Raw genomic sequence first — 57,443 nt, 5'->3', positions numbered from 1 at the left:
GGCGTCATGCGCGCGATCATGATGACCATTGCCGACTTCTCCGCCTTCAGGCGGGCGATTCCATATCCGGCCGGAACGCCGATCAGGAGCGCCAGAAGCGTGGCCGCACCCGTCACCAGCACCGAATTCCAGAGATAGAGGAAGAAGTTGTTCTCCTCGAAAACCTTCACATAGTTCGACCAGGCAAAACGCTCCGGAATGAAGATCGGCGGGTAGGCGCCGTTGTCGATCTCGTATTTCAGCGACAGCGAAATCATCCAGAGGAAGAACAGGACGACCGGCGAGATCATCACCACGGCAACGAACAGCAGCCCGATGCGATCGAGCGTCTTGCGCTTCATCAGCGTGCCTCCCCGTCGGACCAGTTCACGCGCTGCCGGATCATCATCAGGACGAAGGAGAGCAGCACGATGAGGATGAAGAAGACCACCGCCATGGCCGAGCCGTAGCCGATATCGTAATAGGCGAAGGCGGTGTTGTAGAGATAGATGTTGATCGTTTCCGATGCCGTGCCCGGGCCGCCCTGGGTCATGGCATAGATGATGTCGAAGCTCTTCACCGCATCGATGCTGCGGATGATCACCGCGATCATCAGGAACGGCGCGATCATCGGCAGCGTGAGATAGCGGAATTTCTGCCAGACATTGGCGCCGTCGATCTCGGCACTTTCATAAGGTTCGCGCGGAACCGCCGCCAGCCCCCCGAGCACGATCAGCATGACGAGCGGCGTCCACTGCCAGCTTTCGACCAGAACCAGCGAGGGAATGACGCTGCGCTGATTGTAGATCCATTCCTGCGGGCCGATGCCGACGAAGGAAAGGAGATAGTTAAGCACGCCGAGCTGCGGATGGTACATCATCGTCCAGACGAGGGCGATGGCGACCGGGGTCGCCATCATCGGCATCACGAATATGCCGCGGATAAGACCGCGCAGCGGGAATTGCGCATCGAAGATCAGCGCGGCGAGCGTCCCCAGAAAAAGCGGAACCACGACGGACAGCGTCGTATAGAGCACTGTATGCCAGAGCGACTCCCAGAAGCGCACGTCGGTGGCGAGTCTGATATAATTATCAAGCCCGGCAAACACCTGGGATTGGCCTAGCGTCCAGCTGTTGACGCTCATCCATACCGTAAACACCCATGGAAAGACGATGACGGCGGATATGACGATGAGCGCCGGGATGACGAAGGGCCAGTAGTTGGGAGCAAACCGATCCGGTTTGCTCCCTCCTTTCGACGCCTTGGCCGCTGCGGCCGTTTCGATGCTTGCCGAGGTCATTATCCCTCGCTTTTCGCCAGGACGGGTTCGAACTGTGCCGTCGCGGCCTTCAGCTCGGCTTCAGGATCGGCACCGCCGATCATGTTGGTCAGACCGACGCCATAGATGTCGCGGAACTCGGTGACCGGAATGATGACCGGCAGGGCAAGCTGCGAGATCTTGCCGGAGCCGACGACGGCATCCAGCCATGCGGCCGGCATCTTGACGCCTTCGCGGACCTTTGCATCCTCCAGCACGGACTGACGGAAGGGAACGCCGGCGCCGGCCTGCAGCAGGCGCGCGCCCATTTCATGCGAAATCGCCCATTGGCAGAAGAGGTAAGCGGCTTCCTTCTTCTGGCTTGCCGCGACGACGCCAAGCCCGTCGCCGAAGGTGCCTGCGGCCTGTGCCTTCGGGCCTTTCGGCATGATGCCGTAGCCGACCTGGCCGACGACACGCGATTTTTCCGGATTTTCGATCGGCGGCGCAAAGCCGACGCCATCGAGCCACATGCCGATCTTGCCCTGCAGGAAGGCCGACTGCGCCTCGGCCCAGTTGAAGCCGGAGACGCCGGGAGGGGCGGTCTTGGTCATCAGCTTCTGATAGAGCTTGGCCGCATCGACCGCTTCGGGCGATGTCGTGCGCAGCTTGCCATCAGGGCCGAGCGGGCTCGAGCCGTAACCGAGCAGCAGTGACGTCCAGACCGGCGTATTGGCGTTCTTGAGGCCGCGGGCGACGAAGCCGTAGGTGTTGGTCGAAGGGTCGGTCAGCGCTTCGGCGGCACTTGCCAGTTCGTCGAAGCTCGTGGGATAGGCAAGCCCCTTCTTCTCGAACAGCGCCTTGTTCCAGTAGATGATCCAGTAATCGACAGAAAAGGGAAGAGAGCGCAGAACGCCGCCGGCGTCCTTGGCGAAGGCAAGACCGGCTTCGGCGAAATCGCCCTCGGTGAGCGACGGGTCGGTCAGCGAAGGATCCTTGAGGAAGCCGCTGATATCGGCAAGCCAGCCGCCCTTTTCGAACTGCCGTTTCTGGACATGGTAGCTCATGTGCACGACGTCGAAGCTCGGTTTGCCGGAGCTGAGCTCGATCGTCGTCTTCTGGCGCTGCTGCTGTTCGGGCGTCGCCTCGGCATTGACCTTGATGCCGGTCAGCGTCTCGAATTCAGGCAGGTACTTCAGAAGGATTTCGCTGCGCGGGCTCTTGACCAGGTTGACTTCGAGCGTCGTGCCGGTGAAGCGCTTCCAGTCGACGGCGGCAAATGCCGAGCGCATGCCGAGCATGCTGCCGGCCCCAAGCGCGGCCGTCCCTGCCAGAAAGCCTCTTCGCGTCGGGTTCAAAAATGATGGCATGTGATCCTCCTCTTTTTGCCGGCGATCTCCTCACCTCCGGCTGATTATTCCCGATTATATCCTCAGCGCACGATCCCTTGCACCGTTGATGTGTGCGACAAGGCTGTTGACGGCGTCCTCCGCCGATCGTCGCTCGATCGCCTCGAGCACCTTCAGATGCTCGCCCATGACAGGCCCGACGTGACCGTCGATGCGAAACCGATCCTGGCTGATCAGGCGCATCTTGATCGAGTTTACGCGGTAGGCGTTCGAGATGATGGTATTTCCAAGCGCATCGATAAAGGCATCATGCATGCCCCAATCGACGGCTTGCGCGCGCAGTTCCAGCTCATGCGAGCCGTCGCCGCTGCGGATGGCGTCGGCGATATCGCGATGCTGCTTCAAAAGCTTTGCGATCGTCTCGTCCGACGCTGACCGGGTGAAAAGCGCCACGGCCTCCTTCTCCAGGAAGACGCGCAGCTGGAATGCCTCACGAATAAGGTTGAGATCGATGTGAGCGATCTGCAAACCCCGTTGCGGCACGGTCTTGATTAGCCCTTCGGCTTCGAGCCTGGGGATGAGTTCACGAATGGCGCCGAGCGTCAGTCCCGTCAGCTCTACGAGACGGCGCTGGGAGACGAACTGGCCGGGACGCACGTCACGCGCAAGAAGATGGCGCGTGAAGCTCGCATACGCCTTTTCCCGCAGCGTCGGCTGCTCGTCCATTTCGTCCATCGCCTCTTCCCGAAACATGCCTGACCTATGCCGCTTTCGACTGGAAAAGACGATCGAAAGCAAGAGCGAGCTGCGCCTGCCCCTCGGCTGATATTGAAGCGAGCGGCGGACGGACGGCAAGCCAGATTTCCTCCGCCGTCACGTGCGCCACCATGGCCTTCACGGCCGGGACAACAGGCTGTTTCAGCAGTTCGGCCACGAAACCCTCGATGCGGGGGTCGTCCTTGCCCTCTTCGGCCATCAGCCTGACGTCGCGCGGTACAATATTCGCCATGCCGGAGATCGCCCCTTGGCCGCCAAGCCGCACGCCCCTGGCGAGATGCCGTTCATCGCCCACCAGGATGATGAGATCGCCATGCGCCTTGAGCAGGCTTTCGGTATACGGCCAGTCGCCGGAAGAATCCTTGACGCCCGTCACGATATTGGGAAAGGCGGTCCGCAGCCGTCCGATCAGCGACACGGTCAGCGGAACCATGGTGAGCGACGGAAGATTGTAGACGATCATATCACGCGCCTTGTCTCCCAGCATGGCGAAGACGGCCGCAAACCACCGAAAGACACCGTCGTCGCTGACGTTCTTGAAATAGGACGGCGGAGCAAGAAGGATATTACGAACGCCGTGGGAAAGAGCATGATCGGCCTGCATCGCCGCATCCTCGGCGGCATCGACCAGCACGCCGACGATGATGTTTCCTGCCGCGATCCCGGCATCGAGAAAGGCCGCGAAGACGCGCTCACGTTCCCGGTTTCCGATGGAGGAGCCTTCTCCTGTCGTTCCGAACAGGGTTACGCTCGAGCATCCGGCAGCGAGGCATCGCCTTGCCTGCGCGATCATAACATCGATCGCAATATCGCCATTGCTGTCGAACGGCGTGGCGAGAGCGACTGACAGCCCGAATTTCTGGGTCAAATATGCTTCCTCCCGATTGTTGGGATTAGATGTAGCAGGCTGACATGTTAGTTGTAAAGAGGTGATTGCGTGCCATCCCGCTTTGCGATCGCCGCTGCCGTTTCCTTTCAATCAGCCCACACGTTTTGCCGTACCACCGTTTGCCCGCACCAGCGCCATCAGCATCGGGCCGATCGCAAATTCCCCTCGCTCGGTCCTTCGCGTGAGATCGCGGAGATAGCCGCCGGGCGAATTGATGTGTCCGCCCCTTTCCAGAATGCAGGCGATCACGGTCGCGGCATTTTCCGGCCCCATGCCGGTGCAGGCTTCCTCATAGGCCGAGGGGCTGACGCCGAGCATCGAGCGGACGACGACCGCAGCCGACATCAGGTCGCGCCAGTTGCCGATCGTTCCGCCCGGCCCATAATCGAGAATTTGCGGGCAGGCCTGAAGAACCAGACCAAGCGGGAAGGATTTCAGCGTATGTCCTGCCACAGGTTCGGCCACGCCGGATCTCCTGCGGCTGATTGCGGCGGTCGATGCCGGATGTTTCAATCCCTGTTCGTCCTGCGGCCCGGCGATCGGGTCGTTATCACCCGCCGGCTTCGCGCCCTGCTTCGGTTCGAAGCTTGGTTCAAGTTCAGATGTGGAGTCGGGGTTTGAATTCTGTTTGTGACGCTCAATCTGAGACTCATTGGCGTCTATTTTTTGTAATTTTATATGTCTTTCCAGCAGGTTGACGGTTTCGTCGCGCAGCAGGACCATCTCGTCGAGCAGTGCCGTCAATTCCTCGGCTCCCGCCACGCGCGGAATCCTGCGCACGAGATCGCGAAACATCAACGACATCTGCTCCCAGTCGCCGGGTACCGCTTCATCGAGCGCTGCTGAGATCAGCTTGGAGATGTCCCGCCGGCAGACAGTGAGACGTTCCCTGGTCGCCCGGATGAGCTCCCGGTCGGCAATCACCTCGGCGGCCAGACCTTCAATCTCAACCGCGCGTGCGAGCAGTGGGGCGACGCTGAAGCCGAAAGCCTCACCGATCTCCCCTGCCCTGTCGCGGCGCGCATAGCGCTTTCCGTTCGGGCTGTCCTTGCGCAGGATCAGGCCGGCCTCGACCAGCACGGCAAGATGCCGCCGCAATGTCGCCGGCGTCATTCCCCGGGCGCGGAGCGAAAGCTGCGCATTCGAGGGAAAGACGATCAGGCCCTTCTCTTCGGAAATCTCGTCATCGGGATAGAAGGTCAAAAGCGCATCGAGCACCGTCAGCGCCCGATCGCTCACGCCGAGCGCCGGACGTGCCTCGCAGATCGCCCTGAACAGCTTCCATTTGCTGCGTCTCATCCCCGGCTCGATGGTCTCGGCCAGTTGCTGGCTTGCCAGCATGCCAAGCGACATCGGCCGCCGCCCAAAGGGCGTCGTCACATATCCACTCTCCATTTGCCTTCACCTTCGTTCAGGCAAAAGAAAACCGTCCACCAATTTGGTGCCTAAGACGCTTGACTGTGATTCGTGGAAATGCGATTCTCGATGTGCTTAAGATCTGAGAAGGGCTTCCACGACGGCGTCGTTGGGGGCCTTTTTCTTTTGCGCGTTACGCTCCTCTGTCCTTTTTGAACTCCTGAAACAGGCCCTGCAGCCTTTCCTGGACGAATTGATCGAAACCGGGGGCGGTCTTGCCGTCGAAGACGAAGGTCGCACCGGACGCCGTTTTCTTGACCATCACAGGCACGCCGCTGACCGCGGTTTTGGCAATTGCCGGCTTCGGCGCCGCCGTCCGCTTCGTTGCCAGCACAAGGGTGCGGTGAAAGCGCTCGTCGCTCGAGATTTTGTGCGCGTCGTCCGCGGACAACTCGGCGATGATCTTCTCGATGTCTGCGTCTTCAAGACGCTCACCCAGTTCCAGCCAGCGCCGCCGGCCGATATCGGGCGCCGCACCGATGGCATTGATGAGATCGAGGGGCACCTGCCGGATGACGATCAGCATTCTCGACAGGGCCGCCTTGTCGACGCCGAGGGCCGCCATGATGACATCGCGGCCGAAGCTGCGCTCCTCGAGCCGCGACGCAAACAACGCCCGTTCGATATAGGAGAGATTGGTTCGAGCGCTGTTTTCCTGCCCCTGGCTGACGACCAGCTGGCCGTCTGTGAGATCGCGGACAACCGCTCGTACCCTGATGCCGATCTGTTTCGTGGCCGCCAGGCGACGATGGCCGTAGGCAACCTGATAGCGTCCCCTGGTTTCGGGGTGCGGGCGAACCAGGATCGGAACCTGCTGCCCGTGCTCGCGGATCTGCTCGACGAGCTGGGCGAGTTCGGTCGGATCGATCGCCAATCGATCGCTGACGAAAGAGGCGTCGATCAGGCCGGTATCGAGCTCGACGATGGTCTGGCCGGCCGCGAGCTGCCGTTCCAGTTCACTCGCCCGCTCCATTTTCTCGGTAATGTTTCCGAGCGTTTTGGTGATGCCGCCGACCGGCGCAGCGCTGCGCTCCTGCGGCACGAAACCGGCGATCGGTCGATTGTCGCGCGGTGCGACTGCCTCGGTTCTTGCCGGGCTCGGAGCGGAAATCTCGATGAGGTTCTTACGCGCCATCTATCTATTTCCTCCCCCAGGTCGAACGAATATGCGCCTCGATCTCGCCGTTCACCAGGTTGAGGGAGTCCAGCGCCCGGTCATAGGTTCCGCGGGTAAACTGCGATCGCTCGACCTCGTAGAGGGTCTGCTTGGTAACGCCGGCATCGGCGACCGCCGTCGACTTTACCATCGCATTGTGGAGCATGCGATTGCCGAAGATCGCCCGCATGAAGCCGGTCATCTGGCTCTGCGGCCCGTCGTTCGGCTCGAACCGCGTCACGAGATAACGCATCCAGTCATAGCTGGTGCGTCCGCCCGCCTTCTCCACGACCGACATCAGCTCGCTCGTCATCGTCAGGAACTGCGACATCGACATAACGTCGAGCATTTGCGGATGAACCGTGATCAGGACTGAGGTTGCCGCGCAGAGCGCCGACATCGTCAGGAAACCCAGCTGCGGCGGGCAGTCGATGACGACGACGTCGTAAAGGCTTTCGATCTCCGTCAGCACTTCGCCGATGCGGGCGAAGAACATCGTCTCCGCCGTACCCGACGACATCGCCTTCGGCGTCTCGTGCTCGAACTCCATCAGCTCGAGATTTCCCGGAATGAGATGCAAATTGGGCGTGTAGGTGGCGCGCACGATATCGGCGATGGGGCGCGGATCCTCATAGCGGATCGCGCCATAGATCGTTTCGCCCTCGCCGACGTCGAATTCCGGCTGATGGCCGAACAGGGCCGACAAGGAGGCTTGCGGGTCGAGGTCGACGGCGAGCACGCGGTAGCCCCTCAGCGCCATGAACTGCGCCAGATGGGCCGCGGTGGTGGTCTTGCCCGAGCCACCCTTGAAATTCATGACGGAGACGATCTGGAGCTTTTCCCCCGGCCTGCGGGCCGGCACATATTTCGGCGTGCCGTTTCGCTCGTCGAGGACCCGGCGAATCCGGTCCATATCCGTTGCGCTGTAAAGCCGCCGTCCGTTTGCCAGAGGATCGGGCCCATGGCCGTCGGCCGCCACCTGCCGGAGATAACCTTCGCCGATGCCGATAAAGGCTGCGGCCTCCGCCGGCGAAAATGTTCTGATGGTCTTTTGCGACAGCGGCGGGAAGATTTTTGCCTGATGCTGCTGAAGTTGATAGGACAACTCCTTGGCATCCGTTGCCAGAAGCGACGGGAGATGCTCTTGATCGTCCTGAAGAGCAAGACTCGGCTGCATGATCTTTTTCCCAAATAACTGCGCAATTTTGAACGAAAGCGCTTCAGTTGCGCAGTTACTATATGCCGCGATTCGTGACCGAATTACAAATGCTTAACCAAAAGGCAGATCGAGCCACGAAAAACGGGTTCGGCAATCCGGCAGTTTCCGGGTCCACTTACCGGTGATTCGCACCCGCCCGAAGCGCCGGCGAGCAAGGCCGATGCCCCCATTATGCACATGAAGTTCATTGAATTTTTTGCGACGCCGCCGGCAGCCCGGAAAGCCTATTGTCCGTCATTTTCAGATGGTTGTTACCGGCAGTGCGTAACGGTCGCCTGCGCTCGGCGGTTGCCTGACGAAAATAAGCCGCCGGTCAGTTCGAGACGACTGAGAAAAGGCGATGAGCGAACAAAACGGCCGACAAAATGCCGATCGGGATGATCTAATCCGCCATCGATCGGTAGAGCCATTCGGAGAGCGTCTCGGATGCCATCCGCGCGCCATCGCCCGGAAGCAGTGCATCCTCGGTCAATTCGACACCGAAATACGACGTGGACGGATCGGTGATCACCGGCCGCTCGTCTTCGTTTGCGGTGAGATAGATCCGTGCGATCTCATCAACACCGAACTGTTCCGGGCCGCCGATCTCGACGATGCCGCCCAAAGGCATCGAGACGGTCAATTCGGCCAGGAAGGCGGCGACGTCACCGGCTGCGACAGGTCTCATCAAGGCTGGCGGCAATCGAACGACATCGCCTTGCGCACCGATGTCGATCAATCCGCTGATGAACTCGTAGAATTGCGTGGACCGGAGGATCGTATAGGGCCGATTAGACGCCCGGATAAGATTTTCCTGCACCATTTTCGCACGAAAATAGTCGCTTTCCACGAGCAGCGGCGTACCGACGACGGAAAGCGCGAGATAATGCGCAACACTGGCTTCAGCGGCGGCCGCGAGCAAATTCTTCGTCGATTCCTTGAAGAAATCCAGTGCAGCGCTGTCGCCGAAGGAGGCGGCATTGGTCACATCGACGACGATGTCGGTTCCGGCTATGGCCGCTTCAAGGCCCGCGCCGGTAACCGTATCGACGCCAAGCGACAAGGATGCCGCCGTAACCTCATGGCCTGACCGGCGCAGGCCTTCGCTGAGCAGCGTTCCGATGAGCCCGCTTGCTCCCACCACGGTAATTTTCATGTCGGCATCCTCGCGATCGATTACATCGACAATGACCGGAAAGCCAAGAGCCTTCCATCATGCATGAGGGTGGCTACCTTAGCCCTAGGTATAGCCGAGCAGACCCAAGGTTTAGGATGGCGATCGGGAACCGCAAACAGCCTCCCCTCCACGGTGGCGCTGAAGATCCGGTCGGCGGGCGCAACGCTACCTCGCCGCGCAATCTATGGATTTCCATGAGTTGCGGCTGTGGTGCTGCGGGATTACGGTTCGAGTATGAGCTCGCCGGCCCCGACATCAAGAACGAGTGCTGCACCGGATGCTTGTGATACCCGGGCTTTGCCTGCCCGACAGGAGCGATTGATGATGAACGTCTGGTCGCACCGTCCCCAATCCGTGTATCTGGGGCTTTTCATTGCAGCCTATGTGCTCGCCTGCGGCTTCGCCCAGTCGCTGGCGATCGTGCCGGGAACGGGTATTTCCATCTGGCCTCCGGGCGGACTTTTCATCGCGACACTCATCCTCGCCTCCAGGCGCACCTGGCCATGGTGGATACTGGCCGGCTGCCTGGCTGAGTTGTTCAGCAATGCCCTGTGGTTCTACAGTCCGCTGCCTGCGGCCCTCCTGATCTATGTCGGCAATGCTCTCGAAGCGGTCGTCGCGGCATGGTTGGTCAATCGGAGCTTGAAGCGTCCCGCGCAGTTGGAAACCTTGCAGGAGGTTCTTGCATTCGTCGTCCTGGGCGCCGGAATTGCGCCAATCGTCAGCGCAACGATAGGAAGCGCGACGCTCGCCTGGTTCGGCATTCAATCGCAATCCTTCCTGACGGCCTGGCCGCTCTGGTGGATCGGTGACGCAACCGGTATCCTGATCGTCGCGCCGCTGGCGCTCACCGTCTTTCACAATTGGCGCGACAAGACCCGGCTCTCGGCCGCCCAATGGCTGGAAGCCTGCGTCCTGGGGCTGATTTTTCTCGGCGTCGCCGCCCTTTCGCTCAGCGGCTACCTTCCCTTCGCCTACATCGTCATGCCGCCGCTTCTTTGGGCCGCGGTCCGCTTCGAATTCAAGGGCGCGGCCATATCGCTCGCCCTCCTCGCCCTGATCGCGGCCATCTTCACGATCACAGGCGCCAGCCATTTTGTCGGCGATGCCGGCTCCCAGAAACACAAGCAGGTCATGCTGCAGCTTTTTCTGGCCATCTCGGCGTTTTCGGCGCTGATCGTCGCCGCCATATCCAGGCAACACCAGCTGGCCGTGCTGACGTTGCGACAAAGCGTGGAGACGTTGCGCGAGCGGGAACAGGAACTTTCGCAGCTCGTCGACATGGTTCCGAGTCACGTCTGGCGCCTGACGCCCCAGGGAGAACCGACCTTTTTCAATAGACGAATGGCCGATTTCCTCGGTCTCGATGTCGCGGATTCGGACAGGCCCGATATGAGCCGGCTGGAGGCGCTCATCGAGGCCGTCATTCATCCCGATGATGCAGTCGGCTTCAGGGATGCGCTTAACCACTGCCTCGCCACCGGCGAAAACTTCGCCATGCGATATCGGCTGCGCCGCGCCGACAACGTCTACCACTGGATGTCGAGCCGCGCCGAGCCGATGCGGGATCAGGCTGGGAATATCGTCCAGTGGTACGGCCTTTGCCACGACATCGACGATCAGGTCCGTGCCGAAGAGGCGGTGCGTCAGAGCGAGCGAGCGCTGCAGCAGATGATCGACGCGGTGCCGGTTCGCGTCTGGAGCGTCGAGCCGACGAGTGGCTCGGTCTATTTCAACAAACGTTATCAGGACCATTTCCGCGCCGTCATCGCCGGTTTCGACGCTCTCGGCGAGCCGCGCATCGAAGAGCTGCTGCAGCAACTGATCCACCCCGAAGACGCAGCCGGCGTTCAGCGCACGCTGCGGAATTGTTTCGAAAACGGCAACGGCTCGGCGATGCGGTTTCGCTGGCTCGAAAAGGACGACGTCTACCGCTGGGCGGAATGCAGGGTGGAACCCCGGCGCGATGACGACGGAACGGTCGTGCAATGGTACGGCGTTTCCCTCGACATCGACGAGGAGGTTCGCGCCCTGGAGGCACTGCGTGATCGCGAGCGCGAACTCTCGCAGCTCGTGGACATGGTCCCGGTTCACATCGCCCGCATGGCACCGAACGGCGAGCCGACCTTCTTCAGCAAGCGCACTCTGCAATCCATTGGAGTGGATGACGTCGCGACCTGGGACAAGCCTGATATCAGCCGCTCGGCGGCCATCATCGGCGCAACCGTGCATCCCGAGGACGGGCCTCGAATGAGAGAGGTGCTCGCTCACGCGCTTGCGACCGGCGAGCCCTATACCATACGGTACCGACGGCGCCGCGCCGATGGCGTATATCGGTGGATGGAAGGTCGCGCGGAACCTTTGCGGGATCACAATGGAGAGATCGTGCAATGGTATGCGGCTGCGATCGACATCGATGACGAAGTGCGTGCGCAACAGGCGCTGCGCGAGAGGGAACGGGAGCTATCACAGCTCGTCGACATCGTCCCGAGCCTTCTCTGGCGCCTGGACGCGGATGGCGAACCGACCTTCTTCAACAAGCGGCTGATCAATTTTCTCGGCCAGGACATTGCAAACACTGAGAAGTCCGGCATGGACCGGCTGTCGGCCATCATCGAAGCCGCCATCCATCCAGACGATGCCGACAGCCTTGCCGAAGCGCTGAGGCACTCCTTCGCCACCGGCGAGCGCTTCTCCAAGCAGTATCGCCTGCGGCGCGCCGACGGCGTCTACCGCTGGGTGAAAGGCAGCGCCGAGCCTCTGCGGGATGAGAGCGGGCAGATTATCCAGTGGTACGGTCTCACCAATGACATCGACGATCAATTGCGCATCGAGGAGGAGCTGCGCGAGCGAGAACGTTCGCTCTGGCAGATCGTCGAAACGCTGCCGGCAATGATCGATTGCGCAGCACCTGATGGAGAGCCGGTCTACCGCAACCCCCAGCTCCGCGACTTCCTCGGATATAAGCTTGAAGAGCTTGACGGAACCGGGAAAACCCGGCTGGACGGCACACTCGATGCCGGCGTTCATCCCGACGACGTGGCGGGTGTCAAAGAGAACTACGCCCATTCATTGGCCACTGGCGAGCCCTATGCGCGCCGGCATCGCCTGCGGCGGTTCGACGGCGAATATCGCTGGGTCGAGACACGCGCTGCGCCGATGCGCAATGCCGAGGGCGTCATCGTCCAGTGGAATGTCATCTGCCTTGATATCGACGGAGAGGTTCGGGCGGAAGAGGATCTGCGTCAGGCGCGGGAGGGGCTTGCGCGGGCGAGCCAGGTGGCGAGCCTCGCCGAGCTTTCGGCCTCCATCGCCCATGAGGTGAACCAGCCGCTGGCGGCCGTCGTCGCGAACTCACATGCCTGCCAGCGCTGGCTCCTGGCCGAACCGCCGAACATGGAGCGGGCGCAGAGGACGGTCGAGCGCATCATCCGCGACGCCAACTCCGCCGCGGATGTCGTCAGCCGCATCCGCGCCCTGTTCAAACAATCCGCTGACAGGAGGGCCCATACAGCACTTGCGGGCGTCGTCAGCGAAGCGCGCAACCTCATGGCCGAGGAAACAGCGCGCCGCCGCGCCCGGATCGAGATGGAGGTCGATGGCAACCTTCCGCTCATCGCCATCGACCGCGTCCAGATCCAGCAGGTTCTGATCAATCTCATCCGCAACGGCATCGAGGCGATGGACACTATTGCCGGCGACAGGGTGATCGAGATGCGCCTGCGCCACATAGGCAACGCCGTCCAGACCGAGATCAGCGATCGCGGCCAGGGGATCGAGTTTCCCGAGAAGATGTTCGAGCCGTTCTTCACCACGAAGGAAAACGGCATGGGCATGGGTCTGGCGATCTGCCGTTCGATCGTCGAACTGCACGGCGGACGATTGTGGGCAGAGAAGAACAATCCGCACGGAGCAACGTTGATCTTCACCTTGCCTATTGAAATGAAGGCGGCGTCATGACGAGAGACGATCATATAGTCTTCATCGTCGATGACGATGAACGCATCCGCGAAGCGCTCGGCGAGCTGCTGGACTCGCATGGCATGCGCGCCGTCGCCTTCGAATCGGCCGGCGATTATGTGAAGATGGATAAGCCGGATGTCCCTGCCTGCCTTATCCTCGATATCGAACTGCCCGATATCAACGGCCTCGACCTGCAAAGACAGATCGCCAACGGCGATCATCCGCCGATCGTCTTCATCACAGGACATGGCGACATCCCCTCCTCCGTGCGTGCGATCAAAAGCGGCGCCGTGGATTTCCTGACCAAACCCTTCAGCGATGCCGATCTCATGGCGGCAATCCATGCGGCGATCGCCCAGGATCGGGACAAGAGGTCCGAACGCGCCGAACTCGACATGCTGAAACGACACTACCTCGAGCTGACGCCGCGAGAACGCGAGGTACTGCCGCTTGTGGTCAGCGGTCTTTTGAACAAGCAGGCGGCCGCCGAACTCGGGATCAGCGAAGTCACGCTACAGATCCATAGACGAAATGTGATGCAGAAAATGGCGGCGGCCTCGCTCGCCGATCTCGTGCGGATCGCCGAGAAACTGGAAATACCGATTACCCACTCGCGCCGGGTGGGGGGGAATTGAACATGAACGAGACAAGACATGTCGTCGCAATTGTCGACGACGATCCAAGACTGCTGGAATCGATGGGCGACCTGCTGGAATCGGCGGGTTATGTGGCCCGCGGCTTCTCGTCGGCGGGCTCGCTGCTCGTCAACGGGCTGTCGGACCTCGACCTGCTCATCACCGATATCGGAATGCCCGGCATCGACGGCTTCGAACTGCGTGACCTGGTGAGCAAGTCGCGTCCCGAGTTGCCGGTATTCCTGATCACCGGGCGCCACGAGATAGCGGATCAGGGCCGCGCTCAAGGCGCGGGCGGATTTTTCCGCAAACCTTTCGATGCCCAGGCCCTGCTGGCGGCCATCGCCAACGCTTTGCATAAATCGACAGATGGAGGGTAACATGAGAGTTGACCAGCCGTTGCTGCGGAGATCGGCGCCGTTATCATTGCAGCGCAATTGTGAAGAGGCTGAGCCGCTCGTCCTCATCGTCGATGACGACGTATCGGTTCGCGAGGCGCTGTCGGAGCTGATCCTGTCGGCAGGTTTCCGATCGGCCAGTTATGCCTCGACCCGCGAGCTACTCGACGCCGATATCCTGGATAGTCCCGGCTGCCTGATCCTCGACGTGCGCATGCCGGGGGCAAGCGGCCTCCACCTGCAACGTCATCTGGCCGAAAACGGCATTCCCAAGCCGATCATCTTCCTGACGGGGCATGGCGACATCCCGATGACCGTCCAGGCGATGAAGGCCGGCGCCGTGGACTTTCTCACCAAGCCGGTGCGAGACCAGACGCTGCTCGACGCCATCACCGCGGCCATAACGATGGATGCCGAACGACGGGCGGAAGCCGCGGTCTCCAAGCGCAACATCGAGCGCCTGGAGACGCTGACGCAGCGTGAACGCGAAGTTCTGCACGAAGTGGCGCACGGCCGCCTCAACAAACAGATCGCCTTCGATCTCGGCATCAGTGAAGTGACGGTCAAGCTGCATCGCAGCAATGTCATGCACAAGATGGAGGCCGCCTCGATCGGCGAACTGATCCGGGCCTGGGAGACATTGCCGGCGCAGATGCGTCAGGCTGGGTCGCGTTAGCTTTTAGCCGCGTGCCTATAACGGGTGCCGGCTGTCCAATTTAATGCGTGTCGTATCCGATTCGCGCCAAAAAAGACGATCCGGCACCGACAATGGGTTTCGGCGCCGCACCCTTGCGTTATCTCTAAATTAAAGCTCGGGGATATGATCTGGTGCCCGGCTTTGATTCCCCAAAGGAGATCTCGCCTTGAACAATCTATCGTCCGCCGCGCCCTTCCCTGAAACCGACGCCTTCGGCGACGAAGCCACCTTCCTGTCGGCCTTGGGGAATGCCAAACGGCTTCACATTCTGCATCTGTTGAGCGCAGGAGAAATGTCCGTGACCGTCCTGGCTGACGAAGTGGGATTGAGCCAATCTTCGACTTCCCAGCATTTGGCAATTCTTCGGGAGCAGGAACTCGTGCAGACGCGAAGGGCTGCCCAGACGATCTATTATTCACTTCAGTCGAGAGCCGCCAGGGTGATGCTCGATACGCTCGCCGACATCTTCGGATCGCATCCTCGTACGGTAGTGGACCGAGTCCGAACTGTGAACGCCTGAGGCAAATGGGGAAGGTACTGCGGCTGGATCAGGGCCAAGCTTAGCGAGCCATGATTCTGCTCGCTATTATCGGGAAGTATCGGAGCGACTGAGCTTTGGTATCGAGACTGCGGGCGCGCGGGCAGCATCCGGCTGACCGCACACCGATGCGCATCGATGGCAGGATGCCATGGCAGCAATTCTCCCGAAAAACGGGCTGGCGGACATAGGCTTTGGTTTGCTGAGTACGCTCCGGCCGCATAGCTGGGCGAGCAGCGCGGATTCTGGGACGTTCGCGGCGTGAGCCGTGTTAACCGAACGCGACAGGGATGATGAACACAGGGGTTTTTTCGGTTTCACCCTGTGGCCGACGAATTGGCAGGCGAGCGTCCCACCTGTCCGGCTCCCACCTTTTTGCTGCAGGACCGGGCGCTCCCATGCGGGCAGCGGCCGGTCTTCTTTTTTTCAGCGGATCAGGCGAAGGCGTAAGAGCCGTCCGGACGCTTCGGCACGCGCCGCTGCCAATGGATGTAACCCTCCTCCTCCATTGCCTTTTCATCCATTTCGACGCCCCAGCCGGGCCGGTCGGGCCGCAGTTCGAGATAGCCGTCCTTCGGCAGATAGGGATCGACGACGTAGCGGGTTTCCCCTTCCCGCTTCTCGATGTCGAGGCCGCCATAGACATAGGCCTGCCCCTTCGGCAGCCTATATTCGAGAATGCGGAAATTCTGCGCCGCCGCGGAAAAATGAACATTGACGGCCGTTGCAAGCGGACCCATCGGGTTGTGCGGCGCGACGCCGACGAAGAACGCTTCGGCGAGCGTGGCAATGCGGCGCATTTCGCTGATGCCGCCGACGACGCAGATATCCGGCTGGATGAGGTCGGCGCCCTTGACCTGCAGCAGCCGCAGGAACTCGTTTCTGTTGTAAAGCGATTCACCGGTCGCCAGCGTGCAGTTGAGACCCTGTTTCAGGTCGCCCCAGGCCTCGATGTTTTCGGGCCGTAGCGGCTCCTCGAAAAACAGCGGATCGTAGGGGGCGAGCGCATTGCCGAGCTGACGCGCGGCGACCGGCTCGAAAATCTTGGCATGCGCGTCGAAAGCGATCTCGTACTCGTCGTTGACAGTTTCACGCAGCGAACGGAAATAATCTGCCGAAGCTTTGACGACATTACCCCAGCGATTGGAATGCATGTCGATCCGCCAGGGGCTGAGCTTGAAGGCGGTGAAGCCCCACCCCTCCTTCAGGCGATCGAATTCGTCGCGAGCCGCCGGCGCATCCGGCGCGGTATAGACCCCGGCATAGACCTTGATGCGGTCGCGCACTTCGCCGCCGAGCAGCTTGTAGACCGGGACGTTCGCAGCCTTCGCCGCGAGATCCCACAGGCAATGGTCGAGCGCGGAGATCGCGGCAAGGCCGAGCGCGCCCGGCGGGAACCGGCTTTGCTGGATCAGCAGATTGACGAGATACTCGACGCGCGTCGGGTCCTGACCTGAAATAAATCCGTAGAGATAATCGAGCAGCGGCGGCAGCGCCTTGTCGGGGCCGTGATTGTAGCATTCGCCCCAACCCGTCAGCCCGTCATCAGTGTCGAGCGCGACGATTACGCGCGGACGGTCCTTGTCGCGGGTCATGAAAACCCGCATGCGGTCGATCTTCATCTTTCTGTCCTTCTAGCGATTGAAATAGCTGCGGCGCGCCACGCGCGTCTGCACGTAGAGGTGCTCGTTGTCGGTTCCGGGATTATAGGCGCCGGCGGCTTGCGGCACCGAGACATTGCCGCCGCTCGGGAAGCGCGCGACGAAGGCCTCGTCGATATCGCAGCCAAGTCCCGGGCCGTCGGGAACGGCGATCAAACCGTCGACCTGTTGCGGATGCGGCACGATCGTCTGGCGGCGGCCGTCCCAGTCATCGTCCAAGCGCTCGAGGATGAGGGCATTCGGGATCGCTGCCAGCAAATGCAAGGCGGCATATTCCGCCACCGGCCCGAGTGAACCCGAATGCGGCGCCATCTGGATATGATGGGCTTCGGCCATGGCGGCGATCTTCTTCATCTGGGTGATGCCGCCGGCCCGGCCTGTATCCGGCTGGATCACGTCGACCAATTCCTTTTCAATAAGTTCGCGCTCGCCGAAAATGGTCGCCGAGCGCTCGCCGGCGGCAAGCGGCACATGCGCTGCGTCGCGGATGCGCCGGTAGCCGTCGATATTCTCCGGCGCAATCGGATCTTCCACCCACATCAGTTCATAGGGTTCGAGCGCCCGCACCAGCCGGCAGGCATCCGCAGGCGTCAGCCACGGCGGCCCGTGCAGATCGATGGCAATGTCGATGTCGTCGCCGACGGCGTCGCGGAGTGCGGCGACTTTGCGAACGGGATCTGCGACCCCGCCGCACTTGATCGCCTTGATGCCGCGCTCCTTGAGTGCAAGCGCGCGCTCGGGCGTATTGGCATGCGAATAGATCGGAATCCGGTCGCGCACCTTGCCGCCGAGCAACATCCAGACCGGCACGCCGAGCGCCTTGCCCTTGATATCCCAAAGCGCCATGTCGATGCCTGTCATCGCGCCGCCGCCAACCGTTCCGAGCATGCCGTGGCCCATCATGGCAATATGCATCTTCTGCCACAGGCGTTCGATATGAGCCGGATCTTCACCGATGAGCAGCGGCGCAAGATCATGGATCGCCGTCTCGACGACACGCGGCCAGCCCGAACATTCACCGATGCCGGTGATACCCTCGTCGGTATCGATCTTCAGAAACAGCCAGTTTCTGGCGCCTCCGAACTGCTTGGAAGTGCCATCACCAGAACGGTGATCGGCCGCCCAGTTCGAGGGCTGACCGACATGCATGAGAAAGGTGCGCATCCCGGTGATTTTCATCTCTGAGAACTTCCATTCTTGAGATTGTCTGGCTTGAGATTGTCTGGCTTGAGATTATCGGGCGCGACATAGCGGAAACGCTTGGAATGATCTCGGTCCCGCGGATCGGGGCGCGGGATCGCCGATATCAGCGCCTGCGTATAGGCGTGTTCGGGTGTGCGGCAGACCTTTTCCGCATCGCCCATTTCGACGAGCTGGCCTTTGTACATGACGCCGACACGATCGCACATGTAGCGGATGACGCCGATGTCATGGCTGATGAAGATATAGGCGAGGCCGAGTTCATCCTGCAGGCGCATCAGAAGATCGAGAACCTGCGAGCGCACCGAAACGTCAAGCGCCGAGGTCGCCTCGTCGGCAACGATGACACGCGGATTGAGCGTAATGGCGCGGGCAATACCGATGCGCTGGCGCTGACCGCCGGAGAATGCATGGGGGTAACGTTCGCGCGCCCTGGGATCGAGGCCGACCTGCTCCATCAGATGGCAAACGCGCTCATCCAGCGCCCGCCCCTTGGCAATGCCGTTGACGAGCAACGGTTCGCCGATGATCTGGGAAACGGTCATGCGTGGATTGAGAGAACCGAAAGGATCCTGAAACACCATTCGCAACTCCCGCCGTGCGGCGGCCAGCGTCTGACCTTTTGCCGTTGCCAGATCGATGATGTCACCGCTGGCGTTGCGATAGAGGATTTCGCCTGCCGTGGGATCGAGCAGCCGCATGATCGAGCGGCCCATCGTCGTCTTGCCGGATCCGCTTTCGCCGACGATACCGAGCGTTTCGCCCGGTAGAAGCGAAATGGAAACGTCGTTCAGCGCTTTCACCTCGCCGAAGTCCATCGACACGTTGCGCAGTTCGAGGATCGGCGCTTTGGTCCTGTCGAGCGGCGGGCGTGCCAGGCGGATTTCGGCCTTCTGCTCCAGCTTGAGGACCGAGCCGATCAGCATGCGGGTATAGTCGTCCTGCGGCGCATGAAAGATCTGCTCGACCGGCCCGTATTCTTTGGCAACACCGTGATGCATGACGAGCACATCGTCGGCGATCTGCGCCACGACGCCCATATCATGCGTGATAAAGAGAACGGCCATGCCGTTGGCCTTCTGCAACCGGGCGATCAGGTCGAGAATTTCGGCCTGTGTCGTCACGTCGAGCGCCGTGGTCGGCTCGTCGGCGATCAGCAACTGCGGTTTGCAGGCAAGCGCCATGGCAATCATCGCGCGCTGGCGCATCCCGCCGGAATATTGGAAGGCATATCGATCCAGGGCTTTTTCCGGTGAGGGAATCTCAACCTGCTTGAGCAGCGAGATGGCCTCGGCCCGCGCCTCTGCCTTGCTCATCCTGGTGTGCAGCCGAAGCGCCTCGACGATCTGGTTTCCGACCGTGTGGATCGGCGACAGCGACGACATCGGCTCCTGGAAGATCATCGCGATGTCGCGGCCGCGGATCGCCCGGATCTGGCGCCCGCGCGGATTGAGGCTGGTAAGATCGGTCGAGCCGCCGTGTTGATCGTTCAATACGATCGATCCGGCGGCGATGCGGCCGGGCGCATCGACGATCTGCAGGATCGAACGCGCCGTCACGGACTTGCCGGATCCGCTTTCGCCGACGACACAGAGCGTCTTGCCCGGTTCGATCGAGAAAGACAGATCGCTGACGGCGCGAAACACGCCGGTGCGCAGAGGAAACTCGACGGTCAGGTTTTTCACCTGGAGCAGCGGCCTGCCGGCAATGGGAACGATATCGGTCATGCCGGCCTCATTTATTGTAGGGGTCGGCCGCGTCGCGCAGGCCGTCGCCGAGAAGGTTGAGCGCCATGACGGCGACGACGACGGCACAGCCCGGCATGAAGAGCCAGGGCGCGGTGGCGATCGAGCGAATGTTCTGGGCTTCGCGCAGCAGCACGCCCCAGGAGATGGTCGGCGGCTGCAGCCCGAGCCCCAGGAAGGAAAGTGAGGTTTCGGCAAGGATCATTGCCGGCACAGCAAGCGTGATCGACGCGATGATGTGGCTGGCGAAGCTCGGCAGCATGTGACGAAAGATGATGCGCCCTTCGCGGACGCCGTCGAGCCTGGCGGCGGCGACGAACTCCTCGGTGCGCAGCGACAGGAAACGTCCGCGAACGACGCGGGCAAGCTGCGCCCAGCCAGTCAGCGACAGAATGATCGTGATCATCATATATTGCAGCGTCGCCGGCCAATCCTGCGGTAGGGCCGCCGCCATCGCCAGCCAGATCGGGATCGTCGGCAGCGACAGCACGAAATCGATCAGCCGCTGCATGAAGAAATCGATGCGGCCGCCGTAATATCCCGAGATGCCGCCGATCACGATGCCGAGCATCAGTGACAGGAAGACGCCGACGAGGCCGATCGACAACGATACCTGCGAACCCTGCACCGTCCGGCTGAAGACATCGCGCCCGAGCCGGTCGGCGCCGAAGAGAAGCAGCGGCGTCGTCTTGTCGGGCGAGGCGATCAGATGGATGTTGGTGTTGAAGAGGCCGAACACGGAATATTCATAGCCACGCCCGAAAAACTGGACGTCGACACGTTTGGTCGTGTCTTCCTTGAAGATGGCGGCCAGGGTTTCCGGATCGCGGGTCAGCTTCATCGGGTAATAATGCGGGCCGAAGGAGAACCCGTTCTGAGTATCGATCAGATGCAATCTCTGCGGCGGATGAAAGGTTGCCCGCGCATTTTGCAGGTTCGGATCGTTGATGGCGAAGAAGCCGGGAACCAGGGCGACGATATACATCATCACGGTGACGACGAGCGCCACCATGGCCAGCTTGTGGCGGCGGAACGCCCACCAGATAAGCTGCCACTGCGAAGCGACGGCCGCGCGGTCCGGCTGAATGTTTGTGACGGCGATGTCGGCCATATCAGGCTCCTATTCCAACCGGATGCGGGGATCGACCAGCGCAAGCAGGATGTCGCTGATCAAAGAGCCTATCAGCGTCAGCGCGCAGATCAGCAGAACGAAGGCTCCGGCGAGATACATGTCCTGGGCCATCAGCGCCTGCAGCAGCAAGGGCGCGGCCGTCGGCAGATTGAGGACGATAGCGACGACGACCGAGCCGGAGATGAGGTTGGGCAGCAGCCAGGCAATCGTCGAGATGAACGGGTTGAGCGCGATCATCATCGGATATTTCATCAGCAGCCGGAATTCCGAGAGCCCCTTTGCCCGTGCCGTGGTCACGTAAGGCTTCGGCAGTTCGTCGAGCATGTTCGCACGCATGACGCGGATGAGGCTCGCCGTCGAGGAGACGGCAAGGATGATGACGGGAAGCCAGAGATGCGAGAAGAGATCGCCCATCTTGGCAAAGCTCCAGGGCGCATTCTCATATTGCGGCGAAAACAGCCCGCCGACATCCTGGCCGAATTCGACCGCTGCGATATACATCAGCACCAGCGCCAGCAGGAAGGACGGAACGGCCAGACCGAAAAATGTGAAGGCCGTGAAGAAATAGTCGCCGATCGAATATTTGCGCACGGCGGAAAAGACGCCGATCGGCAGGGCGATCGCCCAGGTGGCGATCAATGTCGAAAGAGCCAGGACGAGGGTCAGCGCCATGCGCTCCCAGATCAGATCGGAGACCGGCTGCTGCCACTCGAAGGAAATGCCGAAGTCGCCGCGCGACAGGATGCCCCACATCCATTTGAAATATTGGATGAGCATCGGATCGTCGAGGCCGAAGCGCTCGCGCAATTGCGCCGCCGTGTTCTGATCGACGATCTCGTTGGAGGCCGCCAGCGTCGCGATGTAGGTGGTGACATAGTCGCCCGGCGGCAGCTGGATCAGCACGAAAGCGAGGAAGCTGACGGCAAAAAGCGATGGAATCATCCATAGAAAGCGTTTGGCGATAAAGACCAGCATGAGGCGCCTCTTGCATTAAACGCCGCCCGCCGGGCCCCCTGTCGGCTGTCAAAGCCGGCAAGGCATCTCGGAAGGCGAACCGAAGAAAGCGCCGTACCGTCGGTACGGCGCTCGATCAAAATCAGCTCGTGAAGGTGAACTGCTGCGGCATCGCAGGCCCCGGATTGGGCCAGGACCAGCTGTCCGGCTCCTTCTCGGGAACATTGCGCAGATTGTTGCGGATGATGCCGAAGCCGCCGACCGCAAGGCAAAGGCCCACTGTCTCGAATTCCTCCGCCGCGATATCGAAGATCTGCTTCATGATCGCGCCGCGCTTGTCGAGATCGGCCGTCGAGCGCGCTTCGTCGAAAAGCTTCATACGCTTTTTCTGGCTTTCCGGCGGCTCTTCGCCACGAGCACCGTTTGAGGTGTACCACAGCGTCCACGGAATGGCGTAACGAGAGCCCTGCGGATGGAAGGCGAAAAAGTCGCGCGGATCGAGCATCGGATCGAGACCACCCGGCCCCGGCCATACCTGCGCATCATGGGCATTGTCGTCGCCGCGGGTATAGTAGAGCGCCCGCTCGATCGTGTTGACCTTCATGTCGATACCGATCTGAGCCCAATGTGTCTTGACCAGTTCCAGGGCATCGACGAGGTCGGGATAGAGCGTCGGAATGACGTCGATCGAGAAGAACACCTTCTGGCCGTCCGGCCGCAGGCGGAAACCGTCGCCGCCTTTCTTGTAGCCGGCCTGATCGAGCATCGCGCCAGCCTTGTCGGCGTCATATTCGGTGAACTGGCGCGCGTATTTCTCGTGATACCATGGATGGGTCGGGCGCGGCCCGGCCTGGTAGGGCTCGCTCTGCCCGAAATAGACGATATCGATGAGCTCCGGCCGATTGATGCCGATCGACAACGCCTGCCGGAACGACTTATCCGCAAACATCTTGCGCATGGCAGGATCTTTGTGGGTGATGTTGAAGTAGATCTGGCACTGTTGCGAGGCCGAAGGCACGAGCGTCAGCAGCCGATAATCGCCCTTCTGCATGTTCTGGGAGAGTGTCGGCTTGTTGGCCAGCACGCTGATGTGACGTTCCTGGATATCGATCTTGCCGGAGATGACGTTCAGCATCAGCGATTCGACATCCTGCGAGATGCCGAAATTGATCTCATCGATATAGGGAAGCTGGTTGCCTGCCGTATCGACCTGCCAGAAATAAGGATTGCGGGTCATGACGACGCGGGTTGCGCCACCGACATAGGGTTCCTTGACAACCCATGGATCGAGCGTCGGCTTGTCGACATTGCCCCAGCGCGTCGGGATCTCGATATCGCCGCAGCGGCTGCGGAACAGCTCCGTCCAGCTGGTGACGCCGGCCTTCTTCGCATCGGCCTCGATATTGGGATTGTACTTCGGCAGGAACTGGCTGCAGTAATGCTTTGGAAACAGCGTCGGATGCTGGCCGAGCGGCGTGGCGAGGTTTTCCAGGTAAAGCGCGTTGGCCGCCGCAAAGGTGAACTTCACGGTATAATCGTCGATCTTCTCGACTGTGACCGGCTTGCCGGCAACAGCAAGCTGGGCCGGTGTCGAGCTGTAGAGCTCGGTGTTCTTGACGCAGTCTTCGATCGCGAAAACGACGTCGTCTGCGGTAAAGGGATGACCGTCTGACCAGCGCACACCCTCGATGAGATGGAAGGTGAATTGCGTTGCGTCGTCGCTGACTTCCCAGCGCTCGGCAAGGTTCGGCTGCACGGCGGTAAAATCGAGGTTCCAGCGCACGAGACTCTGGTTGCCGACCATGCGCAGGATACCGTTGTGGTCCGACGAACCGCGAAGGCCGCGCCGCAGCGAGCCGCCATAGGTGCCGACCTTCTCGTACGGCGTCACCATCATCGGCTTTTTCGGCAGGCGCTCGGCAAGCGGCGGCAGTTTTCCATCTTTCACAAGCTGTGCAAGCGCAGGCGCTTCGCCACCTGCGGCGGCGGAGACGCGACCAGCGATGGACAAGGCGGCGACGCCGGCCATGCCACCAAGCACAGTGCGGCGGGTAACGCCACGCGACAGTATTTCGTTCGGCATCGAGTTCCTCCCTTTCTACGCCGGTGCAATTTTTGAACCGGCTGATGCGGCGGGTTCCCGACCTGCCGCTTGCGCCCTCCTCGGCGCTGGGACCGAACCATAGACACGTTCCCAAATGATTACAAGAGTTGACAGATAATTACAAATTTCGTAGCGATGCAACATCGGGGCCGGGATTTCCCGCCCTGAAATCAAGGCTGCAGCGGATAAAAGGCGGCAATCTGTTAGAATCTGTGTGCGGCCATTGAGATCATCGGCCGGCGCCGGCAAAGCCCGCAGCGTTCAGAGAAAAGGACGATAATGACATTTGAGGTCGACGCCGTTTCGAACAGAGGCGCAACGCGCTTCAGCGACATCATCTACGAGAAGATCGTAGGGATGATTGCCGACGGCGCCTTTCCGGTGAACGAACGGCTGCCGTCGGAGACCAAGCTCGCCGCTGATTTCGGCGCCTCGAGACCTGTCGTGCGCGAAGCGCTCGAGCGCTTGAGGGCCGATGGCCTGGTGGTTTCACGCAAGGGCTCCGGCTCCTATGTCAGGCAAAGACCGGACTCGTCGATGCTGAAAATGGTGCCTGTGGGATCACTCGCCGATGTCCAGCGGTTTTTCGAATTCCGCGCCGGCCTCGAAGCCGAGGCCGCGGAGCTTGCCGCAAGAAACTGGCAGCCGGAGGACCGGGAGCGGATAACGGCGGCACTTCTTTCGATCGAACAATGTCTGCGCAACGGAGAGCTCGGCGCCGAGCAGGACCAGGCGCTGCACGATGCCATCGCCATGGCGACCGGGAACCAGTTCCATATCACCGTGCGCGAATGGTTCAGGCCGCATTTCGCGATCGGGCATTCCGTGACGCGAAGCTTGAGCCTGAAACGGACGCTGGAGCAGATCCGCAGCGTCCAGGATGAGCATGCGGTGATCGTCGAGGCGATCTTCGCGCGCAACGAAACCGAGGCCCATGACGCCATGAAAAGACACATACTGAATGCCCGCGCACGCATGTTCCAGGGCGTTTGACCGATAATGGGAGGAGAAACGATGAGAAGGGTCGCTCTTACAGGTGCTGCCGGACGTGTCGGAACGCTACTGCGCCCGCATCTTCAGCCGCATGTCGAGCATTTGCGCCTGATCGATCTCCAGGAGCCTCCCGGACTTAGTGAAAACGAGACGTTCGTGAGAGCCGACCTTACAAAGCCCGACGAGGCAACGGCTGCGCTGAAGGATATCGACGGCGTCGTTCATCTTGCGGGTATCGCAAGCGGCATCGACATGAATGCCATTCTGCACGCAAATGTGCTTGGAACCTACAATCTCTACGAAGCCGCGCGGACCAACGGAGTCCAGCGGGTCGTCTATGCATCGAGCAACCATGCGACCGGCTTCTATCCACGTGGCGAAACCATCTCGCCGCTCGATCCCATGCGTCCCGACAGCCCGTACGGACTTTCCAAATGCTGGGGCGAACTGGTGGCGGGGCTTTACTACGACACGGCGGGCATTCGTTCCCTTTCCATCCGTATCGGCAATGCCGGCACCTATCCCAACAGCGAGCGATCGATTGCGATCTGGATCAGCGCGCGGGATCTGGCACAACTGGTGCGGATCGGGCTGACCCACCCATTGATTGCCGCGACCGTCGTCTATGGTGTTTCCGATACCGAGGAAAAATGGTGGGACAACGATCTGGCGACGAGGCTCGGCTACCGGCCACAGGACCGGCCGCGCGATCACGCCCGCATCGAACAGGGATCCGAAGGGCCGGTCGCGCAGGCGTTCCAGGGTGGTGGATTCTGCGAGATCAATCATGACGGCACCATTCGCATGCGTGACGCCGAAGGCCTGACCAAGAGCCTGGAGGCTGCCGAATGACGGTGCCTCGGATCATCCGCCCGGACGTCCGTTCCGTGATCCGGCAACCGTTGACGGTCGGTGAATCGCCGGTATGGGACGATGAGACCGGCACCCTGTGGCTGGTCGATATTCTGGCGCCGGCGGTCGTGCGGCTGCAGGCCTCGGGACAAATCGATCGCTTCGCCATGCCGGCCGCAATCGGTTGTCTCGGGCTTTGCCGCGATCACAGGATGGTCGTAGGCCTCCAGACGGGCGTCCATCTCTTCGATCCCGTCTCCGGCGACATCGAATTTTTGTGCGACCCGGTCGGGCGTGCCTTCAACGGCCGCCTCAACGACGGAAAGATCGGACCCGACGGGCACTTCTGGATCGGCTCGATCAGCGAAGCCAAGCCGCAGATCGATGAGGCCGCACTTTACCGCGTGGGGGCCGACGGCAGCGCCCGGACCGTTGCAACGGGACTGACGAGTTCCAACGGCCTTGCCTGGTCGCCGGACGGCCGGCGGATGTATCACTCCGACAGCCGGCAATGTTTTCTGCAGGCATTCGACTTCGATCCCGATACCGGCGACCTGGGCGACGGCCGGCGGCTTCGCAGCTTTACCGAAGAAGACGGGCGGCCGGACGGCGCCGCCATCGATCGTGACGGCTTTTACTGGAGCGCCGGCGTTTCCGCCGGCCGTCTCAACCGCATATCGAGCGAAGGGGAAATCGTCGAGATCTACATTCTGCCGGTGGCAGCACCGACGATGCCGTGTTTCGGAGGGCCGGACCTCCGGACCCTCTTCGTCACCAGCCTGTCGACGGACCGCACCGGACGTTTCGAAGCAGGCACCGTCATCGCCTTCGACGTGGATGCGGAGGGTTTGGCGCCCTTCCGCTTCGGATGACGATCATTTTTTGATGGAAGCTAACGGGGAAGAAAAATGAGCATCGCGATCATGCGCAAGGCGCTCACGGGCGTGTCGGGCGTTCCCGTCACGGCCTATGACGGTAAAGGCGAAGTCGAACCGCGGATGACCGCCAAGGTCTATGCGCGGGTGGCGGCGGCCGGCATTCACAACATTGTCGCTGCCGGCAATACCGGCGAATTCTATGCGCTGACGCCGCAGGAGATCCGGATCGTCCACGAGGCGGCGGTTTCAGGCGTTAGCGGCCGGGCGCCGGTGACGGCGGCGATCGGCCGGTCGCTGCGCGAGGCGATCGGCATGGCCAGGGATGCGGCCGCGATCGGCGCCTCCGCCGTCATGTCGCATCAGCCCGTCGATCCTTTCGCAGCACCTTCGGCCCAGATCGACTATTTCTGCAATCTTGCGGATGCGTCCACCCTGCCGCTCGTCGCCTATGTCAGGGCCGAGGGTTTCACCGTCGCCGAGATCGTCCGTCTCGCAAACCACGGCAATATTGCCGGCATCAAGTTCGCCACAACAGATCTGATGCTGCTGTCGCGAGCAATCCCGGCGGCCGATCCGGCCGGTGCGTTGTTCGTCTGCGGCCTGGCGGAGAGCTGGGCGCCGACGTTCACCGCTGCCGGCGCGCGCGGCTTCACCTCGGGCCTCGTCAACGTCGCGCCGAGATTGTCGCTTGCCGTCCACGACGCGCTCGAGAAAGGCGACTTCGCTGCGGCGAGAGCAATCGTCAACAAGCTCGAACCCTTCGAGCGGATGCGCACCAAATTCCGCAACGGCGCGAACGTGACCGTCGTGAAAGAGGCCGTCACCTATTCCGGCCTCGATGTCGGCCCGGTGCGCGTGCCGGGATTGCAGCGGCTCGATGCGCATGATCGCGAGGAATTGCATCGGTTGCTGCAAGCCTGGCAGGCCGCAGGCGACATTCAGGTCCAAGCGGACGAGGAGTCCATAAAGGCAGCCGGCTGAGCCGGCACGAATTTCCACAAGCAACAGGCGCGGGGGATGGCCGCGCCACAGGATTGGGAGGTCTAGAGATGCTAAGACAGCTACTGACAACGATCGCGATTACCGGCGCCCTGATGACGACGCAGCCTGCCTGGGCGGCATCGCCGCCCAATATGCTGGTGATAGGGACGAACCTCACCGGGATCCGCACGCTCGATCCGGCCCAGAACAACGCCCGCACGGTCTCCGAGCTGATTTCGAATCTCTACGACAACCTCGTGCAGCTGTCGTCTGACGATCTCAAGACGCTGAAGCCGATGCTTGCGACGAAATGGGAGGTCTCGCCTGATGGCAAGGTCATCACGCTGACCCTGCGCGATGACGCGACCTTCCAGAGCGGCAACAAGGTGACCGCCGAGGATGCGGCCTGGTCGATCCAGCGCGTCATCAAGATGGGCCAGGTCGGCTCCACCGACGTCGCGCTCTGGGGCTTCAAGCCCGACAACGTCGAAAAACTCGTTCGGGCAAAGGATGAACATACGCTGGAGATCGAGCTGCCGCAGGCGGTCAATACCGACCTGGTGCTCTATTCGCTGGCCGGCTCGTCGATCGGCATCGTCGACAAGAAGACGGTGCTGTCGCATGAGGCAAACGGTGATTTCGGCGGCGCCTGGCTTTCGGCCAATTCCGCCGGCAGCGGCCCGTTCAGCCTGGCGCAATGGCGGCCGAACGATGTGGCGATCTTCAATGCGCAGCCGAAATATTGGGGCGGCAAGCCCGCCATGGCCCGCGTCGTCGCCCGTCATATCCCGGAATCCGGCAATCTCCGGCTGCAGCTCGAAGCAGGCGACGTCGATGTCGGCCAGTATGTGGCAAGCGGCGATCTCGATGCACTCGCCACCAACAAGGATATGGTGATCGACAATGTCCCGGGTCTCGGCTTCTACTACATCGCCCTCAACCAGAAAGATCCGGACCTGCAGAAGCCGAAGGTCCGAGAGGCCTTCCAGCACGCCTTCGACTGGAAGGCGATCTCCGGCAACATCATGCGGTATACCGGTTTTCCCTGGCAGTCGATGATCCCGCGCGGCATGATCGGCGCTCCCGAGGAGGCCGACGTCCGCTACGATTACGATCCCGCCAAAGCCAAGCAGCTGCTGGCGGAAGCAGGATATCCCAATGGACTGAAGAAGGTCCTCAACCCCTCGGGGGCGCCAACCCTGCCCTTCGCCGAGGCGCTGCAGGCGAGCGCTCGCGCCGCCGGCCTCGATCTCGATCTGGTGCCGGGCGAGTTCACCCCCGCCTTCCGCGAGCGAAAATTCGAAGTGCTGCTCGGCAACTCCGGCGCCCGCCTGCCCGATCCGTTCGCCGTCGCCACGCAATACGCCTTCAACCCCGACAATAGCGACGAGGCGCGCCTCGGCAGCTATTACCTCTGGCGCACGGGCATGAAAGTGGACGACCTCAACACACTTATCGATCAATCGATGAGGGAGCGCGACACGCAAAAGCGCACCGATATCTTCAAGAAGATGGACGGGATCTATGCCGGCATGGCCGCCCCGCTCGTCATCTTCTTCCAGCGAACCGACCCCTATGTCATGCGCGTCAACGTCAAAAACTATCACGGGCATACGACCTGGTCGACGCGCTGGCATGACGTGACGAAGGAGTAGAGCGCGTGGCGAGCGCCGATCTGACATCGAAGCAGCAGGGCCGTCGCTCGGCGGAGGGCGGGTTCGCCGATGCGGCCCCGCACCCTCTCATGAGCCTGTTGCGGCGCCTGGCGGGACGCGTGGTGGCTGTCGTCACGACGCTGCTCGGCCTGCTTTTCCTGACCTTTTCGATGGGTCGCCTGCTGCCTGCCGATCCGGTGCTATCAATCACCGGGGCGGAGGTCAGCAAGGAAGTTTACGATCGCGTGTATCACGAGCTGGGGCTCGGCCAGCCCATCTGGATGCAGTTCCTCTCTTATGTCGGCAAGATCGCCACAGGCGACCTCGGCATGTCGGCAACCACGGGCCAACCGATCCTCACCGATCTCATGACCATCTTTCCCGCGACGATCGAGCTTGCGATCATCGCCATGATCATCGGCGCCATTATCGGCATCCCGCTCGGCATCACCGCTGCGGTCAGGCGCGGAACAATCATCGACCACATTGCCCGGATCGTTGCGCTTGCCGGCCATTCCATCCCGATCTTCTGGACCGGGCTGATGGCGCTGTTCATCTTCTATGCAAAGCTCAAGCTCGTCGGCGCCTCGGGCCGGATCGACGTCTTCTACGAGGGCCTCGTCACGCCGATGACCGGCTTCCTGCTGATCGACGCAGCGCTGCAGCAGCAATGGGACGTGTTTCACAATGCGCTCGGCCATATCATCCTGCCGGCGGCGATCCTCGGTTATTACTCGGTCGCCTATATCAGCCGCATGTCGCGCAGTTTCATGCTGGAACAGCTCAGCCAGGAATACATCATCACCGCACGGGCAAAGGGGCTCGGCACCCGCAAGGTCGTCTGGCGCCATGCGTTCAGAAACATTCGCGTGCAGCTGCTGACGATCCTGGCGCTGACCTTCGGCGGGCTGCTCGAGGGCGCGGTGTTGATCGAGACGGTCTTCGGCTGGCCCGGGCTCGGCCAGTATCTCACCCGCGGATTGCAGATGAATGACATGAACGTGGTGATGGGTTCGGTGCTGACGATCGGCGCCGTCTTCCTGACCATCAACATCCTGTCGGACTTCCTCTATCGCATTCTTGATCCGAGAACACGGTGACGCCATGACGATCTCCACCGAAGACGCAGACAGCGCCAACGCCGGCGGCTTTCGCAGATGGCTGCAGGCGCCGGAACCTCAGGGCTGGTTTCAGTCGTCGATGCAGCAGATCCATCAGGGCTGGCTGAAATTCAGCCTGCACCCGCTTGGTCTCGCCGGCCTTGTCATCATCGTGCTCCTGATCGTGGTGGCGACGGCCGCCCCTCTGCTGACGAGCTATGATCCGATCGTCCAGGACATGGCCGGGCGGCTTGCACCGCCCTCGGCCACCCATTGGCTCGGCACCGACAATTTCGGCCGCGATGTCTTTGCGCGGGTGATCTACGGCGCCCGCACGACGCTCTACATCATCATGCTGGTGACGATCATCGTCGCACCGCTCGGCCTGCTGATCGGCACCTTCTCCGGCTATTTCGGCGGCATCGTCGACGAAACCCTGATGCGCATCACCGATATTTTCCTCTCTTTCCCCGGGCTGGTGCTGGCGCTCGGTTTTGCCGCAGCCCTCGGCCCCGGCATTACCAACGCGATCATCGCGATCTCGTTGACCGCCTGGCCGCCGATCGCCCGGCTGGCACGCGCCGAGACGCTCAGCCTTCGCAAGGCGGATTATATAGCCGCCGTGCGCCTGCAGGGCGCGACATCAATTGCGATCATCACCCGCCACATCCTGCCGATGTGCATTCCCTCGGTGATCGTGCGCGTCACCCTCAATATGGCCGGTATCATCATCACCGCCGCCGGCCTCGGCTTTCTCGGCCTCGGCGCGCAGCCGCCCTGGCCGGAATGGGGATCGATGGCCGCCAGCGGCCGCGAATTCATGCTCGATAGCCCATGGGTGATCGCAGCACCCGGCATTGCCATCGCGCTCGTCAGCCTCGCCTTCAATCTCGTCGGCGATGCGCTTCGCGACGTCCTCGACCCGAGAGGTTCGGAATGACAGAGCCCCTGATCGATATTCGCAACCTCGAAATCGCCTATGGCGGCGGCCACATGCGCGCTGTGCGCGGCGTGAGTTTTACGCTCGGACAGGAAAAGCTCGGCATTGTCGGTGAATCCGGATCGGGAAAGTCTACCGTCGGTCGCGCGATCATGAAGCTGCTGCCGCCGACCGCAAAGGTCAGCGCCGAACGGATGCGCTTTCGCGACGTCGACCTCATCACGGCAGACGAACGAAGGATGATGACGATCAGGGGGCGGCGGATCGGCCTGATCCTGCAGGACCCGAAATATTCGCTCAATCCGGTGATGCGGATCGGCGAGCAGATCGCCGAGACCTATCGCTTCCATCATCCGAAGGTAAGCAAGGCAAAAACCTACGCCCAGGCGCTCGACATGCTCGAAGCCGGCCAGATCCGCGATCCCGAACGCGTCGCCCGCCTCTATCCGCACGAGATATCCGGCGGCATGGGCCAGCGCGTGATGATCGCCATGATGCTGATTGCCGAACCCGAAGTGCTGATCGCCGACGAGCCGACCTCGGCGCTCGATGTCACGGTCAGGCTGGAGATCCTGGCCCTGCTCGATGAACTCGTCGCCCGTCGCAATCTCGGCCTGATCTTCATCAGTCATGACCTCAACCTCATCCGCAATTTCTGCGACCGCGTCCTCATCATGTATGCGGGCCGCGTCGTGGAAGTGCTCGATGCGCGCGATCTCGACAAGGCCAGACACCCTTATACGCAAGGATTGCTGGCATCCCTGCCGACGATCGAAAATCCCCCCGCCCGGCTGCCGATCCTGAAGCGCGATCCCGCCTGGCTTGACGACCGCGCATTGGAGCCGCCGCGATGATCCGGATCGACAATCTCACCATTCGTTTCGCACACGGCCAAAGGCCTGTTGTCAGAGACGTAAACCTCGCCATCGAAAAAGGGACGGCGTTCGGCCTGGTCGGCGAGTCCGGCTGCGGAAAATCGACCGTCCTCAGAGCTCTCTCCGGCCTCAACGCCAATTACGACGGCCGCATCGAACTCCAGGGTGAGATGCTGGACCGGCAGCGCAGCCGGCCGTTCTTCCGCCGGGTGCAGATGGTGTTTCAGGACCCCTACGGATCGCTCCACCCCCGCAAGACCATCCGCTCGCAGCTGAAGGAACCGCTGCGCAACCAGGGACTGGATACGAATTCCGTCGATGTCAACGCGGTGCTGAGATCGGTCGGCCTCGATCCGGCGCTGAGCTACAGATTTCCGCACCAGCTCTCCGGCGGACAGCGCCAGCGCGTGGCGATCGCCAGGGCCCTGATGCTCAACCCCGACGTCCTGCTTCTGGACGAACCGACATCGGCGCTCGATGTGTCGGTGCAGGCCGAAATCCTCAATCTGCTGCAGGACCTGCGCAAGGAGCGCGGCCTCACCTACCTCCTCGTCAGCCACGACCTCGCCGTCGTCTCCCACATGTGCAGCCGCGTCGCCATCATGGAAGCGGGCGAGATCGTCGAGCAGGTCGATATCGAGGCGTTGCGAAGGGGCGCCGTCGAACATCCCTATTCGCAGCGCCTGCTGCGGGCGAGCCGGATGTACGGGAGGGCATAACCGCTACCGGCACGCCCCTACGTCTATTTCCAGCTGGTATAATCGGCAGCGACGCAACCAAACGGTGCGCGATCCTGACCAAACCGCTTCTTCAACTGCTCGCATCCCCACTCGTTCAGCGGCGCCGGCATGAGATTGTTGATGTCCATGCCAGGCGATTGGAATTGCGTCGAAGAACTCGTGACGTACCAAAGCCAGAAACCGACCACACCGACAACGATCAGAAGCAACATACCGAAGAAAAGCTGCAGCCGCTTCCAGACCGATACCGTCCTTATCGGTTCTTCGATCAATACGGGCCCACTCTGATCGCCATCTCGCCGATATGGCGCAAGAGCCGCGGTGCGCTCGGCATCGGTCAGCTCAACGCGCTGCAGACGATCGTCCAGAAGCACCGGCAGGGCTGTGTTGCCGTGCCTGACGGCCAGCCCGATCGCCTTGCCGTTGGCTTCACCGACGATCAGCGGCTCCTGCCCACTCTTCATGCGCGTGTAAGCCGATCGCCCCGTTTTGTCGGCGGCAATCTTGTCATTGTAGGTGATGGAAAGAACGCCGCGTTTGCGGTCGAATGCGCCGATCTCGACCGGGACGGGGATCAGCCTGGCAGGCCGGCGCAATTGGCCCTTGACCCGCCAGATGCGGATAGCGAGAAAAATCGTTCCGAGGCTCGTGCCGCCAAGCACGAGCACGAACAGAGTAAGCGTGATGATCCTGTTCCAGAGCATATCCAGACCCAGGCTAATCGTCGCGAGTTCCGGATGATCGGCCGAAATCACAAGACCGGTTTCATAGTCGCCGCTATGGAATCGACGAACATCACCTCGACCTCGGTGTCGTAGTTTCGCCCACCGTAACTGTAGACAAGGCGTGCCTCGCAGTCGGTAAAGACTGCCTTGCGTGTCGTGCACCGCCCGTTTTGCACGTCCCCATCTTCGAGCACCATGGGGTTCTGGCTGATCTGGAAATCACGGATCACCCCCGGAGCTTCCCCGACGAATAGAAAGATAGCCAATGCCAGGATTACAGGCGTTGACCAGAAGTAAGCGTTCGGCGTGGAAATGACGTCGCGCGCCAGTGAAAGCGGGCGGCTTGGAAGAACAAGCGAAGTCAATGGCGCGCCCCCCCTCGAGTGACAGCGCAGCGCGCCGGCAAAGCTTCAAATAGCGGCCAATGATCGACGAGCGGAGTTGACGTCATTGCGACCAGACTGCACAATCCTCTTGTGCGATACCGATCTACAACCTGAGGCGGGCGATCGGCAATCCCTATCGGTACGCGCAAGCAGCATTGGCGCGCTGAATCCTGTCGATAAGCGAGTGTGCCGTGCTGGTTGTAAGTCCGAACGCTTCCATGCGGAACCAAATCGCCGCCGAACGATTATATGACAGCCGTCATCAGCCTTGATTGGCTGCGCTGTGATGCTGATGTTCCCCTGAGAGTGACTGGCATGATCAAGGTCCTTGCATGCTCCATCGCTATGGCGACCGCGTCGATAGTCACGGCAGGTGCCGCTTATGCCGACGAATCCGCCTTCTTGAAAACACTTGCGGGAAGTTGGAGCGGTGACGGGACGGTGAAAGTGCGGACAAATGCACCGACTATCAGGGTCACTTGCCGCTTCAAGTCGGACACGAACGCAGCTTCCCTTGCGCTCATCGGACGTTGCACCAGCCTCATGATTTTTTCCCGCGTCATCAGCGCCAACCTCAAGGCGAACGGCGATCGCTATACCGGCTCCTATGTTGGGGCGGGAAGCGGCACTGCGGGTCTAGGCGGCAAGCGCAACGGTGATGCCATAAACCTCGCGATAAGATGGGCGAAAGAGGTAAACGGCGATCGAAGTGCCGAGATGACGATCAAAAAGATCGGAGCGTCGGGCATGCGTCTCACCACCATCGATACCGACCCGGCGACAGGCCGGTCCGTTGTCACGAGCCGGATCGACCTTCGACGAAGCTGAAGCCTCTCCGCTTGCGTCACCGCTATGCAGGTTGATAGAAGAGCGGCGGCGGTATAGTTTCGCTTTGCAAATCGACGAATGATACAAGGAATAGTTATCTCATGCCGACAGGTACGGTTAAATTCTTCAATGACGACAAGGGCTTCGGCTTCATCACCCCCGAGGACGGCGGTCAAGACGTGTTCGTGCACGTGTCTGCGTTGCAGCGCGGCGGTTCGCTCCGCGAAGGCGACAAGGTCAGCTTCGATATCGGACAGGATCGCAAGACCGGAAAGTCGAAGGCCGAGAACGTCTCGACCCTCTGATCGAAAATCGAAGATCGCCCAGCCCGCGTTGCGCGGGTTGGGCTCGTCGTCACGATCCACAGGCGCGAATGTCTGGTTGCCATAAGCCGTCACGACGGTGATCGAGCTTATATCTGCCGTTTTAGGTTACCCAGGACGGCAAGAATTTTTCACGCAATCACTTCAGCCAAATGCGAGGCGCCATTTACGCCCCGATAGAACGCTCTCGGCCGCCTTTCGGCAATCATGATCACCGGCGGGTTGGTGGCACTCGAGACGATCGTCGGCATGATCGAGGCATCGATTATTCTCAAGCTTCGCCAGCCCACGCACCCGCAATTGCGAATCGACAACCGCCATCAGACCAGGCCCGGCACGACGAACACCAGCCAGGCAACGATCGGGCCGATGATGGCGATCAAGGCGCTGTAGACCAGCAATTGTCGCAGCACCTGCTCCCGCCTGTCATCCGGCGCATTGGCGACGACAAGGGCGCCATTGGTGGAAAACGGGCTGGTATCGACAATCGTGGTCGAAATTGCGATCGCTGCGACCACGCCGACGGCGCTGATGTGTCCTTGCAGGAGGAATGGAACGGCGAGAGGGATAATCGCGCCGAGCAGCGCGGTCGACGATGCAAAAGCCGAAACGATTGCGCCGGTAAAACAAAGCAGAAGCGCCACCAGAAGCGGCATGCCCAGACTCGATATGCCGTTCGCCACATAGTCGACCGTACCGGCTTTTTCCATGACGCCGACATAGGTGATGATGCCGGCGATCAACAGCACGGTCGACCAGCTGACCTTGTCGATCGCTGTCTTCTGAGCCTTCGGCGACAGCAGCGCGAGGACGACCGCCACCGTCATTGCGACGAGGCCAACGTTGAACTTGAAAACCAGGGCGCCGATGCCAAGCGCCGTCAAGCCGATCAAGGTGGTGATTCTCTCATTGTTGAGGCGCAAGGTCGTCGCGGTATCCGCCGCCGTACCATAGGCATGCTCTCTGATCGGTTTTGCAGGTGTGCCGCCATGACCTCTGATCGACGCCGATACGCCCTCGGGATGCAGTTCCGGCAAGGGGCCGAGTGACGTGGCTTCTTGCCTTACCACTTTCGCGCCGCCGAAAATGAAAAAAACCAGCACTGCTATCGCCAGGTTGAAGAAGAAGCTGGAGAGAAACAGCGATGTCGGGGCGAAAGGCAGTCCGGCCTTCGCAACGATCTGGTTGGTGATGCCGCCATAGATGCTGATCGGCGAAAAGCCACCCGCCTGCGCGCCGTGGATCACCATCAGGCCCATCATGACAGGGTGGATGCGGTACTGCACGGCAAAGCTCAACGCGACGGGCGCGAGGATGGCGACCGCAGCCGGGCCCAGCGCACCGAAACCGGTGATCACAGCGGCGACGAGAAACATCACCCAGGGAATCAAGGCGATCCGGCCGCGCACCAGGCGGACGGCACATTCGACGAGCCAGTCGATCGTGCCGTTGATCTGGGCTATGGCAAAGAGGTAGGTGACCGCCACCAGCGTCAGGAACAGGTCGCTCGGAAAGCCGGCAAAAATGTCGTTGGTTTTCATCCCGAGAATCATCGAGCCGAGCACGAAGGCGCCGGCAAAGGCGAGCGCACCCATATTGATCGGCTGGATCGTCGCAATGATGAACATGGCGACCAGCAGGCCTATGGCCAGTAATTCAATACCCATGATTCCCCTCCCTCCGGCGCTTCCAGCGCCGTAGCTGTTGTGTTCCAGATCGACGCGGGATGCCGACGCCCCTCTCCCAGAGGGCGCGGTGGCCTTACGTCCTTGTGTAAAGATCGGCGTATTGCTGCCGCAGGATATTTTTCTGCACCTTGCCCATCGTGTTGCGCGGCAGGTCCTCGGCAAAGATGATGCGCTTGGGTTGTTTGTAGCGGGCGAGACGGTCCTGGAGAGCGCTGACGATGGTCTTTTCATCCAGGACGGCGCCGGGTTTGCACACGACGACGGCGGTAACGCCTTCTCCGAAGTCGGGATGCGGCACGCCGATGACGGCGCTCTCGACCACACCCTCGATCTGGTCGATCTCACCTTCGACCTCTTTCGGATAGATGTTGTACCCGCCCGAAATCACCAGGTCCTTGCCACGGCCGACGATGTGGACATAGCCGTCCCGGTCGATCTTGCCGAGATCGCCGCTGATGAAGAAACCGTCCGCCGTGAATTCCGCCGCCGTCTTTTCCGGCATGCGCCAATAGCCCTTGAAGACATTCGGTCCCTTGATCTCGATCATGCCCGTTTCGTCGGGCGGCAGCACCATTCCGGTGGCGGGATCGGTGACGCGCACCGTCACGTCAGGCAGTGGAAAGCCGACCGTTCCGGCAATCCGTTTTCCCTCGTAAGGGTTCGAGGTGTTCATATTGGTTTCCGTCATGCCGTAGCGCTCCAGAATCGCGTGACCGGTGCGCGCCTGAAACTCGGCATGGGTCTCGGCGAGCAGTGGAGCCGAGCCGGATATGAAGAGGCGGATGTTGGCGACGCTTTCTCTGTCGAGGCCGGGGCTTTGCAGGAGACGCACATAGAAGGTCGGCACGCCCATCAGCATCGTTGCCTGCGGCATCAACGAAACCACCACGTCCGGGTCGAACTTCGACAGCAGGAACATCGACGCGCCGGCGAGCAATGTAACATTCGTGGCGACGAACAGCCCATGCGTGTGAAAGATCGGCAGGGCATGGATCAATCGATCGCCTGATGTGACGCGCCAGGAGTCTCGCAAGGTCAGGGCGTTCGAGAGCAGGTTCCCATGGGTGAGCATCGCTCCCTTGGAGCGTCCCGTCGTTCCCGAGGTATAGAGGATCGCAGCCAGGTCATCGGCGGAGCGCGAGGCATCGACAAAGTCGGCCGGCTCATCGTGTGCGAGATCGAACAACGAGCCGCTGCCATCAGCGTCGAGCGTTTCGACGATCGCGCCGTGCGACTTCGCGATCTTCTCCACCCCCTCCCGGGCAGCCGGCGCGACCACCAGCAGACGCGGCTCCGCATCGCCGATAAAGTAATCGAGCTCAGCCAGCGTATAGGCCGTGTTGAGCGGCAGGTAGACCGCGCCGCTGCGAAGGCAGGCGAGATAGAGGATCAATGCCTCGGCACTCTTCTCGACTTGCACCGCCACCCGGTCGCCCGGGCGAATGCCGAGCGCGTCCATCGCGCTGGCAATACGGCCGGAAAGGGCGAATACGTCGTTGTAGGTCCATGTCTGCGTGCTATCGATCCGGATGAACGGTGCGTCGCCGGGTGCTGCGGCCCGCATGGCGTCGAAAAGATGGTTGCTCACTTTCGCCCTCCTCCAAGCGTTGAGTTCATGATCTGTGCGAATGGCCGGGAGCCCTCTTGGCCATTACCGCCGTTACGGCTTTCGTCTTGGTTGACCAGTTTTTTGACATCCGGCGAGGCAATCACTTCGCCGCGCTGCGCCAGAGCCTCGTGATTGGCCACGATATCATCGAGCTTGTAGAGGTAATTGACCATCAGGCCGTGTGCCTGCTGCATCGCCTTGGTCGAGCGGTCGCCAAGAAAATTCAGCCTTTCAAGCCGAGCGCCGTTGCCGAGATGGAAGCGGGCGACGGGATCGACGGGGCGCCCTTCCGGCGTCCGCTCAATCAGGAAGTAGCCCGCCGCCAGCGGCAGCAGCACGCGCTCCACTTCGGCCGCCGTCTTCTCGTTGGCGGGCCAGTTCGGATCGTCCAGCAACATCAGCGTTTTGCGGGCCGCTGCCGGCAGCAACCGGTCGCCGGCCGAAGCGCGCGCCTTGGCAAGCCAACGGGCAAAACCCGGCACGGGCGACAGCGTCACGAAATTCTTCAGCCCGGGCAAGTCCCTGCGCAAGTCTTCCACGACCTGCTTGATCAGGAAGTTGCCGAACGAAATTCCGCGCAAGCCATCCTGGCAGTTGGAAATCGAATAGAAGACGGCCGTCGTCGCCTCATCGGCATTGATCTGCTCCCTGCCCTCGTCGAGGACGTCTCCAATCGCTCTCGGCACCGACCGTGTGAGTGCCACCTCAACGAACACGAGCGGCTCGTCGGCCAGGCGAGGGTGAAAAAAGGCAAAGCATCGGCGGTCAGCCGGCGCCAAACGACGGCGCAACTCCTCCCAGCCGGCGATTTCGTGCACCGCCTCGTATTTGATGATCTTTTCAAGGATGTAAGCCGGCGTCGTCCAGTCGATCGGCCTGAGCGTCAGGAAGCCCCGATTGAACCAGGAGCCGAACAGATGGGTGAAATCGGCATCAAGGGCGTGATAACCTGCAGATTGGTTTTTTGAAGCAAGCAACTGCTGGCGCATCCGGACGAGCTTGGCGGTGCCGTTCGGCGCATGGTTCAATCGGCGCAGGAGTTCCTGTCGCCGTGGCTCAGCCGCCTGGTGGAGCGCAATGATGGCGGCAGAGCTTTTGTCGGCGCGGTAATTTTCAATCGCCTGGTCGAGCCTCGCCGTGTCGGGGCCGAATTTTTCATGCAGCATCTGGAGGAATGCCTGCGCACCCTCGCTGTCGAGCGCTTCCCAGCGATCGAGTATTTCGGCCGCAAGGGCCATGCCGGACGCTTCACCCCGGCTCGACAGCACCATTTCACAGAGTGTCAGGAGATCGACCTTGGCTGCGGCCTGTGTGGCGCGTGAGCCGGAAAACAGAAGCTGACGTCCGCGGTCCGTGATGCTCTGCAGCATGTCGGTGAAGAAGGAAGCCTCGGACATGCCATTTCCCCTTTCTGCTGACGTGGGCCGCGCAGGTGCACTGTTTAACGACTGCTTCCCATCGGCTGAATTCGCCGGTAGTATGTAAGTTGCCATCTTTCGTACACGAGGTCAATAATCTTGCATACAAGAATGGCGTTTTCGTATGAAGGAAGTGAAGCGAATGTCCGAAAATGTAGGCAGGTGGCTGCGGGATGAAATTGAAAACTCAATTCTTTCCAACGAGTTCTCCCCCGGTGAGCGGCTTGATGAAACAGTGCTCGCGACGCGGTTCGGGGTGTCCCGTACACCGGTGCGCGAGGCGCTGATGCAACTCGATGCGATCGGCCTCATCGAAATTCGACCGCGCCGAGGTGCTGTCGTCATCGATCCGGGACCGCACCGCGTCTATGAGATGTTCGAGGTTATGGCTGAGCTGGAGGGCCTGGCCGGATCTCTCGCCGCACGACGGCTGGACAAGGTCTCCCGGGAAGCGATTACGGCCACCCATAGCCGCTGCGAACAATCAGCCGGCGCTGGTGACAGCGATGCCTATTATTACGACAACGAGGAATTCCATAAGGCGATCTATGCAGCAGGCCGAAGCGATTTCCTCGAGGAGCAATGTGTGCAATTGCATCGACGCCTGCGCCCCTACCGCCGCCTCCAATTGCGCGTGCGAAACCGCCTGTCGACATCCTTCTTGGAACATTGCGCCATCGTCGATGCGATCTTTGCCGGCGATGGAGATGAAGCCCGTCGTCTGCTGCGGACGCATGTCGGAATTCAAGGTGAGAGGTTCAGCGATCTGGTCGCAAGCATGGCAACCAGATAGGCTTTGTTACATCGGTTCATCCCCACCACAAATGCGCCAGTATTTGACGCACCGCCGCGGGGTGCAGCAACCTCATTGATGATTTACTGAGCCCACTGCCGAAGGGCGTGCGCAATTCCCAATAGCGCATATCACACCATTGACATTGGCAGTGTTAAGGCCGAAGCCGCACTCGGCCGTGCATGCGCGGCCATTTTCGCGAGGATTCGAAAGATGAAGACCAAGGCGGCGACAGCCAATGCCGGAAACCTGATCATGACGGGTGTCCTGCTGATGTTGCTCGGCGATCTGCTCTTTGCGCTGAACGATGCGATGGGCAAGTGGCTGGTTGCAAGCTTCGCCGTCGGCCAGGTGCTGGTGATCCGCTCGGTTGGCGCCTTCATCGTGCTCGGACCGATGATCGCACGCCAAGGACCGATGGCCCTGTTCCGCGTCGAGCAGAAGGGCCTCCAATTCATACGTGTTTTCATGGCGACCTGCGATGTCGCCCTGTTCTACGCTGCCGTCGCCTATCTGCCGCTCGCAGACGTCATGACCTTCTACATGGCCGGCCCGATCTACATTGCGGCGCTCTCGCATTTCTTTCTCGGGGAAAAGATCGGCTGGCGCCGGTGGCTCGCCGTTCTGGTCGGTTTCACAGGAGTCGTCATAGCGCTGCGTCCGTCGACCGCGATGCTGTCGCTTCCGTCACTCTTCGGCCTTGCGGGCAGCCTGGCCTTCGCGCTGTCGCTTGTCATGAGCCGTTATCTGCGCTCGACCAGCGACACGACGCTGGTGACATGGCAGACCATCGCCGCCCTTGCCACCGGCATCGTGCTCAGCATCGGCCACTGGCAGTCGGCGACGCTGATCGATTGGTCCGGCATGCTGCTGCTCGGGATCGTCGCCACCTGCGCGCATCTGCTCATCACGCGCTCGCTGAAGCTTGCCCCGGCATCGCTGCTCGCGCCGCTGCAATATACGCTGCTGCTCTGGGCGATCGTGCTCGGCTATGTCTTCTTCAACGATATTCCCGACACGCAGATCGTCGTCGGCGCCGCAATCATCGTCTTTGCCGGCCTGTTCATCTTCCACCGGAAGAACCTGAAGGAGACGGTGCCGGCGGAAGCCGTCCCGCCGGACGGGCATTGAGAGACGAACCGGATCGGCATTCAGGAATGCCGCTTGCCGATCATCTCCTGCTGGCGGCGCTCCGACGAGCACGGACAAACCGCGCCCGGATATATTGGACTGCCGTCCGCTCGTAAGACTTTTTTGTTTTGTCCGATGCAGACTGGACAAGCGCCGTCAGTTCACGACAGATTGTTCGCCGTCCCGCCCGCCACGGGAGCCGGACCATCCCGAGCATCGAAATCATCGATTGACCTTCAACAAGGATAGGAAGGCGTCATGAGTTTCAACAACAGCCAAAGTGCGTCAAGATCAGCGGGCCGCGGGCAACGGCAAGCGCCCCTCCCCGTTCGGATAATGTTTCGAGCCGCAAAGGCGGTCTTCGGTTTAGCGTTTCTGCTGGCGACCATATGGGCCTCTCTCGCGCTATTCTACCGCCTGCCGGTTTCCCTGCCGATCCGAGAGGTCGCGGCAGGAGTCCTCGCGCTGGTCGGCGTTGCCGCCGTAATTTCCATCACCTGGAAGCCGCGCCTCCTTGTTATCCTTCCTTTCCTCCTATGCTTTGCAGGCATCGCCGTGTGGTGGAACTCGATCAAGCCCCCAGTGACGGCCGACTGGGCGGGAGACGTCGCGAGGCAGGTGACAGGCACGGTCGACGGCAACATCCTCACGCTGACCAATGTCAGAAATTTCGCGTGGAAACCGGATGGCGGTTTTGTGGAGAAATGGGAGTCGCGCACCTACGACCTGAGCAAGCTCAGGAGCCTCGATTTGTTCATGTCCTATTGGGCAGGGCCTGAGATGGCGCACATGATCATGAGTTTCGGGTTCGACGACGATCGATACCTGGCATGGTCGATCGAGGTGCGGAGAACGGTCGGGGGTAAATTCTCTCCGATCGGCGACCTCTTCAAAAGCAATCCCCTCGTCATCATCGCGGCCGCCGAAAGCGACGTCATTCGTGTCCGATCCGACATACGCAGCGAGGACGTCCAGCTCTTTCGCATGCGCGTTCCGCCGGACAATGCCGCACGGCTTCTCCTGCAATATGTGAGCGATGCCAACACGCTTGCCGAACACCCGCGCTTCTACAACTCGCTCACCACCAACTGCACTACGACTGCTGCCAAAATGATGCGGGCCGTCGGCGCTACATTTCCGTCCGATTGGCGGCTGATCGTGAACGGTTATCTTCCGGAATTCGCCTATGACCGGAATGCGCTCGACATGAAGCTGCCGTTTGCGGAACTGAAAACGGCGGCGCATATCGCCGCAAGGGCAAAAGGCGCCGGCGCCTCCGAGGATTTTTCGAAAGCGATCCGTAAGGGTGTGCCTTCACCGCTCGATTGAACGGCGCATCGGCCCACGAAAGTTGTAATCGACGGCGCCCGAAAATCGCCGACACTTTCGCCGTCACGGCTTAATCCTCCCCGGGCGGCTCCCAGCCGAAGACGCTGCGGCCGCCGAAATCGGCGGAGTGGCGGAATTCGCCGGCGATGATTTCCTTGAGGTCGGGGCCGGTGACATAGCGTTCCATCTGCCGGGATTGTTCATCCAGGCGCCTCAACGCCTGCAGCTCTTCCTCCCGGCCGAGCCTGCCTTTCTGCACCGCCGATTTCATCACGCCGATCGTCTCGTCATAAACCTTGAGCGGCACCGGGAAAGGATGGCGGTCCTTGCCGCCATGGGCGATCGAGAAGCGTGCCGGATCGGAAAAACGGCAGGGCGCGCCGTGCACGACTTCCGCCACCATCGCCAGCGCCCTCACCGTGCGGGCGCCGACGCCGGGAACGAGCAGCAACTCCTGGAAGTCCGCAGGCCCGCGATCGGCGGCGGCGGCCAGATTTCCATGCAGCCGGCGCATGTGCACATCGCTCTCGCGCACGTCGTGATGGGCGGGCATGATCAAGTGCGGCAGCATCGGCTGTGCGGCGGGTTCGGGCTCCGGCTCTTCGGTGCGCAGCAGTGCGGCGGCCTCGCGGACGATCCTGTCGGGACCGAGCGTTGCCAGCAGGTCGAGCTGGCCGCGTCGCGAGCGCTCGGCGCGCCTGTCGGCGAGATTGACGATCTCGCCCTGGCTGCGTCCCTCGATCGCCGCATGCGGCGAGTCGACGAAACTCTCCAGTCCCTCCGACAACCAGTGATAACGCCGTGCCTGCCGCCTGTCGCCGTTCATGCCCTGCTGCACGACCACCCAATGGCCGTCGTCGGCGACGATGAAGCCGTGGAGATAAAGGTCGAAACCGTCCTGAAGGGCAGCGCTGTCGACCTTGGCGATGAGACGGCTCGTCGTCGCCAGCCCCTCCCCGTCGAGGCCGACGCGCTCGCCGATCGAGACGAGTTCCTGCGGGGTCTTGCGCGATTGCGCGCCGCGGCCGCCGCAGACATGCAGGCCGAGTTCGCCGGCACGCGGCTTCAGCCCGCGCTTCAGCGCGCCGAGAACGCTTGTCGTAATGCCGGAGGAATGCCAGTCCATGCCCATCACGGCGCCGAAGGACTGAAACCAGAAGGGATGCGCGAGCCTGCGCAGGAATTCATCGCGGCCATAGTGATGGATGATCGCCTCGGTGATCAGCGTGCCGAGCCGCGTCATCCGGTCGCCGAGCCAATGCGGCACACGTCCCCCGTGAAGCGGAAGATCGGCGCTGCCTGCTCGTTGTGACATTTCGTTTCCTGTATCCTCTATGCCCGAACGCCTATGCGCAGCAGCCTCCTGCCATCGGGAACCGTGTGAAATTTCGGGCGTTTGCTTTCAGTCAAACGGCCGAGGCAAACATGAGCGCATTCGAAACCACATCCGAACAAGCGTACCTGACCCGAACAAAAGCGCAACATCCTGGAAGCCAAAAAGAGGGGAATACGGCATTGCGGCTCCAAGGACGCGCAGAAAAAGCCGCCTTTCTGATCAACGGCGACAGATATTTCGCCGAAGTCGCGCGAGCATTGCGGCAGGCGCGACGCACCGTCTGGATCGTCGGCTGGGATTTCAATCCCGACATTCTTTTGGAACCGGAAAAATCCGGCGAAACATTGGCTGATCTGCTGCATGCGGCGACGGCGGCCAATCCCGAGCTCGAAATACGTATCCTCATCTGGGCGCTCGGACCGATCTATTCGAACAAATCCCTGCAGGTGCTTCGGAAGAAGAATTTCCCGAAGAACGCCAGGATCGATCTGCGCTTCGATCTTCCGGGAGCGCTACGCGGCTGCCATCATCAAAAGCTCGTCTGCATCGACGATGCACTGTCCTTCATCGGCGGCATGGATCTGACGTCGCGACGATGGGATACGAGGCGCCACCGCGCCAGGGAAAAGCTGCGGTGCGACCCCGAGGGCGTTTCCTACGATCCGCTGCATGACGTTCAGGCGATGGTCACGGGCGACGCGGCCAGGCTGATCGGCGATATCGCCAGGCAACGCTGGGAAAAAGCCACCGGCGAAAAGCACCTGCCGCTCGCCGAGGGCTCCCCCTTCGCATGGCCGGACGATCTCGCCGTTTCACTGCGAGAAATTCCGGTCGGCTTGGTGCTGACGGAGCCGTCGACCACCTTCCGAACCGGCATCGGCGACGGCATCGCCTCGACATTGGACATCATCTCCCGGGCGCGGCGCCAGCTTTACATCGAGGCGCAATATCTAGCCTCCTTTCGTGTCGCCGACGCCATTGCCGCGCGGCTGCGGGAAGATGATGGGCCGGAAGTGGTCGTCATCTGCACGCGCAGCTCTCACGGGCTGATCGAAAAACTCGTCATGGGCAGCAACCGCGACCGCCTCATCCGACGCCTCAAAAGGGCTGATCGTGCAGATCGCCTGCGGGTCTATTATCCCGTCGTGCCCGGCCCCGTGCCCATGCCGGGAAAGGATAGCGGGGTGGAGGTGCTGATCCATTCCAAACTGATACTTGCCGATGACGCGTTGGTCCGGATCGGCTCCTCCAATCTCAACAACCGCTCGGAAGGACTGGATTGCGAATGCGACATGCTGTTCGAGGCGGCATGCGACGAGCATCGCCGTGCTATCGCAGATCTGCGCAACCGCCTGCTGGCCGAATATCTCGGAACGGCCAGCGAAGCCTTTGCGGCGGCCTTCAGGGAAAGCGGCTCGATGATCGCGACGATCGATGCGTTGAATGACGGATCGCGCCGCTTAAGGGAATTCACGGTCGAACTATCCGGCAGTGTTTCACCGATAAGAGGCACCGGGATCTTCGACCCGGCTCGCCCCTTCCTGCCCCTACACCGACTGGGCCTCGGCTCCCTCGTCCGCCTGCTGGCCCGGCCCGCGTGACCGCCGGAACACCACCTCGGTGATGAGAAGAAGCGTTGTGCCGAGCGCCAGCGGAATGAAGAAATAGGTGCAACGGAACGCAATCAGCGCGCCGATCGAAGCCTCTTGCGGCACGGCATAGGAGACCGTCGCCTCGAGCACACCGAGTCCGCCCGGCACATGGGTTGCAAGGATCGCCGAATTGGCAAGAACGTAGGCCGTCACCGACCGGAAGAAGGCAACATCGCCGAAGACCGAGAGCATCTGGTGCAGGCAGGCGGAAACGAACAGGAAATTGATCGTCCCGATCCCGATCTGCCCGAGTGCGATCGAAAATCGCGGCAGCTGAAACGACCAGCGCCACAGGCGCAGCTTGCCGCGGATAAAAAACGCCAGGCTGGCATAGGTGACCGGGACGATCAGCGCCACCGCGCCGAAGAGGCGAGCACTTACCGCGTCGAGGCGCAGCAGACGCGCTGCATCATCAGGATTGACGATCAGGGCAAGGCTGCCGAGGGTGATGAGCCCCAGCCCCACCGTGACACCGCAAAACAGGATGATCTTCGCCACGTCCTCCGTCGTCAGGCCCCAGCGAGAATAATATCGATAGCGGAAGGCGCCGCTGCTCAGCCCGGCAAAGCCGATATTGTGGCCGAGCGAAAGGCTGATGAACGAGGCCAGCGCGATCTTCGGATAAGGCAGGGACTTGCCAAGTGAACGGATCGCCAGGAGATCGAAGCAGCTCAGGCAGAGATAGGATGCCGCAGCAAAGAGAAGCGCCATGCAGAAATTCGAAAAGGGGATACTCCCAACCGACTTGACGATCTGCTCCAGGCTGTATTGTTGAAATATGCGGTAGAGAAGAAAGATCGCAAGGCAAAGGGCGGCTACGAGCAGTCCATTCCAGATTATGCTTTTCAAGCTCATCGATCATTCCGTTTCCGAGGTGCGAGCTCCCAACGCGTCGTGCTTTCCGAAAGAAGGCGCGACGCTCCAGGCTCGATTATCCGGAACGATCAAACGAGTTCTGTGTTCCCCCGCAGGAACAGTTCGCTGTTCTCCCCGGGAAACGCGTTCTGAGTTGGGACGATGAGCTTTCAGCAGGTCTATGCCGGATAAATCGATCAAACTCCTGAGCTATAATGTGCACAGCTGCATTGGCAGTGACCGGAAGCTCGATCCCGGTCGCATCGCTTCCGTCATTGCCGAAGCGGAGGCCGACGTCGTGGCACTTCAGGAGGTCGATGTCTCAAGGCGCAGGACCGGCGGCGTCGACCAGGCGCATGCGATCGCCTCGCTTCTGAAGATGCAGGCGCATTTCCACCCGGCATTGTCGATCGCCGAAGAGCAGTATGGCGATGCGATCATCACCGCGCTGCCGACAGGCGCGGTGAAGGCCGGCCCACTGCCGTCCATCGGCGAGCAGCGCGGCGCGCTTTCCGTCGAAATCGTCGTCGGCGACAGGAAGCTGCTCGTCGTCAACACCCATCTCGGCCTTCGCGGGCGCGAGCGCATCCAGCAGATGACGACGCTGTTGAAGGCGGGCTGGCTGCGTGGGAGCGCGGATGAATCCCTTCCCACGATCCTCTGCGGCGACTTTAATGCCATTCCGGCATCGGCGACATATCGGCTGGTTGCGCGGTCATTGAAGGACGCCCAGCTCGCAGGCAGCACCGCGCCGAGAGCGACCTTTCCCGCCCGCTACCCGCTGATGCGCCTCGACCATATCTTCGTCACCGACGATCTCGTCGTCAAAAGAGCGGCCGTTCTGGAAAACCGGCTGACGAGAGTGGCATCCGATCACCTGCCTCTGCTTGCGGAAATCGGCTTCGCCTGATCGCCGATGTCGTGCCGGCTCTAGAAACCGCTTGAAAAACGACATTCCCCAGCGCTCACAACGACATTGAAACGAATATTTCACGAATTTCATGATATAGAACATTCATTCCGTTCTGGCATTATACGTCCGAGCGGGAAGTGCAGTCGGTTCGAGCGGATCAGAACGAAATCGACTGTTCTCCTGGGGGAAGAGGAGGGATTGATGTTGGGCAGGCTGTTGTCACGTGTGCGCATCCAGACGCAGGTGATGGTATTCATCGTTCCGTTCATCTTGAGCATCATGGCGGTGGGTGCGATGGGCCTTTATGCTTCGAGCCTGCTTCAGGGGCGGATGGATATTTCCAACTCCGTCCTGCAGTCCTTAAGCGGCTTTCGCAATCTATCCGCCGCGATGGCCGAATTCCTGGCCAATGCCACGCAGGAAAACCGGGACCTTGTCACCGCAAAGCTTGCCGATCAGCGCGGCCTTTTGAAATCCGGCCTCGACCGGCTGGCCGCGGATCGCAGCGGCCAGCAGGAACTGGAACAGACACTCTCTTCCATCGACGGAATTTCCGTACGCATGGACTCGCTGTGGCAGCTTCAGGAGAGCCGGACCGCCCTCTTCGCCGATCTCCAGAAGGCGCAGAGCATCGTTATCTCCGCCCAGACCGATATTGTCGAAGGCTCCAAGGTTCTCCAGCGTGCTGCCGACATGAAGGAAGATGAAGCCCGCAATACGCTGGGCGACGCACAGCGCATATCGGACTTCGCCTCTTTCGCCCAATCATTGAACGACAAGACTCAAGCCGCCGGCCCGATCGGCGGTTCCGACATGGAGGAACTTGGCCGGCAGCAGCGTATCGTCGCAATGGCGCTTGGCGGCGAGGCGCCGGAGGCCAAAAAGGCGATCGACGATGCCATTGCCTCGTTGAAGCCGTTGGTCGAAGCCACCGGCCAGACCGAGGAGCGCGGAGCCGGCCTCAAGGAGGCAACGGGTCAGATCATCGCCAGGCTGCCGGAATTGCAGGCGGTCGCCGTACGGCGGCTGAAGACGGTAACGGACGGGGCTGCCGAAACCGCCAAATCGGTCGAGCGTGCCAAGACCAGCCAGAGAGACGGCCAGAAACTGACGACTTCGGCATACGTGATCCAGATCGTCATGGCGAAACTGACGCTTGCCCCGACCGATGCCAATCTCCAGCGGCTTTCTCAGGAAATCACCGCCGTCAGGAAGGGGCTGGACATGCTGATTTCCAATGCCGGCGGCGTTGCGCAATTCGACAATCTCAAGCCCAAGCTCCTGCCGGCACTGGACAAGATGCAGAAGGCGGCCGCCGACCTCGTCCGTGTCAGCGCGCAGCGCCAGGACGAATTCCGCGCCGCAGCCGCCGACGTGGACGGCATGTGGTCCCAGCTGACGGCCTTCGCCGAAATACAGCGGCAGAACGCGGCCGCAGAACGCACCGACGCCAATTCCATGTCTCTCGGAACGACGATCCTCGGCGTGGTGATCGCAATCCTCGCCGGCATCGGGCTGACCGTCACGCTCAAGGGGCCGATCAACCAGATCACTTCGGCCATGCGGCGGCTCGCCGACGGCAAGCTCGAAACCTCGATCGTCGGCGATAACAGAGCCGATGAGATCGGCGACATGGCCCGTGCGCTCGGGGTCTTCAAGAACAATGCCATCGCCAAGGTCGAGATCGAGGAACGCAGCGAGATCGAACGGACAAGGGCCGAAGAGGAAAGGCATCGCAACGACGAAGAAAAACGCGCAGTCGAACAGCAGATCGACTTTGCGGTCACAGCGCTGGCTGACGGCCTCGGGCGCCTGGCGCGGGGCGATATTTCCCAGACCATCGCAACGCCCTTCTTCGGGCGGTTGGAGCAGCTTCGCAACGATTTCAATTCGTCGCTGCTTCGCCTGCAGGAAACGATCGACCAGATCCGCACCAATACCCGCATGATCGAAGGAAATGCCGGCCAGATGGATCTGGCCGCAGGCAACCTTGCAAAACGCACCGAACAGCAGGCCGTCGCACTGGAAGAGATCGCCGCGGCCATCGAGGAGATCACCACCACGGTTCGCTCTTCCGCGCTCTGCGCCGACGATGCCCGCCAGATCATCACCGACACCAAAGAGACGGCCGATTCCTCATCCGAGGTGGTTGCCAGCGCTATCGACGCGATGGGCAAGATCGAAGCGGCTTCCGACGAGATCGTGCAGATCATCGGCGTCATCGATGAGATCGCATTCCAGACGAACCTGCTCGCGCTCAACGCCGGCATCGAAGCGGCCCGCGCCGGCGAGGCTGGAAAGGGTTTTGCAGTCGTGGCTCAGGAAGTCCGCGATCTCGCCCAGCGCTCCGCCGAAGCCGGCCAGCGGATCAAGCAGCTGATCGGGCGTTCGCGGGCCGAGATTACCAATGGCGCGCGTGTGGTGCGCGAAACGAGTGAAGTCCTCGAAAACATTTCCGCAAAAGTGGTCACCGCATCCGAGCAGATGGACGTCATTGCCCGCTCGAGCAGGGAGCAGTACAACGCTCTGCACGAAGTCAATTCCTCGGTGAACCGGATGGACCAGATGACGCAGCAGAACGCTGCCATGGTCGAGGAAACCAGCGCGGCGACGAAGGAACTTGCCGACGAGACGAGAACGCTCCTGCAGCTCATCGATCAGTTCCAACTGGATGAAACGGACATAAAACGCGTAGCCGCAGCATAGAGAGGTCTGCCGCTCCGCATCGCATAGGCTCACGATGCGCGGCGCAGATCAGTGACGGCTGTAGAGCGGCGGCATTACCTCTTCGTCCGCGAACTGCGGGTAGAGACGCCTGCGCATGCGGTCGAGCGCCTCCGCTTCCCTGCGGTTTCGTTCCAGGAGAACGGCGGTGACGTCCTTGTAGGGCGTGCCGTCCGACAAGCCGACGCAGACCGTAGCGCCCTGCGAAAGAAAGTCGCAGAACGACCGTACCGAGCGCAGACGCGTGGTAATCTCGATGTAGCGATCGTCATGTCCAGCCATGTTCGCCTCCCTTTCGAGAATAAGATGTCACTAATATTTCGGCGAGAAGATGGCGCCCGCTTCATTGCGGTTCGACACCTGATCGACCGGATATCCGCGATGCAAATCGACGACTGAGGCCCGATCTCGTCAGAGCAACCCGCACATCTTCTGGCATCATCCTCTGGCAAACTTCCGATTCATCGCGGCAGCGACCAGGGGCATCGCCGTCGTCGCCAGCGTGCCCAGAGGAAGCCGCCTGATGCCCCTCGTGACGACGAATGTTGCCGTCATTGCGCCGGCCAGCTTGAGCCAGGGCTGCGTGCCGAGCTGTGCGTGCGCACTTGCGTCGGCCCACCGGAGGTTCTCCGCAACCACGGTTGCCGCCTGACGCTGGATCACGTGAAGGCGAGCACGGAGGTTTTCGAGTTCTTCCCTCAGGTCTTGCAGACGGCTTTCCAGCGCATGGTGTTCGGGGGCCGGAAGGGCCGCATCGGCGAGACCTTCAACGGGAACATAACCACCGAGCGTGGCAATATATGCCCGATATTCGGCCTCGCTCGCGAAACCCTCAGGCCTGATCAGATGCGGATTGGCGTTGGCCTCTTCGTAGGCGGCCGGTGCGGTGCCGGCATTGTCGCGCATACCCTCGTTTGTACGGATATCGCCGAGTTCGTCCTTGAACATAATGCATCTCCAGCTATTTCCTGGCGATAGAACGCTCCACGGCTCAAAAGGATGCATCCGGCCGCCGACGCCAACTGGGCCAGCGTCACCGTTGCGCCGATCACCATCGTCGGTCAGCACGTCTTACGGGCAAGTCGCGATTTCCCTGGAACTGCTCTAATCGTAGAGTTCGCCGTGACCAATCTGCTCCTGTCTGGCAGTGTCGCTGCTCACAGGATCCACGGCCGGATCGGGATCTTTCTTGTTGGCATCACTCAGAAACTGCGCAGCCTTAAGGATTGCCGCGGTTATCTCTCCCGTTGCCCATCCGGCTTCATTGGCGGCCGCAATCAGCCTTTCCAGAGCGTCGCGCGCGGCAATGGTTGCCTCTTCGAAGCGCTGCACGGGAGCTTCGGTTTTCGGTGGTGGAAAGGTCATCGGCGTTCCCTCCATGGCTCGGGCTGTTGGAGATGAACGCAGGCCGGGGGAAATGGATGCACGATCACGCCGATTTAATGAACGGATGCCGTGTCCACGCGACGCAGACAAGGGCCGGCGCCGGTTCCCGCCTCAGATGACGGTCTGCAACAGAAACGGAGAGCGCTCCAGCGGACGCTGCGCAAGAATCCTCAGCATCGCTGGGCCTTGTATACCGGTCGTCGTTATCGAGCGGCCGTCGTGATAGACCACCGTCATAACTTTGCTGAGGCTATCGTACCTGATTTGTGCGATCGTGCGCGTATGAACCGGAAAGATGAATTCGTGGGGCTGAGATTTTCGCCCGGAGGTCTTCGTGGTCATCGTGATGCCCCACCGAAAGAATAGCGGGATTGACCCGGCTGTCCCCAGCTCGGGACGAGCGTGATATTAGCCAGCACACCCCTCATCGCGTGTCTCCACTGGAAAATCGATCGAACAACGAAGCCGCCAGTTCCGGCAATCGGACCGGCGGCCTGTGAGACCTCGGCCCAACCCCAACGATACCGATCAAGCACATATTGTTTCCATGGTCGCGTGACATCGGCGTGACACGCGGATCGCGGCTCGAAAACCCGTCCGGAACGGCTTCGTGCAGTGTCAGTTCCCAAAACAGGATGACCAGGCTGTCGCCTAAACCACTTAGAGGCGGCGGCCGTTCATCAATGCAATGTTCTCGCTGCCCCGTGGACCGGGGCGGTCTGCGGCCAGCATTCGACGGCACGTGCAAGCGACCGGATGGCTTCATCCACGACGAAAACCGCATCCCCGAGCCGTTCGATCTCGTAATCGAGCTCGTACATCTCGACGTCGCCAAGGCTCTTCCTGTCCAGCAGCCGCCGGCTTGCCTCGATCAGGCGCTCCGTACGCCCGACAATATCAAGAGCGTCTCGTATGATGATGTCGAGCATGCAGTTGCCCTCGCTAGGATGCTCAAGTGTCGGGCATAACAGGCATGCTGACAATCCCGAAATCTTGTCAGACGCGTTCGCGGATGGTGGCACAGATCCCCAACTCGCACAGCGCCGATTGATGGCGACGGTGCGGCGTTCTAATCGTCGTCGAGCGCGAAGACCGGCCGATAATGGCGCTCGGCGATCAGCAGGCTCCGGTCGGGCCGGATGATGTAAATCTCCTCAACCTCGCGCCCCCATTGATCTCTGAAGCTGTGCGGGAAGGAAGAACCGACAGGCGATTTCGTCAGCTTCGTGCGAGGCTGGCCGTTATAGGTGATGCTGCCCGGAATGGGGGCCAGTCCCGCCGATGAGTAATTGCCCGCGCCGGTCGTGCAGCCCGTCAGCGCAACGGCGAAAACCAGACCTAATCCCATGCTCCGCCTCATCGAACCCTCCCGCTGCTTCGTAGTTTCACGCCAGTGTAACAGGGGACGACAGACATTGTTCCAGAATTCGGCCGGACGCCGGAACACATCGCCCGGACAACCACGCCATCGCGTTGCTCGACCAGCAAAGAGGGCCATTTCAGCCTGTCGCAGTGAGCGGCCCGCAGCCGCCATGACGCTCGTCTTTGTCCCGTTAGCTGGCCGCCGATACGCTGCCTTAGCGACCGTTCACCTTCCGCCAGTCCGCAAAGAGCGCCACATTGCTTTCGTCGGTGGCCGGATAGAGGCCAATGATCGTATGTCCTTGCTTGACGCGCTCGGTAACGAAATCCTCGTAAGCGGTCATCTCGACCGCTTCGTCAGCGATCTCGTCGGCAATCTCGGCCGGAATAACAATGACGCTGTCGTCGTCGCCAACCATGATGTCGCCCGGGAAGACCGCGACATCCCCGCATCCGATCGGCACATTGATGTCGATCGCCTCGTGGAGCGTGAGATTGGTCGGGCTGGAGGGACGATGGTGATAGGCGGGCATCTCAAGACCGCCGATGGTCATGGCGTCGCGGAAGCCGCCGTCGGTGACGACGCCAGCGCCGCCGCGCATCATCAGGCGGGTAATCAAAATGTCGCCGGCGGAGGCGGCGCGCGGATCCTTGCGGCTGTCCATCACCAGAACATGGCCTTCGGGACAGGTTTCGATGGCAAGCCGTTGCGGATGTTTCGGGTTGCGAAAGACGTTCATGGCGTTGCGGTCCTCGCGCGCCGGCATGTAACGCAGCGTAAAGGCCGGCCCGACCATATTGCGGCCCTTCGGCTGCACCGGTCGAACATCCTGCACCGTCTGGTTTCTCAGGCCGCGCTTGAACAACGCCGAACAGAGCGTCGCGACGGAGACACCCATCAGCTTTTCGCGGGTTGCGAGGTTCATAATTCCTTCTCCTCATTCAAATTCAGGCGCCGAAGCCGATTGGGATCAAACATCTTGGTGCCTCAGTTGATGGCCGGTTCAGGCGTCTTGCCACCGAATTCCGTCGTCAGGAAGTCGAAGTCGCAGCCTTTGTCGGCCTGCTCGATATGGCTGGAGAACATGAAACCGTAACCGCGCTCGTAGTGCCGCGTTGGCGCCACCCAGGCGGCCCGCCGCGCTGCGATCTCCTCTTCGGAAACCAGCATATTGAGGCTGCGCGCGGGAATATCGAGTTCGACCATGTCCCCGGTTCTCAGCAGTGCCAGAGGGCCGCCGATGTAAGATTCCGGCGCGACGTGCAGCACGCAGGCGCCGAAACTGGTTCCCGACATGCGGGCGTCCGAGATGCGCACCATGTCGCGCAGGCCGAGTTTCAACAGCGCCTTCGGCATCGGGATCATGCCCCATTCCGGCATGCCCGGGCCGCCCTGCGGACCGGCGTTGCGCAGCACCAGCACGGTGTCCGGCGTCAGCGGATAATCCGGATCGTCGATGATCTTCTTCATCTCGGCATAGTTATCGGCGACCAGCGCCGGGCCGCAATGGCGATGGAATTTTGGATCGCAGGCCGCAGGTTTGATGACCGCGCCATCAGGACACAGGTTTCCCTTGAGCACCGCCAGCGAACCTTCGTGATAGACCGGGTTCGACAATGGCCGGATCACATCGTCATTATAGATCTTCACCTGGTCGAGGCCGTCCGTCAGCGGTTTTCCCGTGACGGTAATCGCGGTTGGATCCAGCTTGTCGCCGAGTTGCTTCATCAGCGCAAGCAAGCCGCCCGCATAAAAGAAATCCTCCATCAGGTAGGTCGAACCGGAAGGCCGGATGTTGGCAAGAACCGGCGTCGTGCGGCCGATGCGATCGAGGTCGTCGAGTTGTAGCGGGATGCCGGCGCGCCGCGCCATGGCGATCAGGTGAATGATCGCATTGGTGGAGCAGCCGGTCGCCATGGCGACCGTGACGGCATTGTCGACCGCCGCCCGCGTGATGATCCGGTCCGGCGTCAGATCCTCCCACACCATATCGACGATCCGCCGCCCGCAGGCCGCCGACATGCGCTGGTGGTTGGCGTCGGCCGCCGGAATCGAGGACGCGCCCGGCAGCGTCAATCCCATAGCCTCGGCGATCGCCGTCATCGTCGACGCCGTGCCCATGGTCATGCAATGGCCGTAGCTGCGGGCAATCCCGCCTTCGATACCCTGCCACTCCTCCTTGGTGATCGTGCCGGCCCGCCGCTCGTCCCAATATTTGAAACCGTCGGTCCCGGAGCCGAGCGTCTTGCCCGCATAATTGCCGCGAAGCATCGGGCCGGCAGGCAGGTAGACGAAGGGAATGCCCATGCTGACGGCGCCCATGACAAGACCCGGCGTGGTCTTGTCGCAGCCCCCCATCAGAACCGCGCCGTCGACAGGATGGCTCCGCAACAGCTCCTCGGTCTCCATCGCCAGCATGTTGCGATAGAGCATGGTGGTCGGCTTGACGAAGTTTTCGGAAAGGGAAAGGGCCGGCAGCTCCATGGGGAACCCGCCCGACTGAAGAATTCCCCGCTTTACCCATTCGGCGCGCTCGCGGAAATGCATGTGGCAGGGCTGAGCATCGGACCAGGTGTTGATGACGGCAATGATCGGCTTTCCCTGCCAATCCTCCGGTGCATACCCCATCTGCATGGTCCGCGACCGATGACCGAAAGAGCGCTGATCATCCGGCAGCATCCAGCGGGCGGACCGTAATTGCTCGTAAGTTTTCCCAGCGGTCACGGCTCTCTCCCAACTTTTTGCTTGCTCATCTCAGCCCCGCAACTGATATTTTAGTTTGACATATATATCAACGAGAACCTTGTATTCTTGTGCCTCAGGCCATGCAAAGCTATGAGTGGCGCGAAAGGAACGCCCCACATGAATTCCCAGTTCGCCTCCACATTCGGCCTGACTGCGCCCGGTTTTCCGGCCGCAGCCGGCAACACGGTCCAGCGGGTTTATGACGACCTCAGGAAGCGGATCATCACCATTCAGCTGCCCCCGGACACCACGCTGTCGCGCACCGAGCTTACCGAGACCTATGAAGTCAGCCAGACCCCCATTCGTGACGCGCTTCAGCTTCTTAGACAGGAAGGCCTTGTTCGCATCTACCCGCAGTCCCGCACTGTGGTGACCAGGATCGATGTCCTGCAAATTTATGAGGCGCATTTTCTTCGCGTCGCGCTGGAATCGGAAGTTTGCCGCCGCCTCGCGACCGATCCGGATCAGGATCCGAGCATCCTCGCCCGAGCCCGCTCGATCATCAAAATGCAGTCGGCGGTCGCCGACGACATCGATCAGATTGCCATGTTCCAGGAACTCGACGAGCTCTTTCACCAGACATTATTCGCAGGCGCCAAACGCAGCAGCCTGCATCAGCTGGTTCGCGAGCGCTCCGGCCATCTCGATCGCGTTCGTCGTCTGCATCTGCCCGAGAAGGGCAAGATCATGAGCATTCTCGATGGTCACCACGCCATCATCGACGCAATTGCCGCCCGCGATGAACAGCGTGCTGTCGGCGCGATCCGTGAACATCTCAGCCAGACCGTCGCAAAAGTCGAAGAGCTCAGGAAGGCGTTCCCCGATTATTTCGTATGAACCGGCCGCGCCGCAGCGAAGGGACCGACTGTTCCGCTTACAGCACTGAAAACGCGTAAAAAATCCGGCGATGATTTCCCTGTCGTTCGGTCGTTTGAGGCTTGCAAAAATCAAGGGAATACACTTTATGTGTGACAATGAATCGCAAAACTACCTCTGCTA

Annotated in this window: 51 protein-coding genes and 2 pseudogenes (1 of these 53 cut by a window edge); 23 read left to right on the top strand and 30 right to left on the bottom strand. The window is 61.1% G+C overall.

Going from position 1 to position 57,443, the window contains the following annotated elements; translation table 11 throughout:
- The 9 genes from GGD57_RS06120 to GGD57_RS06080 form a co-directional block, all read right to left on the bottom strand.
- Positions 1 to 341: the start of a carbohydrate ABC transporter permease gene (locus GGD57_RS06120; protein WP_085740354.1), read on the bottom strand. It extends 475 nt beyond the left edge of the window; 341 of the gene's 816 nt are visible here — the first part of the coding sequence; its start codon is at positions 339 to 341; its stop codon lies beyond the left edge, outside the window.
- Positions 341 to 1,279, bottom strand: coding sequence for a carbohydrate ABC transporter permease (locus GGD57_RS06115; protein ID WP_184467856.1), 939 nt, complete (start codon positions 1,277 to 1,279; stop codon positions 341 to 343). Before GGD57_RS06115 ends, GGD57_RS06120 begins: the two co-directional genes overlap by 1 nt.
- Positions 1,279 to 2,607: an ABC transporter substrate-binding protein gene (locus GGD57_RS06110; RefSeq protein WP_184467854.1), complete on the bottom strand. Its 1,329-nt coding sequence runs from the start codon at positions 2,605 to 2,607 to the stop codon at positions 1,279 to 1,281. The genes GGD57_RS06115 and GGD57_RS06110 overlap by 1 nt, the downstream gene beginning before the upstream one ends.
- Positions 2,608 to 2,661: 54 nt before the next feature.
- Positions 2,662 to 3,339, bottom strand: coding sequence for a GntR family transcriptional regulator (locus tag GGD57_RS06105; protein WP_184467852.1), 678 nt, complete (start codon positions 3,337 to 3,339; stop codon positions 2,662 to 2,664).
- Positions 3,340 to 3,346: 7 nt separating this feature from the next.
- A complete protein-coding gene (locus GGD57_RS06100) occupies positions 3,347 to 4,231 on the bottom strand; it encodes a dihydrodipicolinate synthase family protein (protein ID WP_184467851.1) in 885 nt (294 codons plus the stop codon).
- Between the two features lie 111 nt (positions 4,232 to 4,342).
- Complete coding sequence (gene repC, locus GGD57_RS06095) at positions 4,343 to 5,647, bottom strand: plasmid replication protein RepC (RefSeq protein ID WP_184467849.1); 1,305 nt, start codon at positions 5,645 to 5,647, stop codon at positions 4,343 to 4,345.
- Between the two features lie 154 nt (positions 5,648 to 5,801).
- Positions 5,802 to 6,803 (bottom strand): plasmid partitioning protein RepB, encoded by a 1,002-nt coding sequence (gene repB / locus GGD57_RS06090; RefSeq protein ID WP_184467847.1) that lies wholly within the window; start codon positions 6,801 to 6,803, stop codon positions 5,802 to 5,804.
- A 4-nt stretch (positions 6,804 to 6,807) separates the two neighbouring features.
- The gene (gene repA / locus GGD57_RS06085) at positions 6,808 to 8,001 is read right to left on the bottom strand and encodes a plasmid partitioning protein RepA (protein WP_010069193.1); all 1,194 of its coding nucleotides are present in this window, start codon (positions 7,999 to 8,001) and stop codon (positions 6,808 to 6,810) included.
- 424 nt (positions 8,002 to 8,425) lie between these two features.
- On the bottom strand, positions 8,426 to 9,178 hold the full coding sequence (locus GGD57_RS06080; protein WP_184467844.1) for an SDR family oxidoreductase: 753 nt from the start codon (positions 9,176 to 9,178) through the stop codon (positions 8,426 to 8,428).
- A gap of 342 nt (positions 9,179 to 9,520) precedes the next feature.
- Here GGD57_RS06080 and GGD57_RS06075 point away from each other — a divergent pair, with 342 nt between their 5' ends.
- The 5 genes from GGD57_RS06075 to GGD57_RS06055 all read left to right on the top strand — a co-directional run bounded on the left by GGD57_RS06075 (position 9,521) and on the right by GGD57_RS06055 (position 15,412).
- Complete coding sequence (locus tag GGD57_RS06075) at positions 9,521 to 13,159, top strand: PAS domain-containing protein (RefSeq protein WP_184467842.1); 3,639 nt, start codon at positions 9,521 to 9,523, stop codon at positions 13,157 to 13,159.
- A complete protein-coding gene (locus GGD57_RS06070) occupies positions 13,156 to 13,797 on the top strand; it encodes a response regulator transcription factor (protein ID WP_184467840.1) in 642 nt (213 codons plus the stop codon). Before GGD57_RS06075 ends, GGD57_RS06070 begins: the two co-directional genes overlap by 4 nt.
- A 2-nt stretch (positions 13,798 to 13,799) precedes the next feature.
- Complete coding sequence (locus GGD57_RS06065; RefSeq protein ID WP_184468028.1) at positions 13,800 to 14,177, top strand: response regulator; 378 nt, start codon at positions 13,800 to 13,802, stop codon at positions 14,175 to 14,177.
- Position 14,178: 1 nt separating this feature from the next.
- Entirely contained in the window at positions 14,179 to 14,871 is a 693-nt protein-coding gene (locus GGD57_RS06060) for a response regulator transcription factor (protein WP_184467838.1), read from the top strand.
- Positions 14,872 to 15,058: 187 nt separating this feature from the next.
- On the top strand, positions 15,059 to 15,412 hold the full coding sequence (locus GGD57_RS06055; protein WP_184467834.1) for an ArsR/SmtB family transcription factor: 354 nt from the start codon (positions 15,059 to 15,061) through the stop codon (positions 15,410 to 15,412).
- A 452-nt stretch (positions 15,413 to 15,864) separates the two neighbouring features.
- Here the strand turns inward: GGD57_RS06055 and GGD57_RS06050 are convergent, their stop codons facing one another.
- From GGD57_RS06050 to GGD57_RS06025, 6 genes are all read right to left on the bottom strand, one after another.
- Positions 15,865 to 17,052 (bottom strand): galactarate dehydratase, encoded by a 1,188-nt coding sequence (locus tag GGD57_RS06050; protein ID WP_184467832.1) that lies wholly within the window; start codon positions 17,050 to 17,052, stop codon positions 15,865 to 15,867.
- Between the two features lie 12 nt (positions 17,053 to 17,064).
- Complete coding sequence (locus GGD57_RS06045; protein WP_184467830.1) at positions 17,065 to 18,270, bottom strand: mandelate racemase/muconate lactonizing enzyme family protein; 1,206 nt, start codon at positions 18,268 to 18,270, stop codon at positions 17,065 to 17,067.
- Entirely contained in the window at positions 18,267 to 20,018 is a 1,752-nt protein-coding gene (locus GGD57_RS06040; protein WP_184467828.1) for an ABC transporter ATP-binding protein, read from the bottom strand. Before GGD57_RS06040 ends, GGD57_RS06045 begins: the two co-directional genes overlap by 4 nt.
- Positions 20,019 to 20,025: 7 nt before the next feature.
- Positions 20,026 to 21,147: an ABC transporter permease gene (locus GGD57_RS06035; protein WP_184467826.1), complete on the bottom strand. Its 1,122-nt coding sequence runs from the start codon at positions 21,145 to 21,147 to the stop codon at positions 20,026 to 20,028.
- A gap of 9 nt (positions 21,148 to 21,156) precedes the next feature.
- On the bottom strand, positions 21,157 to 22,143 hold the full coding sequence (locus GGD57_RS06030; RefSeq protein WP_085740648.1) for an ABC transporter permease: 987 nt from the start codon (positions 22,141 to 22,143) through the stop codon (positions 21,157 to 21,159).
- A 121-nt stretch (positions 22,144 to 22,264) separates the two neighbouring features.
- Positions 22,265 to 24,205: an ABC transporter substrate-binding protein gene (locus tag GGD57_RS06025; protein WP_184467824.1), complete on the bottom strand. Its 1,941-nt coding sequence runs from the start codon at positions 24,203 to 24,205 to the stop codon at positions 22,265 to 22,267.
- Between the two features lie 300 nt (positions 24,206 to 24,505).
- On the opposite strand from GGD57_RS06025, the gene GGD57_RS06020 reads away from it, so the two are divergent.
- From GGD57_RS06020 to GGD57_RS05980, 9 genes are all read left to right on the top strand, one after another.
- Positions 24,506 to 25,219, top strand: a complete 714-nt coding sequence (locus GGD57_RS06020; RefSeq protein ID WP_184467822.1) for a FadR/GntR family transcriptional regulator — start codon at positions 24,506 to 24,508, stop codon at positions 25,217 to 25,219.
- A 21-nt stretch (positions 25,220 to 25,240) separates the two neighbouring features.
- Entirely contained in the window at positions 25,241 to 26,071 is an 831-nt protein-coding gene (locus tag GGD57_RS06015; protein WP_184467821.1) for an NAD-dependent epimerase/dehydratase family protein, read from the top strand.
- Complete coding sequence (locus GGD57_RS06010) at positions 26,068 to 26,943, top strand: SMP-30/gluconolactonase/LRE family protein (RefSeq protein ID WP_184467819.1); 876 nt, start codon at positions 26,068 to 26,070, stop codon at positions 26,941 to 26,943. Before GGD57_RS06015 ends, GGD57_RS06010 begins: the two co-directional genes overlap by 4 nt.
- Positions 26,944 to 26,979: 36 nt before the next feature.
- Entirely contained in the window at positions 26,980 to 27,930 is a 951-nt protein-coding gene (locus GGD57_RS06005) for a dihydrodipicolinate synthase family protein (protein ID WP_184467817.1), read from the top strand.
- A 68-nt stretch (positions 27,931 to 27,998) separates the two neighbouring features.
- Positions 27,999 to 29,585 (top strand): ABC transporter substrate-binding protein, encoded by a 1,587-nt coding sequence (locus GGD57_RS06000; protein ID WP_184467815.1) that lies wholly within the window; start codon positions 27,999 to 28,001, stop codon positions 29,583 to 29,585.
- A 5-nt stretch (positions 29,586 to 29,590) separates the two neighbouring features.
- Positions 29,591 to 30,685 carry an ABC transporter permease subunit gene (locus tag GGD57_RS05995; RefSeq protein WP_184467813.1) on the top strand — a complete coding sequence of 365 codons (1,095 nt, stop codon included), beginning with the start codon at positions 29,591 to 29,593 and terminating at the stop codon, positions 30,683 to 30,685.
- A 4-nt stretch (positions 30,686 to 30,689) separates the two neighbouring features.
- On the top strand, positions 30,690 to 31,625 hold the full coding sequence (locus GGD57_RS05990; protein WP_184467811.1) for an ABC transporter permease: 936 nt from the start codon (positions 30,690 to 30,692) through the stop codon (positions 31,623 to 31,625).
- On the top strand, positions 31,622 to 32,479 hold the full coding sequence (locus GGD57_RS05985) for an ABC transporter ATP-binding protein (protein ID WP_184467809.1): 858 nt from the start codon (positions 31,622 to 31,624) through the stop codon (positions 32,477 to 32,479). Before GGD57_RS05990 ends, GGD57_RS05985 begins: the two co-directional genes overlap by 4 nt.
- Positions 32,476 to 33,219, top strand: a complete 744-nt coding sequence (locus tag GGD57_RS05980; protein WP_184467807.1) for an ABC transporter ATP-binding protein — start codon at positions 32,476 to 32,478, stop codon at positions 33,217 to 33,219. Before GGD57_RS05985 ends, GGD57_RS05980 begins: the two co-directional genes overlap by 4 nt.
- Positions 33,220 to 33,242: 23 nt before the next feature.
- Here the strand turns inward: GGD57_RS05980 and GGD57_RS05975 are convergent.
- Positions 33,243 to 34,330: pseudogene (locus GGD57_RS05975) on the bottom strand (hypothetical protein).
- A 336-nt stretch (positions 34,331 to 34,666) separates the two neighbouring features.
- Here GGD57_RS05975 and GGD57_RS05970 point away from each other — a divergent pair.
- On the top strand, positions 34,667 to 35,179 hold the full coding sequence (locus GGD57_RS05970) for a hypothetical protein (protein WP_184468026.1): 513 nt from the start codon (positions 34,667 to 34,669) through the stop codon (positions 35,177 to 35,179).
- 101 nt (positions 35,180 to 35,280) lie between these two features.
- The gene (locus GGD57_RS05965; protein ID WP_184467805.1) at positions 35,281 to 35,484 is read left to right on the top strand and encodes a cold-shock protein; all 204 of its coding nucleotides are present in this window, start codon (positions 35,281 to 35,283) and stop codon (positions 35,482 to 35,484) included.
- Positions 35,485 to 35,646: 162 nt separating this feature from the next.
- On the opposite strand, the pseudogene GGD57_RS05960 reads toward GGD57_RS05965, so the two are convergent.
- The 4 genes and pseudogenes from GGD57_RS05960 to GGD57_RS05945 form a co-directional block, all read right to left on the bottom strand.
- Positions 35,647 to 35,829 (bottom strand): annotated as a pseudogene (locus GGD57_RS05960) (GMC oxidoreductase); the annotation flags it as partial.
- The gene (locus GGD57_RS05955; RefSeq protein WP_184467803.1) at positions 35,823 to 37,169 is read right to left on the bottom strand and encodes an SLC13 family permease; all 1,347 of its coding nucleotides are present in this window, start codon (positions 37,167 to 37,169) and stop codon (positions 35,823 to 35,825) included. The gene GGD57_RS05955 and the pseudogene GGD57_RS05960, both read right to left, overlap by 7 nt.
- 94 nt (positions 37,170 to 37,263) lie before the next feature.
- Positions 37,264 to 38,778 carry an AMP-binding protein gene (locus GGD57_RS05950; RefSeq protein WP_184467801.1) on the bottom strand — a complete coding sequence of 505 codons (1,515 nt, stop codon included), beginning with the start codon at positions 38,776 to 38,778 and terminating at the stop codon, positions 37,264 to 37,266.
- Complete coding sequence (locus GGD57_RS05945; RefSeq protein ID WP_184467799.1) at positions 38,775 to 40,196, bottom strand: malonyl-CoA decarboxylase; 1,422 nt, start codon at positions 40,194 to 40,196, stop codon at positions 38,775 to 38,777. Before GGD57_RS05945 ends, GGD57_RS05950 begins: the two co-directional genes overlap by 4 nt.
- A 163-nt stretch (positions 40,197 to 40,359) precedes the next feature.
- Between GGD57_RS05945 and GGD57_RS05940 the strand changes: the two genes are divergently transcribed.
- The 3 genes from GGD57_RS05940 to GGD57_RS05930 all read left to right on the top strand — a co-directional run bounded on the left by GGD57_RS05940 (position 40,360) and on the right by GGD57_RS05930 (position 43,470).
- Positions 40,360 to 41,010, top strand: coding sequence for a GntR family transcriptional regulator (locus tag GGD57_RS05940; RefSeq protein WP_085740383.1), 651 nt, complete (start codon positions 40,360 to 40,362; stop codon positions 41,008 to 41,010).
- A gap of 213 nt (positions 41,011 to 41,223) precedes the next feature.
- Complete coding sequence (locus GGD57_RS05935; RefSeq protein WP_184467797.1) at positions 41,224 to 42,141, top strand: DMT family transporter; 918 nt, start codon at positions 41,224 to 41,226, stop codon at positions 42,139 to 42,141.
- Between the two features lie 336 nt (positions 42,142 to 42,477).
- On the top strand, positions 42,478 to 43,470 hold the full coding sequence (locus GGD57_RS05930; protein ID WP_184467795.1) for an Lnb N-terminal periplasmic domain-containing protein: 993 nt from the start codon (positions 42,478 to 42,480) through the stop codon (positions 43,468 to 43,470).
- Between the two features lie 70 nt (positions 43,471 to 43,540).
- Here the strand turns inward: GGD57_RS05930 and GGD57_RS05925 are convergent, their stop codons facing one another.
- Entirely contained in the window at positions 43,541 to 44,785 is a 1,245-nt protein-coding gene (locus GGD57_RS05925; protein WP_184467793.1) for a DUF763 domain-containing protein, read from the bottom strand.
- Positions 44,786 to 44,895: 110 nt separating this feature from the next.
- Between GGD57_RS05925 and GGD57_RS05920 the strand changes: the two genes are divergently transcribed.
- Positions 44,896 to 46,407 carry a phospholipase D-like domain-containing protein gene (locus GGD57_RS05920; protein ID WP_184467791.1) on the top strand — a complete coding sequence of 504 codons (1,512 nt, stop codon included), beginning with the start codon at positions 44,896 to 44,898 and terminating at the stop codon, positions 46,405 to 46,407.
- On the opposite strand, the gene GGD57_RS05915 is transcribed toward GGD57_RS05920, so the two are convergent.
- Complete coding sequence (locus GGD57_RS05915; RefSeq protein ID WP_184467789.1) at positions 46,354 to 47,313, bottom strand: lysylphosphatidylglycerol synthase domain-containing protein; 960 nt, start codon at positions 47,311 to 47,313, stop codon at positions 46,354 to 46,356. The two genes, GGD57_RS05920 and GGD57_RS05915, sit on opposite strands and share 54 nt — an antisense overlap.
- Positions 47,314 to 47,494: 181 nt before the next feature.
- Between GGD57_RS05915 and GGD57_RS05910 the strand changes: the two genes are divergently transcribed.
- Together GGD57_RS05910 and GGD57_RS05905 are read left to right on the top strand one after the other, a co-directional pair.
- A complete protein-coding gene (locus GGD57_RS05910; RefSeq protein ID WP_184467787.1) occupies positions 47,495 to 48,223 on the top strand; it encodes an endonuclease/exonuclease/phosphatase family protein in 729 nt (242 codons plus the stop codon).
- A 204-nt stretch (positions 48,224 to 48,427) separates the two neighbouring features.
- Entirely contained in the window at positions 48,428 to 50,932 is a 2,505-nt protein-coding gene (locus tag GGD57_RS05905) for a methyl-accepting chemotaxis protein (RefSeq protein WP_184467785.1), read from the top strand.
- 48 nt (positions 50,933 to 50,980) lie between these two features.
- On the opposite strand, the gene GGD57_RS05900 is transcribed toward GGD57_RS05905, so the two are convergent.
- The 8 genes from GGD57_RS05900 to araD all read right to left on the bottom strand — a co-directional run bounded on the left by GGD57_RS05900 (position 50,981) and on the right by araD (position 56,423).
- On the bottom strand, positions 50,981 to 51,232 hold the full coding sequence (locus tag GGD57_RS05900) for a hypothetical protein (RefSeq protein ID WP_184467783.1): 252 nt from the start codon (positions 51,230 to 51,232) through the stop codon (positions 50,981 to 50,983).
- 156 nt (positions 51,233 to 51,388) lie between these two features.
- Complete coding sequence (locus GGD57_RS05895) at positions 51,389 to 51,898, bottom strand: hypothetical protein (protein ID WP_184467780.1); 510 nt, start codon at positions 51,896 to 51,898, stop codon at positions 51,389 to 51,391.
- 156 nt (positions 51,899 to 52,054) lie between these two features.
- Positions 52,055 to 52,315, bottom strand: coding sequence for a hypothetical protein (locus GGD57_RS05890; protein WP_184467778.1), 261 nt, complete (start codon positions 52,313 to 52,315; stop codon positions 52,055 to 52,057).
- A 132-nt stretch (positions 52,316 to 52,447) separates the two neighbouring features.
- On the bottom strand, positions 52,448 to 52,678 hold the full coding sequence (locus GGD57_RS05885; RefSeq protein WP_184467776.1) for a hypothetical protein: 231 nt from the start codon (positions 52,676 to 52,678) through the stop codon (positions 52,448 to 52,450).
- Positions 52,679 to 53,016: 338 nt separating this feature from the next.
- The gene (locus tag GGD57_RS05880) at positions 53,017 to 53,265 is read right to left on the bottom strand and encodes a hypothetical protein (RefSeq protein WP_184467774.1); all 249 of its coding nucleotides are present in this window, start codon (positions 53,263 to 53,265) and stop codon (positions 53,017 to 53,019) included.
- 140 nt (positions 53,266 to 53,405) lie between these two features.
- Positions 53,406 to 53,696 carry a hypothetical protein gene (locus GGD57_RS05875; protein ID WP_184467772.1) on the bottom strand — a complete coding sequence of 97 codons (291 nt, stop codon included), beginning with the start codon at positions 53,694 to 53,696 and terminating at the stop codon, positions 53,406 to 53,408.
- Between the two features lie 217 nt (positions 53,697 to 53,913).
- Entirely contained in the window at positions 53,914 to 54,624 is a 711-nt protein-coding gene (locus GGD57_RS05870; protein ID WP_184467770.1) for a ribonuclease activity regulator RraA, read from the bottom strand.
- A gap of 62 nt (positions 54,625 to 54,686) precedes the next feature.
- Entirely contained in the window at positions 54,687 to 56,423 is a 1,737-nt protein-coding gene (gene araD / locus GGD57_RS05865) for an L-arabinonate dehydratase (protein ID WP_184467768.1), read from the bottom strand.
- A gap of 138 nt (positions 56,424 to 56,561) precedes the next feature.
- Here araD and GGD57_RS05860 point away from each other — a divergent pair, with 138 nt between their 5' ends.
- On the top strand, positions 56,562 to 57,281 hold the full coding sequence (locus GGD57_RS05860; RefSeq protein ID WP_184467766.1) for a GntR family transcriptional regulator: 720 nt from the start codon (positions 56,562 to 56,564) through the stop codon (positions 57,279 to 57,281).
- Positions 57,282 to 57,443 lie beyond the last annotated feature (162 nt).

Origin of the sequence: Rhizobium esperanzae (assembly GCF_014197615.1) — a bacterium.
GTDB classification, from domain to species: Bacteria; Pseudomonadota; Alphaproteobacteria; order Rhizobiales; family Rhizobiaceae; genus Rhizobium; species Rhizobium esperanzae_A.
The sequence above is the reverse complement of the archived record's forward strand: the minus strand, read 5'-3'. Positions and strand labels throughout refer to the sequence as shown.

What these genes read in the sequence shown, in the direction of transcription:
- GGD57_RS06115 (WP_184467856.1), bottom strand. Translation starts at nt 1,279, where the DNA reads ATGACCTCGGCAAGCATCGAAACGGCCGCAGCGGCCAAGGCGTCGAAA.
- GGD57_RS06110 (WP_184467854.1), bottom strand. Translation starts at nt 2,607, where the DNA reads ATGCCATCATTTTTGAACCCGACGCGAAGAGGCTTTCTGGCAGGGACG.
- GGD57_RS06105 (WP_184467852.1), bottom strand. Translation starts at nt 3,339, where the DNA reads ATGTTTCGGGAAGAGGCGATGGACGAAATGGACGAGCAGCCGACGCTG.
- repC (WP_184467849.1), bottom strand. Translation starts at nt 5,647, where the DNA reads ATGGAGAGTGGATATGTGACGACGCCCTTTGGGCGGCGGCCGATGTCG.
- repB (WP_184467847.1), bottom strand. Translation starts at nt 6,803, where the DNA reads ATGGCGCGTAAGAACCTCATCGAGATTTCCGCTCCGAGCCCGGCAAGA.
- repA (WP_010069193.1), bottom strand. Translation starts at nt 8,001, where the DNA reads ATGCAGCCGAGTCTTGCTCTTCAGGACGATCAAGAGCATCTCCCGTCG.
- GGD57_RS06080 (WP_184467844.1), bottom strand. Translation starts at nt 9,178, where the DNA reads ATGAAAATTACCGTGGTGGGAGCAAGCGGGCTCATCGGAACGCTGCTC.
- GGD57_RS06075 (WP_184467842.1), top strand. Translation starts at nt 9,521, where the DNA reads ATGATGAACGTCTGGTCGCACCGTCCCCAATCCGTGTATCTGGGGCTT.
- GGD57_RS06070 (WP_184467840.1), top strand. Translation starts at nt 13,156, where the DNA reads ATGACGAGAGACGATCATATAGTCTTCATCGTCGATGACGATGAACGC.
- GGD57_RS06065 (WP_184468028.1), top strand. Translation starts at nt 13,800, where the DNA reads ATGAACGAGACAAGACATGTCGTCGCAATTGTCGACGACGATCCAAGA.
- GGD57_RS06060 (WP_184467838.1), top strand. Translation starts at nt 14,179, where the DNA reads ATGAGAGTTGACCAGCCGTTGCTGCGGAGATCGGCGCCGTTATCATTG.
- GGD57_RS06050 (WP_184467832.1), bottom strand. Translation starts at nt 17,052, where the DNA reads ATGAAGATCGACCGCATGCGGGTTTTCATGACCCGCGACAAGGACCGT.
- GGD57_RS06045 (WP_184467830.1), bottom strand. Translation starts at nt 18,270, where the DNA reads ATGAAAATCACCGGGATGCGCACCTTTCTCATGCATGTCGGTCAGCCC.
- GGD57_RS06040 (WP_184467828.1), bottom strand. Translation starts at nt 20,018, where the DNA reads ATGACCGATATCGTTCCCATTGCCGGCAGGCCGCTGCTCCAGGTGAAA.
- GGD57_RS06035 (WP_184467826.1), bottom strand. Translation starts at nt 21,147, where the DNA reads ATGGCCGACATCGCCGTCACAAACATTCAGCCGGACCGCGCGGCCGTC.
- GGD57_RS06030 (WP_085740648.1), bottom strand. Translation starts at nt 22,143, where the DNA reads ATGCTGGTCTTTATCGCCAAACGCTTTCTATGGATGATTCCATCGCTT.
- GGD57_RS06025 (WP_184467824.1), bottom strand. Translation starts at nt 24,205, where the DNA reads ATGCCGAACGAAATACTGTCGCGTGGCGTTACCCGCCGCACTGTGCTT.
- GGD57_RS06020 (WP_184467822.1), top strand. Translation starts at nt 24,506, where the DNA reads ATGACATTTGAGGTCGACGCCGTTTCGAACAGAGGCGCAACGCGCTTC.
- GGD57_RS06015 (WP_184467821.1), top strand. Translation starts at nt 25,241, where the DNA reads ATGAGAAGGGTCGCTCTTACAGGTGCTGCCGGACGTGTCGGAACGCTA.
- GGD57_RS06010 (WP_184467819.1), top strand. Translation starts at nt 26,068, where the DNA reads ATGACGGTGCCTCGGATCATCCGCCCGGACGTCCGTTCCGTGATCCGG.
- GGD57_RS06005 (WP_184467817.1), top strand. Translation starts at nt 26,980, where the DNA reads ATGAGCATCGCGATCATGCGCAAGGCGCTCACGGGCGTGTCGGGCGTT.
- GGD57_RS06000 (WP_184467815.1), top strand. Translation starts at nt 27,999, where the DNA reads ATGCTAAGACAGCTACTGACAACGATCGCGATTACCGGCGCCCTGATG.
- GGD57_RS05990 (WP_184467811.1), top strand. Translation starts at nt 30,690, where the DNA reads ATGACGATCTCCACCGAAGACGCAGACAGCGCCAACGCCGGCGGCTTT.
- GGD57_RS05985 (WP_184467809.1), top strand. Translation starts at nt 31,622, where the DNA reads ATGACAGAGCCCCTGATCGATATTCGCAACCTCGAAATCGCCTATGGC.
- GGD57_RS05980 (WP_184467807.1), top strand. Translation starts at nt 32,476, where the DNA reads ATGATCCGGATCGACAATCTCACCATTCGTTTCGCACACGGCCAAAGG.
- GGD57_RS05970 (WP_184468026.1), top strand. Translation starts at nt 34,667, where the DNA reads ATGATCAAGGTCCTTGCATGCTCCATCGCTATGGCGACCGCGTCGATA.
- GGD57_RS05965 (WP_184467805.1), top strand. Translation starts at nt 35,281, where the DNA reads ATGCCGACAGGTACGGTTAAATTCTTCAATGACGACAAGGGCTTCGGC.
- GGD57_RS05955 (WP_184467803.1), bottom strand. Translation starts at nt 37,169, where the DNA reads ATGGGTATTGAATTACTGGCCATAGGCCTGCTGGTCGCCATGTTCATC.
- GGD57_RS05945 (WP_184467799.1), bottom strand. Translation starts at nt 40,196, where the DNA reads ATGTCCGAGGCTTCCTTCTTCACCGACATGCTGCAGAGCATCACGGAC.
- GGD57_RS05940 (WP_085740383.1), top strand. Translation starts at nt 40,360, where the DNA reads ATGTCCGAAAATGTAGGCAGGTGGCTGCGGGATGAAATTGAAAACTCA.
- GGD57_RS05935 (WP_184467797.1), top strand. Translation starts at nt 41,224, where the DNA reads ATGAAGACCAAGGCGGCGACAGCCAATGCCGGAAACCTGATCATGACG.
- GGD57_RS05930 (WP_184467795.1), top strand. Translation starts at nt 42,478, where the DNA reads ATGTTTCGAGCCGCAAAGGCGGTCTTCGGTTTAGCGTTTCTGCTGGCG.
- GGD57_RS05925 (WP_184467793.1), bottom strand. Translation starts at nt 44,785, where the DNA reads ATGTCACAACGAGCAGGCAGCGCCGATCTTCCGCTTCACGGGGGACGT.
- GGD57_RS05920 (WP_184467791.1), top strand. Translation starts at nt 44,896, where the DNA reads ATGAGCGCATTCGAAACCACATCCGAACAAGCGTACCTGACCCGAACA.
- GGD57_RS05915 (WP_184467789.1), bottom strand. Translation starts at nt 47,313, where the DNA reads ATGAGCTTGAAAAGCATAATCTGGAATGGACTGCTCGTAGCCGCCCTT.
- GGD57_RS05910 (WP_184467787.1), top strand. Translation starts at nt 47,495, where the DNA reads ATGCCGGATAAATCGATCAAACTCCTGAGCTATAATGTGCACAGCTGC.
- GGD57_RS05905 (WP_184467785.1), top strand. Translation starts at nt 48,428, where the DNA reads ATGTTGGGCAGGCTGTTGTCACGTGTGCGCATCCAGACGCAGGTGATG.
- GGD57_RS05900 (WP_184467783.1), bottom strand. Translation starts at nt 51,232, where the DNA reads ATGGCTGGACATGACGATCGCTACATCGAGATTACCACGCGTCTGCGC.
- GGD57_RS05895 (WP_184467780.1), bottom strand. Translation starts at nt 51,898, where the DNA reads ATGTTCAAGGACGAACTCGGCGATATCCGTACAAACGAGGGTATGCGC.
- GGD57_RS05890 (WP_184467778.1), bottom strand. Translation starts at nt 52,315, where the DNA reads ATGACCTTTCCACCACCGAAAACCGAAGCTCCCGTGCAGCGCTTCGAA.
- GGD57_RS05885 (WP_184467776.1), bottom strand. Translation starts at nt 52,678, where the DNA reads ATGACCACGAAGACCTCCGGGCGAAAATCTCAGCCCCACGAATTCATC.
- GGD57_RS05880 (WP_184467774.1), bottom strand. Translation starts at nt 53,265, where the DNA reads ATGCTCGACATCATCATACGAGACGCTCTTGATATTGTCGGGCGTACG.
- GGD57_RS05875 (WP_184467772.1), bottom strand. Translation starts at nt 53,696, where the DNA reads ATGAGGCGGAGCATGGGATTAGGTCTGGTTTTCGCCGTTGCGCTGACG.
- GGD57_RS05870 (WP_184467770.1), bottom strand. Translation starts at nt 54,624, where the DNA reads ATGAACCTCGCAACCCGCGAAAAGCTGATGGGTGTCTCCGTCGCGACG.
- GGD57_RS05860 (WP_184467766.1), top strand. Translation starts at nt 56,562, where the DNA reads ATGAATTCCCAGTTCGCCTCCACATTCGGCCTGACTGCGCCCGGTTTT.